Origin of the sequence: Flavobacterium flabelliforme, from assembly GCF_017948675.1 — a bacterium.
Classification (GTDB): Bacteria; Bacteroidota; Bacteroidia; order Flavobacteriales; family Flavobacteriaceae; genus Flavobacterium; species Flavobacterium pygoscelis.
On sequence record NZ_JAGFBU010000001.1, the window covers coordinates 461372 to 519042 of the forward strand.

The window sequence follows — 57671 nt, forward strand, 5'->3', positions numbered from 1 at the left end:
CCTATTTGCCTTTCTCACCATAATGAGAAAGGCTTTTTTTTTACCAAAAACTCAAACAGTAATACAATTAAAAAACCAATGAAACAAGAATACACCATTACTATACTTACTGAAAATCAAGTAAGTCTGATCAATAAAATAGATATAATCCTTGCCAGAAGAAAAATCAAAACAGAATCGGTTACAATCCATTTTGAACCGATAGAAAACCTCTATAAATTCTCCATTGTTTTAATAGACGCCGAAATTATAATTAAAAATTTGGTGCTTCAGATAAGAAAAACAATTGGAATAATTGACGTATTTGCTAGCATGAGAAATGAAGTAATAGAAAATGAAATTGCCTTATTTAAAATTGGTTTTAAAAAAAGAGAAATAGATTTTCAAATTGAAAAAATAGTAGAGAAATACAAAGCAAAAACCATATTAATAACTAAAGATTTTACTGTATTTGAAGTGAGTGGAAGATCTGAACAATTAAAACATTTAGTACAAGAATTGCGAAATTGTAACCTGATCGAATTTGTTAAAAGCGGTAGAATATCCATTACAAAATCAAACAGAGAAAACGTATTAATTTATTCAAACTAGATCAACAATTTTAATCCTTATTTAAAAAATCCTATGACAACATACGAACAAGTATTAGCAGCAAAAAATCAATTAAAAGAGGTTGTAACAGCGACACCTTTAAGTAAAAACTTAAATCTGTCAGAAGAATTTGATTGTACAGTTTTATTAAAAAGAGAGGATTTACAAGTGGTTCGTTCTTATAAAATTAGAGGAGCATATAACAAAATGAGCGCTTTAACATTGTCAGAAAAAAGTCAGGGTGTAATCTGTGCTAGCGCTGGAAATCACGCACAAGGAGTAGCTTACTCTTGTCATTTATTGAAAATAAAAGGCAAAATTTACATGCCTAAAACAACACCGAAACAAAAAATAAAACAAGTACAATTATTTGGAAAAACTTTTGTTGAAATTATTTTAATAGGTGACACATTTGACGATGCTTATGCAAAAGCCGCAGAAGAGGCTACTGCAAAAAACATTATTTTTGTACATCCTTTTGATGATTTTAAAGTCATTGCAGGACAAGGAACCGTTGGATTGGAAATTTTAGAAAACTGTAAAGAACCAATTGATTATGTATTTGTACCTATTGGCGGTGGCGGATTAGCAGCAGGACTTTCGGAAGTTTTTAAAAAATTGAGTCCTAACACAAAAATAATTGGCGTTGAACCCGAAGGTGCTCCCTCAATGAAAACTGCTATAGCTACTGGTAAAAACCTTCCTCTTGAAAAAATAGACAAATTTGTAGATGGCGCTGCGGTAAAACAAGTAGGAAACTTGACTTTTGAAATTTGCAAAAAAAATCTTGATTCTATCGTTTTAGTGCCAGAAGGAAAAGTATGCACTACTATTTTGCGTTTGTATAATGAAGAAGCAATGGTTGTAGAACCAGCTGGAGCATTAACTATCGCCGCTTTAGATTTCTATAAAGACCAGATAAAAGGAAAAAATGTGGTTTGCATTGTGAGCGGAAGTAATAATGATATTGAAAGAACTGCCGAAATAAAAGAAAGGTCTTTATTATATGAAGAACTCATGCATTATTTTATGATTCAGTTTCCACAACGTCCAGGATCTCTAAAGGAATTTGTAAATGATATTTTAGGACCAGATGATGATATTACCTATTTTCAGTTCACTAAAAAAAATAGCCGAGAAGTAGGTCCTGCGATTGTAGGTTTAGAATTAAAAAACAAGAATGACATTGTAAATATAAAAGAGAAAATGTCTGATAAAGGATTCGAATTTCAGTATCTCAACGACAGGCAGGATTTGTTCACACAATTAATTGGATAAAACAATTTACAGTTCCTTAAGAATGGCCTACCTTTGCGTAGGCTTTTTTTATATACAATTATGACAACTCTTACCGACATTAAAAATCTAGACGATATAAAATTACTAGTTGATACTTTTTATTCTAAAGTTCAAAATGATGAATTTATCGGACCAATATTTAATGAGAAAATAGGCAATCGCTGGCCAGAACATTTGGAGAAAATGTATCGTTTTTGGCAAACTATTTTACTTGATGTGCATTCGTATTCTGGTAGTCCATTTCCTCCGCACAAACAATTACCTGTTGAGAAAGAACATTTTGATCGTTGGATGGCAATTTTCTCAGCAACTACAGATGAATTATTTTTAGGTCCACTTGCTGAAGAAGCAAAATTACGTGGCCGAAACATGGCCGAAATGTTTCATTACAAGATCGATTATTTTCGTAATGCTGCAAAAAACAATTCACCTCATTAAGTATTTTTTTATTAATAGAAACAATATCATGCGTAAACTTCTTACTGGATTATTTGCACTATCTATTTTGGCTTCTTGTTCCAATTTAAAAAACACATCCTCAAGTGGCAGTTATCCTGAATTAAAATTCATTAATTCAATTGAAATTCCATTTAACCAAGAATTTAATAACACTAAAATTGGTGGGCTTTCCGGTATTGATTATGATAAAAAGAAGGATCTTTATTATATCATTTGCGATGAAAGAGCACAAGAAAACCTTTCCCGATTTTACACTGCAAAGATTAATATCGCTGACAATCAACTAAAAGCAATTAGTTTTCAAGAAACCAACACTTTAAAAAATGAGCAAGGTTCCACTTTTGGCAATTGGACAACTAGTCCAGAAACCTCTGCAGATCCAGAAGATATTAGATACAATCCGAAAAATAACTCTCTAGTTTGGACAAGTGAAGGTGCTCGAGTTGTAACCGCTGACAAAACTATTTTACAAAATCCTTCGATTACTTTTATGGATTTAAAAGGAAATTTTAAAGAGCAGTTAAAATTACCTTCTAATCTTGAAATGCAAAAAGAAAGCAAAGGACCTCGCAATAACGGAACACTTGAAAGCATCACTTTTGACCAAAATTATAAAACACTATATACTTGCGTAGAAGAACCGCTATTTGAAGACGGTAACCAAGCCAGCACAAGCAAAGGTGGCTTAATTCGTTTTTACGAATTTGATATAAAAACACAAAAAAACACAGCTCAATATGGGTATCAGCTTGAAGCCATTGCAAACGAACCTAATCCTAAAGGCGCTTTTGCTGTAAATGGTGTTGCTGCGATTCAGTTTTACAAAAAAAACCAATTCCTAGTACTAGAACGCTCCTACTCTACAGGAACGCAACCGTGTACTATAAAAGTTTTTTTATGTGATTTTAAAAAGGCAACAGATGTTAAAAATCATGAATCTTTACAGAATCAAAAAATTGAATTGATCTCTAAAAAACTAATTCTAAATATGGATGATTTAGGAATATATACAGACAATATTGAAGGATTGACTTTTGGTCCAAAATTAACTAATGGAAATCGTTCCTTGATTTTTATATCGGATAATAACTTTTCAGAAACTCAAAAAACACAGGTATTGCTTTTTGAAGTAAAAGAATAATGTTTTATACTGTTTTTTTCAAAACACTATTATTTACCTGTAAAACCTGAATTAAAATTCATCGAAAATAAAAACTAACTCTCCTAGCCCAGATAGCAGTGGAAAGCATTTGGCAAAAAAAGACAATTTTTGTTGTTCTAAGAAAGCGACTGTAAGAAGCTCTTATTAGGACTTACAAAAATGTATTTTTTTGCTAAATCTTGTAGCGAATAGCTGGAAATAGCTCCTTAAAGTTGTACTTTTGAAAAAAACTATAACGTTTTCGAGATGAGCACAACTATAGAAAGCAATCCGTTATTAGACCGGTTGCCAAAGCACTTAAGACAATTTATTAAACCTCAGGATTATAGCGACTATACACCAATAAACCAAGCAGTTTGGCGTTATGTAATGCGTAAAAACGTAAGTTACTTATCAAAAGTAGCACATAATTCCTATTTAGAAGGACTTAAAAAAACAGGAATTGAGGTTGATACTATTCCGAGTATGTACGGAATGAACCGAATTCTAACTGAAATTGGCTGGGCAGCTGTTGCTGTTGATGGATTTATTCCGCCTAATGCTTTCATGGAATTTCAAGCGTATAATGTACTCGTGATTGCTTCAGATATTCGTCAACTTGAACATATAGAATACACGCCTGCACCAGATATCATTCACGAAGGTGCTGGTCACGCACCTATTATTGCCAATCCAGAATATGCAGAATATTTACGTCGTTTTGGAGAAATAGGTTGCAAAGCCATTTCTTCGCACAAAGATTACGAAATGTATGAGGCCATCCGACTACTTTCTATTTTGAAAGAAGCAGAAGGAACTCCACAAGCCAATATTGACGCTGCTGAAAAAGCAGTAGAAGATTTGCAGAATAACATGGGTGAATTGTCAGAAATGGCACAAATTAGAAATCTGCATTGGTGGACTGTAGAATACGGTTTAATAGGCACGGTAGAAAATCCGAAAATATACGGCGCTGGTTTACTTTCTTCAATTGGTGAAAGTGCGCATTGTATGACTGAAAAAGTAAAGAAAATTCCTTACGACATATCGGCAGCAAATCAGAATTTTGATATTACACAACTGCAACCGCAATTGTATGTAACTCCTGATTTTGCTTATTTGAGCTTAATATTAGAAGAATTTGCTAATAAAATGGCGTTGCGTACAGGAGGTTTATCGGGTATAAATAAACTGATACAATCAAATGCTTTAGGAACTATTGAGTTGAACACTGGAATACAAGTTTCAGGAGTTTTTACGAATGTAATTGAAGCGAATGGAAAACCGGTTTACATTCAGACCACTGGAAAAACAGCTTTATCCTATAGAGAGAAAGAATTAGTAGGTCATGGAACGATTAATCATAAAGATGGTTTTGGTAGTCCCATTGGAAAACTAAAAGGCATCAATCTGGCTATCGAAGACATGAGTCCAAGAGATTTAAGTGCTTATTCTATTACTGAAAATGAAACGGTAACTTTAGATTTTGAAGGTGATATTACCGTAAAAGGAGAAATTATTACTGGTTCGAGAAACTTGCATGGCGAAATAATTTTAATCAGTTTTAAAAATTGTACTGTTACGCATGGAGAAACTATTTTGTTTCAACCAGAATGGGGTATTTATGATATGGCTGTTGGAAAAAAACTAGTTTCGGCTTTTTCAGGACCTGCAGATGCGACTAGTTTTGATTTGATTACTGCTGTTCCTAGTAGTACAACAATCAAAGCGCAGCAAAGTGCAGAACGTGATGATTTAGAAGTTTTGTATCAAACCGTACGATTGATAAGAGAATCAAAAGATACTACAACTTCTTTAGTTCCGATTTTTAAACAACTTAAAGAGAATCATCCAAATGATTGGTTGTTATCTGTTGAGATTGTTGAATTATTGAAAGATAGAAACGAACCAAATCTTTTGCAAGAGGTGAAAAATTATCTTGAAAATCTAAAACAAAGACGTTCAGAAATTTCACACTTGATAAATGGCGGACTGGATTTGATATAAAAAAGAACGCTCATTATCGCAGATTACTCTAGTGAAAATAGATTATTTAAAATTAAACCGCATATTCTCAGATTAATTAATACTCTGACAATCTGCGGTTTTCTTTTTTAACTACAATTTAATTTGTTGTCCAAATTCCTTTTCACTTTCGATCACTTTTCCTTCATATTTCAGTGTCCATCCTAATTGACTGGTAGTAATTAGCAATTTAGATAATTCGCTAATCAATCTGTTTTGAGCATTGGTTTTCAAAGTAGAACTTTCTATTTTTTTAGCTAAATTCGCTTTTACAGATTTGTTAATTTTGTTGTAATCTTCGCCAGTAAAAGGGTTCAGTTTACTTTGTTCTACATCATAAAACTTAATGTCTGGATTAATTTTTATTTCTTCTTTGGGAATATAAACAATCGTTATCGTTTTATTTTTCTCATCAATATCATATTTCATTTTATGTAAATCATAGGCAACTGTTACATCAGCATTTACGACAACGAGTGCTTTTTTCTCAAAAGAAAGCATGTTTAATAAATACTTTTCTTGATTTTTATAAGTAATCACTTCAGAGAAATGTCCCTCAGTAACAATTAGTTTTCCAACATTTAGAATTTGTTGCTGAATTAAGCCTGAGCCGTCTATAGTAGTTGTATTATCGTCTTTTTTAAATTCACAGTATTTGAATAATAGAAAAACAGTAATTATAATTCCGATGAAAATAAATAGTCTTTTTAGCATAATTAAAATTTCATGAATGGATTTTGAGTTTCTAATTTAGTGATTTTTTGGTTCAATTTAGACACAAATTTTAAGTGACTTTCAGATTGCGGATTAAATGGCCGGTGCATTAGTGATTTTTGAATATTCTCTACTTCCTCCATCGTGGTAAAAACTCCATCAGAAATAGTGGTTTCTTTAAAACGTTTCCAAATATAATCAATCGCTACTTGATTAGGGTGTAACATATCTTCGCTGTAAAAACGATAATCACGAAGTTCGTCCATCATAATTTCATAGGAAGGAAAGTATCCAGTATTTAATTTTAAATGTTCTGTTTGTATAACTTGATGAATTGAAGAAATTAAATTTGCTTTGCTCCATTGATTTTCAACAAAACCATCTTTGATGTGACGCACTGGAGAAACCGTAAAAATAACACAGCACTTTGAATTTACTTTTTGAATTAAATCTATTGTATTTCTAATAGATTTTTGAATAGTTTCTATTGACAAAATAGATTTCTCAAATTGTTTTTGAGGTACTTTATGACAATTGGCAACAACTTCATTGCTTTCTATATTTTTATAAACCCACGATGTACCATAAGTAATAATAACATGTGAAGCTTGTTCTATTGCTATTTTAGCAGATTGGACAACAGCATTTAATGAAACTAGCAATTCTTCTCTATCGGGATTACTTAAATCCGAATGCGCATCAAAACAATGCCACAATTCATTATGAAAGAAGATATCGTTTTCGGTAAATTGTTTTTTAGAAACAGCAAAATCAATAAATTTCTCAATAGCCAGAGGATGAAATAAAATCCCAAACGGATTGCAAGTATTTTGAAACTTGAAATAATCCAATTTTTCTGCCATATTCACTGCAAAACAAGATCCAAGAGATACAATCTTTGAATTGTAATCTATAAGCCGATTACTTTTGGAAATTGGGATTGGAGTTCTGAAATTCATTTCACTTACTTTCTTACAAAGTTGAATAATTTAAACCAATAAAAAAACTCAAACATTTCGATTTTTAAATCTACTTGTTTGAGTTTTCTTTATTTTAGCTCGAAGTGTGTGTTTTACTAATAGATGAATTTTTCATTACTACTTAGCTTTCCATTTCCAGATAATTTTACTTCTGTAGGATAATTAATGTTGTTATAAATATATTCATGAACAGTAGTATAAGAAATGCTGCTGTTTTTTTGAGAGTAGCTATACTTAACTACATTATTTAAAGTAGAGAAAGGATCTAGTAACTTATTAAGACCTAAGACGTTTTTAAGAGGATTATTTTTATTGTCGTATTCATATGTTGTTATACTACTTGTGTTTTCATCTTTAACAATATTACCATTAAAAATGGTCAATTTTCCAGAAGTTAAAGATGTTTGAGAACCCGTTAGGATATTTATTTCATAATTATTATAATCAACTGTACCATCAGAATTATGTTTATATTCACTCTTTTCTTTATCCGTAACAATGTTATTTAAAAAACTGGTAGTCATTAAACTACTCAATTTATTATTTAAATAGATAAATTCTTCTCTATCAGATAACAGTCCTTGTTCAAAAAAATCTTTTTTAGTTATTAAGTCTCCTGTATAATAATAAACAGTTTTTTCATCATCTTCAAGTATTTGTACTATTTTGTTACCATCGTAAGTAACAGCTATAGTACTATTTGATACAGGATCAATTCTTGAAATTTCTATCTTTTTTAGTAAAACAGTGTCTTCGGAGCTGTTTTTTACATCATCCTTAGAACAAGATGTTAACACTAATAAAACAGCACTGAATGAATAAATAAATTTTTTCATGGTTTTTTTTAATTATTTTCTTACAAAGAAAAGAAAATTTAATGATATATAAGATTTATATTATTTTTATTATTAAAATAAATTCACAATTAATAAAAAAAATATTTATTTGAATTGAAGAAAAAATAAGTGAAAGTATTTTAAAACTAAATTAAATGTACATTTTTTAACCTCACTTGAATTATAACTAGTTTGCATTACCTTACTAAAAAAACCAAACAACCCTTTTAAAAACGAGTTCTAAAAGGGTTGTTTGTATTTATACATTTTTACTATTTCACAAAATCAATTGCTTTTTCTAATACCTCCTTAATTCCAGATACATTTTTACCTTTTCCTGATGCAAAAAAGGGTTGTCCGCCACCGTTTCCGTCTATGAATTTGCCTAATTCTCTAATTACATTACCCGCATTAAGTCCTTTTTGGCTAACTAATTCTTTAGAAATGAAGCAATGAATATTGGGTAAATCGTCTTCAATAGAAGCCAAAAACACAAAAGAACTCGGTGTTGCGCTTCCAATTGCCATAGCCAAATCTTTTGTGGCGCTCATTGACAAATTAACTTGTTTAGATAAAAAGTTAACCCCATTGATTTCTTGAAATTCAGTTACCAAAATATTTTTTAGTCCCTCAATTTTTTCTTTTACTAAATTTTCAATTTCTTTTTTGAATTTAGAATTCTCTTCTTGCATAGAATGAACCGCTTTCAAAATATCTTGTGGGTTTTTCAAAGCAACTTTCACTTCATTTAATGTGTTTTCTTGCGTAGCATAAAATGCTTTTACCGCATCACTCGTAATCGCTTCAATACGACGAATTCCTGCTGCAACTGCTCCTTCTGAAACAATTTTGAAATGCCAAATTTCAGCTGTATTTTTCACGTGTATTCCACCACACAATTCCATGCTTTCGCCAAATTTAATCGCACGAACATGATCTCCATATTTCTCACCGAATAAAGCCATTGCTCCTTCTTCTACTGCTTGCGCAAAAGGAATATTTCTTCTTTCGATAAGTGGTAATTGCTCCTGTATTCTAGCATTAACAAAATCTTCCACTTGTTGCAATTCTGTTTCCGTCATTTTTGCAAAATGAGAAAAGTCAAAACGCAAATAGCTTGAATTTACCAAAGAACCTTTTTGCTCCACATGCGTTCCCAGAATACTTCTTAAAGCTTGATGCATTAAGTGTGTAGCCGAGTGATTTCTTGATGTTAAAGTTCTTAATTCTGTATTTACTTTGGCCACAAAACTTGCTTCAATGTTTTCAGGAAGTTGTTTTGTAAAATGTAGAATTAAATTATTTTCTTTCTTAGTGTCTATAATCTCAATAGTTTCATTAGCAGAAACCAATGTTCCTTTGTCACCAACTTGTCCTCCACCTTCTGGATAAAATGGTGTGTTATCTAAAACTATTTGGTATAAAACCCCATCTTTTTTGCTATCTACTTTACGAATTCTCGTAATTTTCGCTTCGTTTTCAGTTTGGTCATAACCCACAAATGTTTCTACATTTCCAGGAATTAAAACTGACCAATCTTCGGTTGAAACTTCAGATGCAGCACGAGAACGCGCTTTTTGAGCTTGCATCGAAGCGTCAAATTCAGCCTCGTTGAAAGACATTCCTTTTTCTTTCAAGATCAAAGCTGTTAAGTCTTTTGGAAAACCAAAAGTATCATACAGTTCAAATGCTTTAGCTCCAGAAATCCTCCCCAACCCCTCCGAAGGAAGGGCTTTTTTAGTATCGGCAATAACTTTGTCTAATAACTGTAAACCTTGGTCTAATGTTCTCAAGAATGAAGCTTCCTCCTCACGAATCACATTAGTCACAAACGTTTCTTGCAATTTGATTTCTGGGAAAAATTCACCCATTTGGTTTGCTAAAACAGCAACTAATTGATTGACAAAAGGCTCTTTGATGTCTAAAAATGTAAACCCGTAACGAATAGCACGACGTAAAATTCTACGGATTACATATCCAGCACCGGTATTAGAGGGCAATTGTCCGTCAGCAATTGCAAAAGCAACCGCACGAACGTGATCTACAATTACACGAATGGCAATATTTGTTTTGTTTTGTGATTCTTCGCTAGCGCTCAGAATGACATCATTGGTAGTATATTTAGCTCCAGTAATTTGTTCTACTTTTTTAATAAGTGGCGTAAAAACGTCCGTGTCATAATTAGAAGTCACTCCTTGTAATGCCATACACAAACGCTCAAATCCCATTCCGGTATCAACGTGTTTTGCAGGTAATTTTTCTAGTGAACCATCGGCTTTACGGTTGAATTCCATAAATACGTTGTTCCAAATTTCAACCACTTGTGGATGATCATTGTTGACTAAACTTTTTCCTGAAACTGCTGCTTTTTCTTCAGCGGTACGTAAATCAACGTGAATTTCTGAACAAGGTCCACAAGGTCCTTGATCGCCCATTTCCCAAAAATTATCTTTTTTGTTTCCTAGAATGATTCGGTCTTCATCGATCAACTCCTTCCAGATATCCCAAGCTTCTTGATCGAAAGGTACATTTTCCTCTGCATTACCTTCAAAAACTGAAACGTATAAATTTTCTTTAGGAATTTTATACACTTCCGTTAAAAGTTGCCAAGCCCAATTGATTGCTTCTTTTTTAAAATAATCACCAAAAGACCAATTTCCCAACATTTCGAACATCGTATGGTGATACGTATCAAAACCAACATCCTCCAAGTCATTGTGTTTTCCTGAAACACGAAGACATTTTTGAGTATCGGCAATTCTATTGCTTTTTGGCGTTGCGTTTCCCAAAAAATATTCTTTGAACTGCGCCATTCCTGAGTTGTTAAACATCAAGGTTGGATCATCTTTTAGAACGATAGGCGCTGAAGGAACAATAAGGTGTCCTTGTGATGCGAAAAAATCTAGAAATTGTTTACGTACGTCTTGTGATTTCATATTTTTATTTTGGGCCACTAAACAAAGTGGTTAATTTATGTGTGATTCAGAATATCCTCTGCCCCAGATAGAAGTGGAAAGCTTTGCTGTTTTAAAATTTATTTTTTCTTGAGTTGACAGAGCGACCGGAGGAAGCTCCTGACGGCGCATTAGAAAAAAATATTTTAAACAGCGAACTTGCAACGGTTAGCTGGATAAGGCACATTAATATATTTATTCTCTAAAAAAGGCTGTTGCAAATGAAACATTTCTTAAATTTGTTCGTCTAACCTTTTTACAGTGTGCAAAAATAGGGTATTTTAAAATATGTCGAAAGTAAAATATTATTACGATTCCGAAAATCTAGCCTACCGAAAAATAAAAACACGAAAAAGAAAAAAAATTGGTGTTATAATCTTATTTTTAGTGGCTTCGGCTCTGTTTGGTATATTGAGTTTTATAATTTTATTAAACACACCTTATTTTGAAACACCAAAAGATCGTTTGCAAGCGCGTGAAATTGAAAATTTGAAATTGAATTATGCCATTTTGAATAAAAAAATAGAGCAGGCGAATCTTGTTATTGATGCTATAGAGGAGCGAGATAATAATGTGTATCGTGCTTATTTTAACAAAACGATTATTCCAGATTCGATTCGTAAAGCTGGATTACCTGGAATAAATAGGTATAAAAAATTGGAAGGATACAATAACTCGCAGTTGGTGATGAACACCACAAAAAGAATTGATGTGCTTAACAAAGAATTAGTAATTCAATCGAAATCATTGGATGAAATACTAAAATTAGCTGAAGCTAAAAGTGTTTTTCTAGCTGCAATTCCAGCTATACAGCCCGTTAGAAATGAAAACTTGAAACATTTGGCTTCTGGTTTTGGATACAGAACAGATCCATTTACTAAAGTAAGAAAAATGCACGAAGGAATGGATTTTACCGCTAAAACGGGAACTCCAATTTATGCAACAGGAGACGGAATCGTTGCTAGAGCGGACAACAATGCGTCTGGATATGGTAATCATATCGTTATTCGGCACGGATTTGGCTACGAAACTTTGTATGCGCATTTAAGCAAATACAATATTCGGGCAGGGCAAAAAGTGAATCGTGGAGATATTATTGGATATGTGGGAAGCACGGGCAGATCTGAAGCGCCTCATTTGCACTACGAAGTTCATAAAGATCAAAAGGTAGTGAATCCTCTTAATTTTTATTACGGAAATATATCTGCAGTAGAATATGTAGCTATAGCAAAATTAGCGAATCAAGAAAATCAATCACTGGATTAACGATTACCGAGTTCAAGTCGATAGACCAGTAGAAATTATAAAGTAGAACAAACATGCACATTGAACTTTCAAAAGACAAAAGATATTATAGCATCGGAGAAGTAGCTAAAGCTTTTGATGTAAATGCCTCACTGATTCGTTTTTGGGACAATGAATTTGACATTTTAAAACCCAAAAAAAATGCTAAAGGAAATCGAATGTTCACTCCTGAGGATATTACTAATTTACAATTAATTTATCATTTGGTTAAAGAAAGAGGTTTTACCCTAGAAGGTGCTAAAACCCATCTAAAAGAGGGACAAAAGAAAACTTTAGATAAATTTGATATTATTAGAAAACTAGAAACCATACGAACACAATTAACCAATATTAAAAACGAAATTTAGATTTTAAAACAATAAATAAACACTAAACTTAAATTAAATAAACATGAAAAGATTTTTGCCTTGGATTATCGTAGCAGTTGTTGTCATAGTAATTTTTAGCTGGGTTAAAGGAATTAACAATACAGCAGTAACTTTAAATCAAACCGTAGAACAATCTTGGGGTGACGTTCAAACCGCTTACCAAAGAAGAAATGACTTAATCGGAAATTTAGTAAATACGGTAAAAGGTGCTGCCGAATTTGAAAAAGGAACCTTGACTGCTGTTATCGAAGCACGTGCTAAAGCTACTCAAGTAACAGTTGACCCTACGAATATCACACCAGAACAATTAGCCGAATTTAACAAAGCGCAAAGCGGAGTTAGCAGTTCATTATCAAGATTGTTAGTTACTGTTGAGCAATATCCTGATTTAAAAGCCAATGCTAATTTCTTGAAATTGCAAGATGAGTTAGCAAGTACAGAAAATCAAATTCTAACGGCTAGAACTCGTTTTAACGAAGCTGTTAAACCTTACAACACGCACATTAAAACTTTCCCAAATAGCATGTTTGCAGGAATGTTTGGATTTAAAGAAAAAGCTTATTTCAACGCTGTTGAAGGTGCTGATAAACCAGTAGAAGTAAAATTCTAAAAAATATTTTCAGTTTTTTGATTAACGATTTTGATTTTAGGATGCTATTTCTAACTTCAAAATCGTTAATCTTCATTCCTAAATTTTTCCCATGTCAAAAGTAGAAGATTTTTTAACCAAAGAAGAAGAACAAGAAATTGTTGCAGCTATTTGTACGGCTGAAAAAAATACTTCTGGCGAGATAAGAGTGCATTTAGAAAAAACCACTGCTCTTGATCCTTATGATCGTGCTCTAGAAGTTTTTAATCAACTTAAAATGGATCAAACCCAACTTCAAAACGGCGTTCTAATATATGTAGCAGTAAAAGACCGCAATTTTGTAATTTGCGGAGACAAAGGCATTAATGATGTCGTTAAAGAAGATTTTTGGAATTCTACTCGAGATGTAATTGTTGCTCATTTTAAAAATGGCAATTTCAAACAAGGGCTTATTGACGGAATCATTAAAGCGGGAGAACAATTACAACAGTATTTCCCTCATCTAGAAGGAGATAAAGATGAATTATCTAACGAAATATCAAAAGGATAATGATATTAAATAAAAAGATTACTTTAAATTCCTTAAAGTTAGTGATCTGTTTACTGCTTACACAGCTAAGCTTTGCACAGTTTACAATTCCAGAAAAACCTAGTTTTCAAACTTCAGTTTATGATTACGCCAATGTGTTGGGCGCAACGGATAAGGCGCAATTAGAACAAAAGCTAATTCAATATTCTGATTCTACTACAACTCAAATTGTAGTGATTACTATTGAAAGTTTAAAAGGGGAAGATGTAAGCCAACTAGCGACCAAATGGGGTCAAACTTGGGGAATTGGCGGAACAGAAAAAGATGATAATGGCGTAATTATTTTATTGGCTAAAGCCGAAAAAAAAATAGCCATCAATCCCGGATATGGATTAGAAGACAGATTGACAGCAGGTATTGGCGGAGAGATCATTAGGAATATTATTTTACCTGAATTTAGAGCGGGTAGTTTTTACAATGGTTTAGACAAAGGTACCGATGCGTTAATTGATGTTTTTAAAGGGAAATACAAAGGAGAACGTAAAAAATCACAACAAAAAAATGACTTCCCTTTACTGCCATTTATAATTATTGTTATTGTAATACTGGTTTTATTATCAAGAAATAAAGGTGGCGGTGGTGGCAACTCAGGAAATAGTGGTGGTGGGCCAAGTTTATTAGATGCTATCATTTTAAGTAGTCTCGGCAGAAGTGGCGGAGGTGGCTTTGGCGGTTCTTCGGGAGGTGGTTTCGGAGGCGGCGGAGGTGGCTTCGGTGGCGGATTTGGCGGCGGAGGTTTCTCTGGCGGTGGATCTAGCGGAGGATGGTAAATAAAATATTAAAAAAACGCTACAAAACTGTAGCGTTTTTTTTTACCTCATCATTAACTATAATCAAAAATACAAAGTCATTTATCTGTTAGCAGTCAGTTAAATAAAAATGCTAATTTTATGAACTATTCTTTTGAATTAGAACTAAACTATCCAACTACTTATTATATAAAATATGAAGAAAAATATCGTTACATTAATATTAATTATTTTTTGTAATTCATGTTTGTTTAGTCAAAATAATGCTATTGTTAAAGCAATAAATGAGAACGCATTTCAACTTAACAATTCAGATCCCAACATCGATATTGATAAAGACGCTAAATTAGATAGTATATTTAATAAAGTAAGGATTTTTGGATTTGGTGAAGCAACACACGGAACAAAAGAATTTTTCAATTTAAAATTTAAGTTTTTTAAATACTTAGTTAAAAATCAAGGAGTTCGTAATTTTGCAATTGAGGCAAGTTATGCAAATTGTATTGCAATTAATAATTACATAAAAGGACAAAAAAATGATCCAAAAGAATTGCTGAAAAATATTGGATTTTGGATTTGGAACACTCAAGAAGTTTTAGAACTAATTGAATGGATGAAAAAATTCAACGTTGATAAAATTCAATCTAATCAAATAAATTTTTACGGAATAGATATTATGGATTGTTCGAATTCAGCTAAAATAATTAGTGAACATCTAACAGAAAATTTATATGAGAACAAAACTCAATATTTAGATATATTAAGTTTTTACACTATAAAAAATAATACTAAGTATTTAAATAAGAATATATTAAAGAACCATTTAATCGTGATGAATGAATTAAAAGAAATTTTAAAAAGTTCAGAAGTTAAAAACAAAGAATTATACATTAGCTTACAAAATTCAATTATTCAATATATAAATTTTCGCATAGATTATAGACAAGAAATACGAGATAAAGAAATGTCAGAAAATATTAATCAAATATTACATTTTAATGGTAATGAGAGCAAAATATTTATTTGGGCACATAATTTTCATATTAAAAAAAACAATATCACCTATACAAATGACTTCGCAATGGGTCATTTTTTAAAAGAAAAATATGGAAATGAATATTATAGTTTAGGATTTGATTTTGCTACTGGAGCATTTAATGCTTATAGCATTAAGAATAAAAAAATTGAAATATTTTCAATTACCGAACCAATGACTAAAACGAGTAGCAAGTTGTTTAACGAAAGCTCTTTTGATAGCTTTTTTTTAGATTTTAATTCAATTAGTAAAATAGACATTTTGAATAATTATATAACTTCTAAAGTTAATTACCGAGGAATAGGCTCAACATTCAATCCAAAAATGGTTGAAAATGAAAAACTCAAAGATGCTTATGATGGAATTATCTTTGTAAAACAAACCCAAGCATCAACACTGTTACTCAGATAATAAATTATGTTAAAAAAAAGTGCCAAACATAATAAATAAACGACCGTACTGCTAACATACGTTTGAAGAGATTAGTGTTTTTATCATTTCTTGGTTCCGGCAGAAAATTCTCTTGCATAAAGCACCAAACATGATCAAGCGCCAAGACATAAAGAGATTAAATAATAAAATAGTATTTTTCTTAACATAAATGTTTTAAAAATTAATTTTATATTTGAAAAATTAATTTTAACTACTGATAATGAAAAATATACAGATAAAAAGCTGCTTTTTTTTACTACTCTTAATTTATAGCACAAATAGCTATTGTCAATTTAGTGGTTGGAAAGAAAAAGCTTTAGAATTAGGAACATCTATTGGTGCAAAAAAACTTGGTCTAGATGAAGTCTTAAAAAAACCTGCCGCAATTACCACTTCTTTTGAAGATGTAAATCAAAGCGGATCTAAATTTCCTGATTTAATAGTTGTGAAAAACGTACAACCTTTGTATTTACTCCCTAAAGCAACAAATGGTGGTTTTATACTTTGCGAAGGATTTTTTGAGATGACAAATAAAAGTTATTGTCTGCATGCTGGAACCTTTTTACCTTCAAAAGGAGATGGTTATATGTACGCTCCCATTTTAGGACCAAAAAAAGACATTATAACATCCATACTTAAAAATGCAGAAAAACATCCTGAGATTAATCAAAATGACATTCAGGTTCTTTTATGGACAATTATAGCTAGAACACGTTTTTCAGATTATAGTGGCCAGGTAAAACTAACTGCCGTTGCTTTGTTAAGTCCAATAGAACTTACTCATCTAGAAGGTGGAATGCTAGGGATTTTACCAGCAAGCTTGATGAACAAAGCAAAATCTAAAATTCCAGACGGTGTACAAAATATTTTTGAAGCAGAAAATAAAATTAGACAATTGGTAGCTTCTGGAAATTACACTTATGCTGACATGGAAAAATATGCAATTATTGCTGGAATGGCTCCAGTAAGAAGTGATATCCCTAGCGGAATATGGTCTTTGCATCCTGATGGCTATTACATTCGCTATTTTCCGTCGGGATATTCAAAAACGAAAGTGCAAATTTATGTTCCTAAGGAAATTATCGCCTCTGGAAAATCTGTAATATATGATGCTACAAATGACATTGCTTGTCCTGCCAATACGGGATCACAACGACTGGCTCAGACAAATGAACCTTTAGACCCAAACTATTCTATTAAAATAAAAGTTAATTGTAAATAATATAATACTAACTAATATTTATAAAAAAGTCCCGACACAATCGGGACTTTTTTTTGCTTTATGGTTGCAAAGAAAACTAAAACTGAAACTAATTTTTTTTGTTTTTTAGTGAAAAATCATTCTGTTTCCAGATGGTTTTTCCTTAGCACCAAATTTATTCAACTTATAAGTCAATGAAAACATCAAATATCTTTTTAAAACAGTGTTTTCTTCATCCCTTATATTTGTTGGAGAAATGGTTCTTGTCGCACTCTGGTTTTGATTTAAAACATCATACACTTTAACTTTAGCAGTCATTTTTTTATCAAAAAAACTATAAGACAAACTGGTATTCCATAAATAAAAATCTTTCTTGAAACCATCTGCAATATTCGAGTTGTAGGTATATCCAAAATCATTTCCAAAAACCCAGTTTTTAGGCCAATAATTAGTAGTTTGTATATTAAAACGATGAATTACACTTGACGCACTGCTAATTCTATAATTGGTATATTTAGAATCATTGTACGTAAAATTATAAGTTGGATTTATCGATAGTAATTCACCATATTCATAAGTAAAATTCACTTTAGGATTCAATCTCAATGTATTCGCTTCAAAAGATGCTCCGTTGACAAATCCTTTTGATAAACCATAATTGGAATTAAAACTAACACCATATTTAAAATTATGTGCTTCTTTTTTTATAGATTTATTCCAATTGGCTCCAAACCAAGAAGAATACGTTCCAGATACATTTTCAAAAGTGGTAATGTCCTTTATGTTAGAATCATAAAGTACCGAAGAAACTACTTGATCCTCATATAAGTTTCCTCCAAAATAAATAGAATAGCCCGATCTAGTTGCATAATCATAATTTCTAAAACTTAAATATCCCCATTGATTACGACTAGGTTTTAAATTTATATTTCCTATTGTTGTACTCAATGGATTAGATAAATCCTCAACGGGTAAAACTTCGCGTGCTTCAGGAAAATCAACATCATAACTGTAATTAAGATAAATAGATTTTGATTTACTCAATTTATAACTAAGTCGTCCGTTTAAATAAGGCAACACGTAATTTGAAGTTACATTAGAATTAGTACCTAAATAAAAGGAATTGGCATTATAAGTAACTATTGATGGACCAGAACTAAAGCTTAAATTAAATTTTTTCTTCTCTAATGAAAAACCTACTTCTGGACGAAAAGCTTTTTTATTTGAACTCAAATGATTTGTTTGCTCAGCATTTAAATCAGAATAACTTTGAGAATTCGCATCAAAATCAAATGTATTTCTTTGGTCTACTTTTGATTCAGTGCTATAAACAATTCCAAATTTTACATTTAAAGAATCTGTAATAGGCTCTGCATATTCAATTTCAGAAGTATAAACGTCTTTGGTGTTTCTATTAATTCTAATTTGATTTCTTACAATATCAGGATCTGAATTAAGAAAGAACATTGTATTGGTTTTATTTAAGGAACTTAAATCCTCTTTAGAATTTTCATTATCAAAAGAAAGACTTAAAAAGCGTCCTTTTTTCTTGAATTTCTTATTAAAATTAATAGCATTGCTAAATCCTAATCCATCACTTTCGTCAAAAATTTGAGCCACATTACTATTTACAAGTTCACCGGCTTCATTAAATGATTTTTCTGCAGAATTGTTGCTGTATTTGGTATTTGATTTGGTAAACTTAGGCGCTACAAAAATAGTGGCTGTTGAATCTATTTTATATTCGACTTGAAAATTTAAGTTGTGACCAAAGCTCTCCGAATTTGTTATCGCTTCTGATTCTCTATTTATATTTCCTGTGGGAAGAAATGTAATCATTTTGGTTCTATTGCGATTATCTGAATTAGAATTAGAAAAAAAGTAACTACCACTAGTTTCAAAATCCTTAATTAATTCATCCGAATAATTCAGACCTAACATACTAGACCGAGTTATTCCTTTGCCAGCGCCATAGCGATTTCCGTTTATTGTAAAACTGCCACCATCAGAGTTATAAGACATAGAACTGTTTCTTCCGCCTCCCATATTATCAAAAATTTCATCCATAGAAAAGCCTATAGAATTGATATTATTGGCCGAAGCTAACACGCTTATTTTTCTTTTGTTCTTAAAATAATTTATTAATGCGCTACTCTCATAACGATCTCCAGTACCGTAACCTCCCATAAATTTTCCGAAAAATCCTTTGTTTTTATCTTCATCGATAGTTAGGTTAATACTAGCATTATTAGAGGTAGAAGCTTCTTTGTTCAACTCTTCTTTCTTGGTTTTGGTATCGGTTATTTGAACTTTATTGATAATATCCGAGGGCAAACTTTGCAGGGCAATTTTACCATCTTTATCAAAAAAAGGTTTCCCATTTACTAAAATCTGGTTTACTTCTTTTCCATTAACGGTGATTTTACCATCAGTACCAATCTCTACGCCAGGTAACTGTTTTAGTAAAGTTTCTACATTAGCATCTGGACGAATTTTAAATGACGATGCATTAAATTCTAAAGTGTCTTTTTTTATTCGAATCGGTGGTGCATCATTTTTTATAATGACCTCATTCAAATTATTTTGGTTTTCAATCAAGTTTAAAATTCCAAAATCTCTATCTTCAGTCAGAGTTTGTATTTCCTTTTTTAGAGTTTCATAACCCATATAGGATATTTTCAAAAAAAATGGTTTGTTAATTTTTTTAATATCCATTTTAAAAAACCCATTTTTATCAGAAATAGTATAATCTATAACTGCGGAATCTTTTACTGAAGTCAAAAAAACTGTCGCAGCCTCAATGGGTACTTTAGTATTGTTATCTAGAATTTTTCCCTTTAGCGTTATAGTGCTGTTCTGGGCAAATGAAGAAATAGTTAATAAGAAAGATAAAATTAGAAAGTATTTTTTTTTCATAAATAAAAAAATTCGCTGTTAATGATTTTAAAATCAACAGCGAATTAAGTTATTTATTATTACACAATGTAATTTCTTACAACAAATTTAACATTTATTTCTCTCTAATGTAGATGTCAATTGGCACTCCTGAGAAATCCCAATTTTCTCTAATTTTATTTTCAAGGTAACGTTTGTATGGTTCTTTTACATATTGAGGCATATTGGCAAAAAACACGAACTGTGGCGTTTTAGTAGGCAATTGCATGCAATATTTAATTTTTACATATTTTCCTTTAGTAGCAGGTGGCGGATACGCTTCAATAACTTTTAACATAAATTCATTGAACTTTGAAGTAGCAATACGTTGTTGTCTACTTTCAAAAACTTTTACAGTCGCTTCTAATGCTTTCAATAAACGTTGTTTTGTTAAAGCAGAAACAAAAAGAATAGGCACATCCGTAAATGGCATTAATTCTTCTCTGATTTTCTCTTCGTAATCACGAGTTGACATCGTTTCTTTTTCGACTAAATCCCATTTGTTAACCAAAATCACTACTCCTTTTCTGTTTTTCTCAGCTAACCAAAAAATACTTTGATCTTGACCTTCAAAACCACGAGTGGCATCAATAATAAGGATACAAACATCTGCATGCTCAATGGCACGCACGGAACGCATCACCGAATAAAATTCTAAATCTTCCTTCACTTTAGCCTTACGACGGATTCCGGCCGTATCAACCAAGTTAAATTCGAAACCAAAACGGTCAAATTTTGTATCTATAGAATCACGAGTAGTACCCGCAATGTCAGTCACAATATACCTATCTTTTCCAATCAAAGCATTGATAAAGCTTGATTTACCAGCGTTAGGACGACCAACAACAGCAAAACGTGGCAATACAATTTCTTCTTGAGTTGGTTCTGGTTTTATAGGAAACGCATCAATAACAGCATCCAATAAATCTCCAGTTCCACTTCCTGAAATACTCGCAAAAGTATAATATTCCCCTAAACCAAGATTGTAAAACTCTATGGCATCTTTCTCACGCATGGCATTATCTACCTTATTTACAGCCAGTAAAACAGGTTTTGTCACCTTGCGAAGTAGTTTTGCAACCGCATCATCCATAGGAGTTATTCCCTCTTCTACATCCACCACAAATATAATTACATCGGCCTCATCAATCGCAAGTTCTACTTGCTTGCGGATTTCTCCTTCAAAAACGTCATCAGAACCGCGTACATAACCTCCGGTATCAATTACAGAAAACTCTTTTCCGTTCCACTCGCTTTTACCATAGTTTCTATCTCTGGTAACTCCAGAAACTGAATCTACAATAGCTTCTCTTCTTTGTATCAGCCTATTAAAAAGGGTCGATTTCCCTACATTAGGTCTTCCTACTATCGCAACAATGTTATTCATAAGTATTTATTCAAATATTTTGCAAAGGTAGTGTTAAATAGATTGACTATCAATTTTTTTATATATTAGCGCACCTTTACCTTTTAAACCAACCAATTATACCAACATGAACACCAATAATGAAATGAGACTTCGCTTGCGATTTTATAAAGATGTGCTGATAAACCCTACTGTTTTAATACAAAAATTTAATACTTTTAAAATTGTACCCTCAGAAGATTACACCATAAAAACAAGAGGAACACATGTTTGGATTTTTATACAGAGCAGTAAAAAAACTTATTATTCGCCCCATTTACATCTAGAATTTGAATCAAAAGGCGAAAACGAAACACATATTAGAGGTTTATTTGGTCCCGATCCTACTTTATGGACCTTCTTCATGTTTTTACACTTTATAATTGCAGGTGTTTTTTTAATTTTTAGTGGCATCGCCTACTCCAACTCTGTACTCAAAAAAAGTTACACCTTCGACTTAGTCGTACTGGCATTAATGGTTATATCGTGGTTTCTTCTTTATTTCATAGCGAAACAAATTCGAAGTAACGGAAACGATCAAACTCACGAATTAGAAAAAGTATTTTTAGAAATCCTAGAATCGTAATCTTCAGAAGCTAATCCAGCACGCCATTGCAACTCCTCGTTCACAAAGCAATTGTTGCAAAGTGCTTGCAGGAGCTTCCTTTGGTCGCTCTGCAACCACAGCAACAATATCCTTTATTCGCTGTGGGATTTTCATTTCGATCTGGGCTAAAAAAAAATCAGTAGCAGAGAAAAACTCCAATACTGATTTTATGTATATTTATATAAAAATCAAGCTTAAACCGCTACTAATTAATTTATTGGTTGTAACCAAAACGTTTTAACATATTTGCATTGCTTCTCCAATTTTTATTTACTTTCACGTACAATTCAATATGTATTTGTTTACCAAAGAATTTTTCTAAATCCGCACGAGCTTCCGTTCCTACTTTTTTCAAAGCCGCTCCTTTATGACCAATAATAATTCCTTTTTGGGTATCTCTTTCCACCATTATTAGAGAACGAATTCTGATAATGTTTTCATCCTCAAAAAATTCTTCCGTAACAATTTCTACTGCATAAGGAATCTCTTTACTGTAATTCAATAAGATTTTCTCACGAATCGTTTCATTCACAAAAAAACGTTCCGGCTTATCTGTCAATTGATCTTTAGGATAATAGGCTGGAGATTCTGGTAACAATTCGATAATCCTTCCAAAAACTTCCGGAACATTAAAGTTCTGCAAAGCAGATATTGGAAAAATCTCTGCATTAGGAACCTTAGCCGTCCAGAAAGCCACTTGTTCTTCCAATTGCTCTTGATTGGAATTATCAATTTTATTCAATAATAAAAGGACAGGAATTGTAGCATGAATAATTTTATTAAAGAAAGCTTCGTCTTTTAAATCTTGCTCTCCAATTTCAACCATATAAATTAAGATATCAGCATCTTCAAAGGCAGATTTAACGAAGTTCATCATCGAGGCTTGCATTTCGTAAGCCGGTTTGATGATTCCAGGAGTATCCGAAAGGATCAATTGAAAATCCTCCCCATTTACGATTCCAAGAATCCTATGACGAGTTGTTTGTGCTTTAGAAGTAATGATAGACAATCTTTCTCCTACGAAAGCATTCATTAAAGTGGACTTCCCAACATTTGGATTTCCTATGATATTTACAAAACCTGCTTTATGTGACATTTTAATATTATATTTATTGTGCAAAGGTAGTTATATCAAGTCAATAGATGAAAGAAAACATTTTTTAAAATTTTTTGTTGTTTTTACCTAAACTCGGCATATTTTGCATCCTACACATCGAGGTATAAAGCATTAGGCAGCTCATAGGGATCATATCCACCGCGGCGGACTAAATAAAGAGATCTACACGCGTTACTATTTTTTTATTTTATTCTCTTTTTATCAAGGAAGAATTTGTTGTTTATATCCTTTATTCTGAAAAATTCAATAAAAATTATACTGGTTTTACTTCTAATTTAATAGAGAGATTTAAATCTCATAATTTTCTTGGAATAAAAGATCATACTTTAAAATTCAGACCTTGGAAAGTTATTTATGTTGAATTTTTCCCTTCCAAAGCCGAAGCAATGAAAATAGAAAAGTATTTAAAAACTGGAATTGGAAGAGAATTTATTAAAAATTTATTCCACAACTTATAACCTAATTAACTCCCATTATTGAGATTGAGCAAAGATTTTAATAAACTTTATTCCTCAAAGCTAATTATATCAAGCTACTACAAGAAATAAAACATTTTTTAAAGTTTTCCTTGTTTTTACCTAAACTCGACGTATTTTGCATCCGACACATCGCGGGATAGAACATTAGGCAGCTCATCGGGATCATATCCGCCACAGCGGACACAGGTTCGAGTCCTGTTCCCGCTAATAAGTAGCCTTATTGAGATTACAAAACGCACATCGCGGGATAGAGCAGTAGGCAGCTCGTCGAGATCATATCCGCCGCCGCGGACTAAACAAAGAAATCCACACACGTTACTATTTTTTTATTTTATTCTCTTTTTATCAAGGAAGAATTTGTTGTTTATATCCTTTATTCTGAAAAATTCAATAAAAATTATACTGGCTTTACTTCCAATTTAATAGAAAGATTTAAATCTCATAATTTTCTTGGGACAAAAGGTCATACTTTAAAATTCAGACCTTGGAAAGTTATTTATGTTGAATTTTTCCCTTCCAAAGCCGAAGCAATGAAAAGAGAAAAGTATTTAAAAACTGGAATTGGAAGAGAATTTATTAAAAATTTAATCCACAACTAATAACCTAATTAACTCCCATTATTGAGATTGAGCAAAGATTCTAATAAACTTTATTCCTCAAAGCTAATTATATCAAGCTACTACAAGAAATAAAACATTTTTTAAAGTTTTTAGTTGCAATTCTCGAATTTAGATGTACCTTTGCACCCACATCGCGGGATAGAGCAGTAGGCAGCTCGTCGGGCTCATAACCCGAAGGTCACAGGTTCGAGTCCTGTTCCCGCTACTAAGTAGCCTTATTGAGATTACAAAACGCACATCGCGGGATAGAGCAGTAGGCAGCTCGTCGGGCTCATAACCCGAAGGTCACAGGTTCGAGTCCTGTTCCCGCTACTAAGAAAAAGCTTCAGAGAAATCTGAAGCTTTTTTGTTTATATTACTTTTAAAATTAAACTTCCTCCAAATTTAATTTGATTTAAATTACTTAATTTAGATTGTCAGTGCGAAGTCAGGAGACATTCGCAAAGCGTTTCATAATAACACGTGGGAGAGCTGGGGAAGATAGGTCCAAAATTCTAATTATTTTTTTACATACTAGTGGATACTGGATAATCTAGGTACATAACTTACCTTTTTGTTATACTTCCTCTTTCTTAATAAGCACTGTTTACTTTAAGAAGCTAAATAAACTTTCCTTATTTTTTAAATATTAGAAAATATATTATTAGAAAAATTAAAATGTAAAAAATGAAGGGTCATGGTTAACCTTCCAAGCATTAGATAGTTTAGGAAACAATTCCTTTTCACCAGATATAGTTTTCCAATTTATAATTTTTTCTCTAATTTCTAACTCTACTTTACCATAAACAAATTCTTTTTGTTGGCTAATATGTGTAATTTTAATTTTGGCTTTACCAGATTTTAGCTGACCATTTATAGAAAGGGCAACGGGGTAGGATTTATTATTTGGATAGTACGTTCCTGTAATTTTTCCATCATCTAAATTAGTTTCAATAACAAAAGATAAATATGGTAAAGGCTGTGGATTTATAATATCTCCTTCTGAACCCCATGCTCCATTGAAAAACTCCCTTTTCTTAACTTGCTTTTTCTTAAAAACACCGTAAATAAAATACAAACCAGTACAAATTGCCGAAATTAAAGCAATTAGCATTGCTACAAAACTTATATAATCGGACTTAGAAAATGAATCTTTACTCAATTCTAAACCATTTAATCGTCTTTCCGTTTCTTTTGCTGTGTATGTTGTATACTTTACAAATTCACTATCTGATTTTCTTGCTTTTTCTAAAACAATTATTCTATTTTGTAAATTTAAAACGAGACAATCTTTATTGTCCATTTTATTTATTATTTCTTGATATTCTTTCTAATTTTAAATGCTTATAATTTATCAACATAAGATGTTTTTTATAAAGATAATCGCAAACATAAACAATCTTATAAAAATCATTGATAAAAGCTTTAGATTTTTCAAGATTTCCTGCTGATAGAAAAGCCTCAGAGAAATCTAGAGCTTTGTTGATTTAAACTAAAACCTAAAAAGTTAGGATACTTTTATAAAATTTACAATTCCCAAGAAACCAAAAAAAATGCGCAAAGTCCAGAGAGACATTTGCGCATTTTTTTATAGAAACACTTTAAAGAAAGGATATCACCAAATTGTTATTCTGTCTTTCTTGGGCAAAAACATTTTATCACCAGTTTGTACATTAAATGCTTCATAAAAAGGTGTAGTATTCATTAGAGGACCATTCACACGCCAATTTGGTGGAGAATGAGGATTATTGTTAATCCACAAACGCAGGAACTCGTCTTTCATTTTTACTCTCCATATTTTGGCTATAGAAATAAAGAAACGTTGGTCTGGAGTAAAACCATCAATTTTTGTATTGCTTTTCCCTTCTTCGGTCATTTTAAAGGCATCATAAGCAACTGCTATTCCAGCAATATCTGCCGTATTTTCGCCAACTGTCATTGCACCATTAATATGTAAATCGCCTAAAACGGTATAAGTACTATACAAATTGATAACCTGTTGTATTCTTGCCTTAAACTGAGCATAATCCTCTTTTGTCCACCAGTTTTTTAAGTTCCCATTCTTATCATATTGAGCACCTTGGTCATCAAAAGTATGAGTAATTTCGTGACCTATAACCATTCCTATTCCTCCGTAGTTTAATGCATCATCTGCATTGTTATCAAAATATGGCGGTTGTAAAATACCTGCAGGAAAAACAATTTCATTTGCAGTAGGGTTATTATAGGCCGTAACTGTTGGAACTGTAGTAAACCATTCTGATTTATCGACTGCTTTGCCCAATTTTGCCAATTGAAATTGATTTGCAACTGAAGCCGCCGAAACCATATTCTCAAAATAAGTATTTCTAGCTATGTTTACTTTGCTATAGTCTTTCCATTTATCAGGATATCCTATTTTCTTAGTAATGGCAAACAATTTTTCTTTAGCTTTTTGTTTCGTACTTTGACTCATCCATTCTAATTTATCAATCCTTTTGGCATACGCTTTTTGCAGATTATTCACGAGGACTAACATCCGTTTTTTAGCATCTTCTGGAAAATATTTCTTTACATACAATTCACCCAACGCTTCGCCTAAGTAATTGTCAACGACATTAGCCATTTTTTCTCCACGTTTTTTTTGAACAGCTTGACCCGAAAGCACTTTAGTATATTCAAATGAAGCATCTACAAAAGGTTTACTTAAATCATCTGAATATCTTTCTATAGCATTTGCTTTTAAGTAAATTTTCCAATTAGTAATGGGTATGGTTTTTAATAACTTATTAAGGTTATCATAATAGGCAGGTTGACCTACATTAATAGAATCAGTTTTTGCACCTAAATTATTTAAAAAAGTAGTCCAGCCAATATTGGGCTGTCTTTTTACAAGATCTGTGACAGCCATTTTATTATAATTGGCTTGCACATCTCGAAGTTCAACTTTTGTTTTATGCGAAACGGCGAGTTGTTTATCAATATCATAAACCAAATTAGCATTCTTTTTAGCCTCTATAGCATTACTACCTGTTTGTTGAAATAATGTAGAAAGGTATTTTTTGTACGCTTCCTGTATGGCAACAGTTGATGAATCTGATTTAAAATAATAGTCCCTGTCAGGCAAACCGATACCCGTTTGATAGATTTGGGCTATGTTCATACTACTATTTTTTTCATCGGGTGACACACCAAAACCTATAATAGAAGAATTGTCTACTTTTACTTGATCAACTACAAAGTTCATTAAAGAAGGTAAATCACTAATTGCATCAATTTTGGCAAGTAAAGGTTTGATAGGTGTATAACCACGTTTGTCAATAGTTACCGTATCCATACCTGATGCATAAAAATCTCCAACCTTTTGTGCTATACTTCCTGCTGAATTCTTGCTTTGCGAAATACTATCCAATATTCCTTGCAGACGCATTCGTTGTGGGTAATTCATAAACATATAAGCACCAACTCCAGATTGAGATGCAGGTATCTTTACAGAATCATACCATTTTCCATTTACATATTTAAAGAAATCATCACCAGGTCGCAATGTGGAATCTATTCCAGTGATAGCAATATTTTTTTCCCCTTGATGTTTGGAGCAAGCTGTAAAAGCTATGAATGCAATGAAGAGTAGTAATGAATTTTTCATAATCTAAATTATTTCTATTAAAGTGTAGTAAAACGCTTGAAGTTTGATATTTTAAAATGTATATGCCTGGCATAGCTAATTTTAGCAGAACAATATACGAATTCAGTTTTTAATTATAAAGTTTTTTGTTAGAATGGTTCCCACTTACTTCAGAGAAATCTGAGGCTTTTTTTATGTTCATTTTGAAAATTGATTAAAAATTACCCATAAAGAAGTCACCAATTCGCACTTTCGTTCTAAAATTACTTTTTCATAAAAAATCTTATAACAATGACTGAAGTATTATATCAATATAAAATTTAAATGGTATTGTATAACAAAACAGCCTTTAAAAAGGGTAAATTTCGAATAATTTATTAATAATAAAATTATGAGAAATTTTTCAATACTTCTAATATCACTTTTCTTTTTATCCTGTCAGCAAAAAGAAAACAAGCAAACTGCTAATAAAAGTTTGGATGTTAATCACAAAGAGAAAAAAATAGAACAGCAAAAAGAACAAAATAAACAAATAGATGACACCATCGCTATGAATTTTAAAAATCAAGAAGGTTTTTATATCGCAGAGGGCTCAATAGACTCTATTGATTCAAGAGTTTATCTAAAATTTAACAATGAAATTTTCAAACAGCTAGACGCAAAGATTGTCCCTACTACAGGAAAGGGAAACATCCGTTTCAACCAAATTATTTTCCCTGATAAAACCTCAGATGGCCCATTTGGAATGGATTTAAAAATTGACCTTAAACAAAAAGGAAATTATATTATAGTAATTGGACATTCATTAATGGCAGATAATCCTTTTTATGGAAAATTTAAAGTTCAGCTTGACGCAAAAAAATAGCAGAATAAAAAGCACCTTTTGATGGAGCTAATATATGTTAGAAAACCAAAAAAGATCAAACATTATTAAATGTTTGATCTTTTTTTTTGCTACTTATATATAAGCAATTTAATCTTGTAAACTATAGGGATAATTAGTGACCGTCAAATTCTCTGCGGTTATAAAAAGCATCATTATCACTGTCAGAATCATCGCGAGACTTCTCATCAGGATAATAGGAATCAAATACTTTTTTTTCATAGTTCCTGTCAAAATTTTGCTCTCGATTATATCGTGTTGTTTTTCTAAAAGTATTATAATCTATACTATTAGCCATGACAATTTTTGTGTCTTTATTTATGGTTACAGATCCAATAGGTATAATAATATGGCTATCTCCATCCTTATACATAAATTCATTTACACTTTCGTTTGTTATAGCTTCATGAACTTCATTTTTACTGTCTTCTATTAATCCTTTATCGACATTGACATCTAAATAAACTACGCGTTGCATATCTTTATTTACCCATAGATTGTCGACTTTACCAATAGTGCGGTTATCTGCATCTACAATTTTCCAACCTCTTACGTCCGAATAGTCTGAAGACACTTTATAATCAGAAAGCTCATCTAGTCGGTATAAATTTTTAACTTTATTTTCCATATCTCTTTATTTTTAATAGTATCAATTTATTTATTCTCTAAATCTTTTTACAGAAATTAATATGCTATCATTACTCTGTTGATAATTTCAGAGAATCTTTTCTGCCTATTTTCTTTAGCATGATACAAGCAAAGCAGCTATTAATTAACTATAAAATTTCACACTATATAGAGTGATTTATTTCTACAACTTTCCTAATTAATTTGCTGTAGTATCTACACTTGTAGTGTTTTCGATCACTGTTGTGTTTTGAACCTGCGTTCCATTATCTTTCAAAAAGATGAAATATACAAGCGCTGCTATTAACACTATTGCTATAACCCACGGCCATATCGGCTTCTTTTTCTCAATTTTAATTTCTGCCATAACTAATTTTTTATAATTATTAATATTCAACTTTTATTTAAACTAAAGGTACAAATGAGTATGTATTACTAAGTATTTAATTTCAACTATAAATTACATAATTCCCAGCAACCTAAAAATTAACTATTTAATATATTTTTGGAAAATTAAAGTTGAGAATCAAAAATTAAGATCAATGCTATTCTAATCTTAAACAAAGATTGAAATTAAAAACCCATATAAAATAACATACCAACTATGAGTTCCCAAGGTTGAATTACAAAAAAATAGCCACAGATTAAATCTTTTGAATCATATTAAGCTGTGGCTAAAAATTTTAAACCCAAAGAAAGATGCACTTAAAGCACATCGTTTTAAACTCAATTTATTGCCTATAAACACTCTTAAATCAATCAATTTTTATTCACCAAATAAAATTATCCGCACAAAATCAAAAGATTCTCGTAAAGCAATTCATAGGAACTTTTTTAAAACAACAGAAATAAACAAGTCGTAAAAGTTATTTAAATCGAAATCTCTTTTACTTTTACCAAATGTTAGAAATTCTTTACCAAGACGAATATATTATAGCCATTAATAAACCCAGTGGATTGCTGGTTCACAAATCATTTTATGCACGCGATGCTAAAGTGTACGCCATTCAAGAATTGAGAAATCAAATTGGAGGGCAACACGTATATCCTATTCATCGGTTAGATCGTAAAACATCTGGTGTCTTGTTATTTGCTTTAGATAAAGCCGTTTTAAAAATTATGAATGATAGTTTTGCCACGCGTGAAGTCGAAAAAAAATATTTAGCCATTTTACGCGGTTGGTCACCTGAAGAACTAACAATTGATTATGACTTAACCAACGACGATGACATTACACAAAATGCAGTAACCTACTTTCATCGTTTACAAAATACTGAAATTGCTTTAGAATTTAATAACAAACCAACTTCACGCTATTGTTTGGTAGAAGCGATTCCAGAAACGGGACGCATGCATCAATTGCGAAAACATTTCAAGCATATTTTTCATCCCATTTTAGGAAGTCGTCCTCATGGTTGTAACAAACAGAATAAATTATGGTTGGAGAATTATGAACTAAAAGGAATGATGCTTCATGCACACCAGTTAATTTTTAATCATCCCATAAAAAACGAACAAATTATCTTGAATGCCAAGATTAATGAAGAGTTTATTAGAGTAGGAAACATTTTAAATCTAGATTTAAGTCAGTATCAATAGAATCATAATTTTTAAATGTTTTTCATATTGTATTATTTAAAACTCACGCCAAAATACTATTATTACTGAAAACTGATTCAATATCTATTCCCCAAAAATTAAAAAAAGCAAATTATAAATAGCGTCTTTTTTATTCCATGCAATTCCTCAAAATAATCTGCAGTTTTACATTTTTCTAAAAAATATACAGAAGAGATCAACAATCATTATTTAATTTAAAACGAAACAGGCTGATAAGTAAGAAAAGTTTATCTACTTTTGCCTTCGCAATGGTTTACCTATACTTTTCGGTATAGTTAACTAAGAGGGAATCAGGTGTAAATCCTGAACAAGCCCGTTACTGTAAGTTCCATGCAACATTTTGACAGATTTCTTTTAATAGTAAATCTTAACTTTTGCCACTGTTTTATCTGCATGATATAATGGGAAGGCGGTTCAAAATGGGAACAAGTCAGGAGACCTACCACTGCAAATACATTGAAGCTTTCGCGGACCAGAGCTTTCAAACACAAAAATTCAGAATCATATTTGATTTTAATGAATTCAATTACATCTATTTTTTTTAAATAGCCACATTGTTATGCACTTATGTAAATTAAGATTGTATCGTCTGTTACATGGTGGATTATTGTTGTTCGTATGGATTATATTTTCAAATCCAGTCGTTGCACAAAATAATCTTCCTGTACCTAAAAAAGAATCTGATTCTTTAAAACCACATCCTTTGAGTGAGGTGATACTGTATTTAAATAAGCGAGAATTTAAAATCGAATCGCCTATGCCAGTTCAAATTTTATCTGGCAAGCAATTAGAAAAACTAAATAGCCTTTCTGTTGCTGATGCTATTCGATATTTTTCCGGTGTTCAACTTAAAGATTACGGCGGTATTGGCGGATTAAAAACAATCAATGTTCGCAGTTTAGGGAGTGCACATACAGCGGTTTTTTATGATGGAATGACAGTAGGTAATGCGCAAAACGGACAAATAGATTTGGGAAAATATTCCCTTGATAATATAGAAGCCATAGAGTTATATAACGGCCAAAAATCCTCTATTTTTCAACCAGCGAGAGGTTTTTTTGCCTCTAACACACTCTTTCTTAGATCGAAAACACCAGAATTTAAAAAGGATAAAAATACAAATGTGCGTACTGCATTAAAAACAGGCTCGTTTGGACTTTTTAACCCTTCCCTACTACTAGAACAAAAGCTTTCTCAAAAAACCTCTTTTACTACGAGCGTAGAATGGACAAAAGCAGACGGACATTATAAATACCGTTATCAAAAAAAAGCCGGTTATGACACAACAGCTGTAAGACAAAATGGCGACGTTGCAGCCTTTAGAGGAGAAATTTCATTCAACTCAAAGATTAGCGAAACAGCAAAAGCAAGCTTGAAATCCTACTTTTATAATTCAGAACGAGGATTACCTGGGGCGATTGTAGCTAATAACTACGACCATATTCAGAGACAATGGGATAGTAATTTTTTTATTCACGGCTCTTATCAAAACTCATTTTCGGATGCATATGATTTACTAGCCAATGTGAAATTTAGCAAAGACTTTAGTCGTTATCTGGATCCAGATTACAAAACGCTAGAAGGTGCTCTAGACAACAAATACTATCAAAATGAATTTTATGCCTCAATTGTAAATCTTTACAAGATTAATAAATGGTGGAAAATAGCGCTAGCAACTGATTTTTCAATCAACACTTTAGAGGCTAATTTATATCGTTTCCCCTATCCTACCCGATATTCCTATCTCGGTGCTTTATCCAGTGAGATGCATTGGAATCGTCTAGATATTCAAGCCAATCTTTTAGATGCTTATGTAGATGAGCAAGTCAAATATTATCAGCAAGGAAAAAATCAGAATGTATTTTGTCCAGTACTCTCCGCTTCCTATCAACCCTTAGAAAATAAGAATTTCAGAGTGCGTGCTTTTTATAAGGAATCTTTTAGAATGCCAACTTTCAATGACTTGTATTATACTTTTATTGGCAACAGTTCCTTGAAACCAGAATTCACAACACAGTATAATTTTGGAACCACTTATTTGCTTGAACCTAGAAAATTTTTACAAACTGCCTCTTTTCAAGCTGATGTTTATTACAATCTTGTAAAGGATAAAATAATTGCCATGCCATCTTCTAATTTATTTCGATGGACAATGATGAATTTAGGAGAAGTTGAAATCAAGGGATTAGACATCAATTTTAATATGATTTTCAAACTACCCGCAGAAATAGCACTAGATCTAGGCCTCTCTTACACTTATCAAATCGCAAGAGACATTACTCCAAAAGGCAGCACCTACGGAGACCAAATTCCTTATATACCAAAAAATAGTGGAACACTAACCTCCAGCATTAACTGGAAAAAATGGCAACTAAATTATAGTTTTATTTATACTGGTGAACGTTACAGTCAGAAAGCAAATATACCAGTAAACTATGTGCAACCATGGTACACCAGTGATATGGCTGTAATTTGGGACGCTACAATTTTAAAAAAACGTATAAAAATTGGTGCTGAAGTAAACAATTTAATGAATCAATATTATGATGTAGTCTTAAATTTTCCGATGCCTGGAAGAAATTATCGATTAAACCTCGCTATTAATTTTTAAAAAAATAACCTAAAAAGTCAAATTATGAAAACAACAAAAAAAATTTTAATTCTTCTGATAGTCGTAATAATCAGTTTTACTTCTTGTCAAGGTGATGATCCTATAATTAAAGAAGAAATAGTAGAACTTCCATCACAAACACCAACAGCGGTTGAGGGTTTCTATCTTTTGAACGAAGGAAACATGAGTTCTAATAAAGCTTCATTAGATTATTATGATTACAAAACAGGAGTTTATAAACGAAACATTTACAGTCAAGCCAATCCAGAAGCTACGTTAGGGTTAGGAGATGTAGGAAATGACATTGCTGTTTATGGTAGTAAAATTTATGCCGTTATAAACAACTCAAATAAGGTTGAAGTGATGGACGCGAAAACTACAAAACGCCTAAAGGTTATTGATATAAAGAACGGACGTTACGTGACTTTTGGTAACGGGAAAGTATATGTGAGCTCTTATGATGGCGAAATAGGTTTAGATAACAACACTCCAAATGGTTTTGTTGCCGAGATTGACACGACCTCGCTAAACATAGGCAGAACAGTAAAAGTAGGCCGACAACCTGAAGGATTAGCCGTAGTGGGACAGAAACTATATGTTGCTAATTCTGGAGGATACAATCCTACTAATTATGAGAGAACCGTATCTGTAATTGATTTAAAAACATTTACAAAGACAAAAGATATTGATGTGGCTATTAACTTAAATCGTCTAAAAGTAGATAGTGAAGGCGATCTTTATGTAAGTTCTCGTGGAGATTATTATTCTATTGCCTCCAAATTATTTGTGATAGATTCAAAAACTGATTTAGTAAAAAAAACATTTGACATTGCCTGCGCAAATTTATGGATTGCCGGAGATCAAGCCTATGTAATTGGTTCAGAATTTAACTACACTACTTTCGAGAATGTAATTACTTACTCGCTCATAAACACAAAAACAGAAACCCTTTTACCGCAATCCTTTTTACCAAAATCTGTTAGCGATTTAATAACAACTCCCTACGGAATTGCGGTAGATCCAATATCATTTAACATTTATATCACCGATGCAGGAGATTATGTGTCTCCAGGAAAATTATACTGTCTTGATAAAGATGGAAACACAAAGTTTACAGTTACTACCGGTGATATTCCAGCTCATATTGCTTTCAAACAAAAATTCAAATAACAATTAATAACCCTTTAAGTAATTCTAAAAATGAAAAAAATTCTATTTGCTTTGTCCCTAATCTTTACGTTGGCTGCTTGCTCTGATGACGAAATAGTCTCACCAGAAATTGAAATCACAACACCTAGTGGTGGTTTTGCCGTTGATAAAATGCAATGGCTAAGAATCGCACCGGAATTAAAAAACGCCGACAACGCAACATATACTTGGTCTCTAGATGGTAAAGAAATTGCAAACACAGTTAATTTACTTTATACTTTTTCAGAAGCTGGATCTCATAACCTAGTTTTTAAAGTAAAAAATGAAGGCGGAGAAAACTCAAAAACTTTTACAATAACGGTAAACGAAAAAAGCTACTTTAATAAAATAACTCGTGTATTTGATTATTTACCTGCACCTGGACAATCCATTAACAAACTTCCTACTGCAACTGCTAACGACACTGATGAAACCATGCGTCTTGCAGCGGAAACAAAATTATCAGCCAATAATATGATTAGTCTTGGTGGTTTTGGTGGTTATGTAACTTTTGGTTTTGACCATACCATAATCAATAAAGAAGGAAATGATTTTATTGTTCTAGGAAATGCTTTTGAAAATAATGCAGAACCAGGCATTATTATGGTTTCTTACGATGCAAACGGAAACGGTAAAGCTGATGATGAATGGTATGAAATTGCCGGTTCAGAATACAACAAACCGACCACGATAAAAAACTATGAAATTACCTATTACAAACCAGAAAGTGAGCCAGTAAGCCCAATTGAAATGAATTACATCAAATGGACAGATAATCAAAACCAAACTGGATACATTTCTAAAAACCAATACAACAAGCAAAGTTATTATCCTTTATGGAAAGGTGCGACAGTGACATTCAAAGGAACTTTTTTAAAATCTAATTTAGAGAAAAAGTCATTTTGGGTTACTCCTGCTTACGAATGGGGATATGCTGATAACTGGTCAAATATGGATGAGAAAGCTCAAATTGATATTAGTTGGGCTGTTGATAAAAATGGAAAATCTGTAAAATTAGCTGCAATTGACTTTATCAAAGTATACAGTTCTAATCGTGCGGAAAACAGTTCAACTGGTGAAGTTTCAACAGAAGTTTCTGGATTTACTGATTTAAATTTAAAATAAATTTTACTCTATATCAAATAAAAAAAGCTTCAGAAAAACTGAAGCTTTTTTTATTTATTAAAACTTTTAAAGGTTTTAAATTAAAGAGGATTTATTAAATATAAAAAAACCTGTAGCAAATGAGCCAACAGGTTTTAACTAAGTTCACTAAAAACGATACTAAACCAACAAACAATTATTAAATTATAATGTAATTCTTAATCTTCTGATACAATTGCAGTATTTCTATCGGCTTTAACATTTAATAATACAGCAAGTCCCTGATCATTAAGCATAGTCATATTTAGAGTGTCTAAAAGAGCTAAATCTTTAGAAACAAAACCTTTAAACCTATTGTAAGAAATATTCATTTCTTTTAATTTATTTAATTTTTCTAATTCTAGTGGTACGCCACCATTCATTTTATTATCAAACAAGCTAAAATTTTCAAGTGCAACTAAATTTTTAACATCTTTGCTTAATTCACCTACGAAGTTATTACTATTTAGAAGCAAGGTTTTAATGCTTGTAATCGCATAAAGTGAATTGGGAATGTATCCTTCAATTTGATTGTTAAATAATGAAAGTGTTTCTAAATTTCTTAGGTTACCAATATTTTCAGGAAGTTGACCTGAAAGTCCATTCATATATAATTGCAAATCCTTTAAATTAGATAATTCGCATATTGAAGTAGGAATTTCACCTAAAAACTTATTAAAAGACAAATCTAAAACTCTCAATTCTTTTAATTTTCCAATAAAAGTAGGTATGGTTCCTGAAATTTGATTTTTGTGTAAATCTAAAACCTCAAGGTTAACCAAATTTACAATCTCAACTGGAAGTGCACCAACTAAGTTATTGTTTTCTAAATGAATCGCAACCACTTTATCATTTTGTACTGTAACACCATTCCAACTAGAAACTGGTGATGACAAATCCCACGTTGTCTTCCATTGTTTTCCATTTGTAGATTCATACAATTTTATCAATGCATTTTGCTCTGCAGGAGACACCTTAGCAAACATTGAAAAGGAAAATAATGCGATTAATAATAAGCTGTATAGTTTTTTCATGATCTTGATGTTTTCTTTAACACATTTAAAAATAACATCATTATCGCTAATCAACAAATAAAATCGATGAAATACACAATTAAATAATTAACAAAAATAAAAATCTTACATTTATATATGCTTTATTTTATTTTAATTGAACTAATACATGTAAACTCTGCGTTACTAGCATTTTATTAAAACTATTTTTTGTCATAATTTCATTCAAAAAAAATTAAAAAACTCCTTAGTTTGAAATGCCGCTTGTATATAAAAGGAAAAAGATTTGTCATGAAATAATATTAATTTACACTAATAAATAAGAAATTCAACTTTTATAAAATGCTTTCAATATTTTTGGCAAGATCAATATCTTTATCGGTAACACCATCTTCATCATGTGTAGTTAGACGAATAGTTACTTTATTGTAGACGTTGAATAGTTCAGGATGGTGATTGGCTTTCTCTGCAAAAAGTCCAACTTGAACTATAAAACCTAAAGCTTTTGAAAAATCTAAAAATTTAAAATTTTTCTCTATACCATTATTAATAAATTTCCAGTCTTTAAGTTCTGATAACTCTTTTTGTATTGATTTTTCTGTATACGTTTTCATAATGCATTTTTTTATTTTTATAAAGTTAGTTAAATTTTAAAGAATCAGAAATATATTAACTTTATTGATTATTTTTGAAAAATATCTTTTTACAACTTGAATACAGAGTACTCTTTTACAATTTATAATTCTACTGAACAACTTCCTTCAAACTGGGACAGCATAGCAGTCTCAAGTGTTTTTTTATCTAAAAACTATTTAAAAGTACTAGAACAATCATCTCCTGAAAATATGATTTGTCATTATATTGGTATTTTTAAAAAAGAAAAATTAGTTAGTATTGCCCTTTGTCAATTTCTTGATTTAAACAAATTAGAATCTTTTGGAGAGCGAGATAAATGCATTAAAACTACCGTTAGAAATCTAGTTTTCAAAAACTTTGCCTCACAAGTATTAGTAGTTGGAAATAACATGTTGACTGGCCAAAACGCATATGCTTTACTAAACGAAATAGAGGAGAAAACCGTAATTGCATTATTACACGAAGCTACTAAAGAATTAAAAAAACGCTACAAATCAAAAGGGATCACGATCCACATTACTACTTATAAGGATTTTAGTAAAACGCAAATTGAAAACTTTGAAACTTGCGAATTTAAGAATGATTATCAATTTTCGACACAACCTAATATGATTTTTTATATTAACGAAAATTGGAAAATAGAACAAGATTACATAGATTCTCTTTCAAAAAAATACAGAGATCAATATAAAAGAGCTCGCAAAAAAGCAGTAGGTATTGAAAAAAGAAAATTACATCTAGAAGAAATAATTTTGCTAGAAGATGCTATTTATGACTTGTATTTTCATGTGGCAAAAAATGCTCCTTTTAATACTTTTTTCTTACCAAAAAATCATTTCAGAGTTTTTAAAGAAATTTTTAAGGACCAATTTCTTTTCTACGGTTATTTTTTAAATGAAGAATTAATTGGATTTAATACTTTAATAAAGAACGGAAAAACGATGGACACTTATTTTCTTGGATATAACGATACCATTCAAAGGGAAAAGATGTTGTATTTAAATATGCTCTACGACATGATTGCCTATTCTATCAAAAAAGATTTTGATGAAATTGTTTTTGCAAGAACAGCTTTAGAAATTAAAAGTTCTGTAGGTGCTAAACCCGTAAAAATGTACGGAATTATATCGCATAATAATTCGATAGTAAATTCATATATGTCAAAAATATTCAAGTATTTAGAACCTGAAACCATTTGGCAAGAGCGAAATCCTTTTAAATAATAGTATTTATACAACGGGAATTGCGACTTTCATTTGTTTTGGTAAAATTTCGATATTGAGTTTAGTTTCAGCTCCACAATATTCACCATCAATTTGAAAACTTACAGGAACATTAGTAGCAATTACTGCTTTAGCAGTAGAAATAATTTCGACATCATTATTATCCAAAGGCATATTTCCAGTAATAATTTTGCCCAAAACAACTAAATCCATATTCTTTAAAATTACCAATTCAAACTTTCCATCGTCCATTATTCCGTTTGGATTTATAGAAACGCCTGTGCCGTATTTTTGTGAATTGGCAATAACAATCATTCTTGCTTCACATTCTACCGTTGGAAAATCACCGGTGATAGTAGCGGTAAATGGATCGTCTAAATCAATTAAGGTATTTACTGTTTGCAAAGCATAACCCAATTTTCCTCGAATACTGCTATTTTCATAGTTCTTTATCATTTCAGCATTGAGACCAAGATCACTCAAATGAATGCTTTTTTTTCCATTGATGGAAATCATATCCATTTCCATATAGTGATTATAAAATGCAATTGGCAAATTCTCTTCAATTGTAGTCGGCAAATTTAAGTCTACTGCTAGACCATTTGCAGAACCTGCAGGCAAAATACCAATAATAATATCTTCATCTTCTAGAGCTTCAGCAACCATTTTTATAGTTCCATCACCTCCAGCCACTATTACTCGCTCTGTTTTATGTGTCTTATAAAATTCTTTTAAGCGATCGCTATCTGATACTCCAGAAGTTTTGAAAATGTGGATATTAAAATTTTCCTTTTCTGCAAAAGCAGTTATGGTATTAATTAATTCAGTCTTATCAATACCTCCTGAAATAGGATTTACAACTAGGATACAATTATTTTTCAAAATTTATTCTGCTTTATTGATTAAAAATCTTTAAATTCATCTACTTTCAAAAGTACTACAATATATGAAACCAATTTTAAAATTATATCGAGGTTACGCAAATGAACAAGAATTAATTGTTATGGGTCATGTTTTTAAACCTACAACTACTGAAGAATATAATTTTCAAAAAAAAAAATTCAAAAATGCGAGATCTATTATACGATTATTTAGAATTAAAACACAAAGCAATGCAGATGTTTATTTGAATCACTGTAATACTAAAATTCACACTAAAACGCTAAAAGATGGCTACTTTAAGTTTTGCGTTCCATTAGATCAAAATAATGCGTATGGCTGGATTGATTATGAAGTAAGCATCATTTATAATAACGAGGTCATTAGCACAACTGAAAGCTATATTAGACCACACAAAGGGAATTTAGGCATTATTTCGGACATTGATGATACCTTTTTGATTTCTCACACCAAAAGCCCTTTAAAAAAATTATACATCTTATTATTTAAAAATATAGATAAAAGGAAAGTTTATACCGATGTTGTAACTCATTATCAAGCTTTAAGTACAGCCAAAAGAGACAACAAAGATGAATTTAATGTTTTTTTCTATGTATCTAGTAGTGAATGGAACTTATATTATTTTATTAAAAAATTCACTCAAATTCATAATTTACCTAAAGCAGTTTTACTTCTAAAAGACATTAAAACAAGTTTAAAAGATTTTTTATGGACTGGTAGAGGAGATCACAACCACAAATTTGAAAAGGTAAAACACTTATTAGAATTTTACCCCAATTTACAATATATACTTCTAGGTGATGATTCCCAGCAAGATGCTTTTTTATATGAAGCAATATGCAAAATATTTCCCGTTACTGTAAAAGCAGTTTACATTAGACAAACCGGAAGCGTTAAAAAAGAAAAAGTAATCACTGTTTTAAAAAATTTAGAAACTTTAGATGTTTCTGTATGCTATTTCAAAGACAGTAGCGAAGCTATTGCACATTCAAAAGCTATTGGAATAATAGAATAAAAAAAAGAGTCCCGTTTTAGGACTCTTTTTTTATTAGGCATTATCTATCTCTTCTTGAACTAATTCCCAATCGAGAAGTAGTTTGTCTAATTCTGCTTTTTTCTTATTGTATGCAGTAAAAAACTTAGCATCTTCTATGTGTTTGTCATAATTAGAAGCAAGCATTTTATCATCTTGCTGAATATCTCTTTCTAATTGTTTGATTTGACTTTCAACTTTACTTAATTTATTTTGCAAAGCCTTCCCTTTTTTCTGATCTTCATAAGAGGCTTTATTACTTTCTTTTGGCGAAGTCGCTTTTTGAGCATCTTTTTTCTCCACTTCACGCATATTTTCCATATTGCGCTGTTCCAAAAAGTAATTGATATCTCCTAAATATTCTTTTATTTTTTGGTCTTTAAACTCGTACACTAAGTTTGACATTCCTTGCAAAAAATCCCTATCGTGAGAAACTAACAATAAAGTTCCACCAAATTTTTGCAATGCTGCTTTCAATACGTTTTTAGATTTTATATCCAAGTGATTCGTAGGCTCATCCATCAACAATACATTGATAGGTTGCAAAAGTAATTTACAAAGCGCTAAACGGTTTCTTTCTCCTCCAGAAAGCACTTTTACCTTCTTTTCTACATCATCACCTCTAAACAAGAAAGAACCCAGCATATCACGTACTTTCATACGATTTGTATCTGCTGCTGCATCTTCCATCGTTTGAAGTAAGGTAATTTCGCCATCCAAATATTCTGCTTGGTTTTGTGCAAAATAACCCAATTGTACATTATGCCCTAGTTTAATATTTCCTTGGTATTCAAACTCATCTACAATAGCTTTGATAAAAGTAGATTTACCTTGACCATTTTGTCCCACAAAAGCAATTTTACTTCCGCGCTCTACTAAAAGATTAATATCTTTTAAAATGGTTTTACCACCATAACTTTTAGTAACATTTTCTGCTTCTATCACTACTCTTCCTGGCTCTTTTGAAACTGGGAATGTAATATTCATCACAGAATTATCATCTTCATCAACTTCTATGCGCTCTACTTTGTCTAATTTCTTTATTAAAGACTGTGCCATAGAAGCTTTAGAAGCTTTCGCACGGAACTTTTCGATTAACTTCTCCGTTTCTTCAATTTTTTTGGCTTGATTCTTTTGTGTAGCCAATTGCTTTTCACGAATTTCATGACGCAATTCTAAATATTCTGAGTAAGGCTTATTGAAATCGTATGCTTTTCCTAATGAAATCTCGATAGTTCTATTAGTTACATTGTCCAAGAACATTTTATCGTGAGATACAATCACTACAACTCCCGCATAATTACGCAAAAAACTTTCTAACCAAATAATACTCTCAATATCCAAGTGATTGGTTGGCTCATCCAGCAATAAGATATCATTAGATTGCAACAACAACTTAGCTAATTCAATACGCATTCTCCATCCACCAGAAAAAGTCTCGGTTTGATTGTCAAAAACTTCACGTTTAAATCCTAAACCCAGTAAGATTTTCTCTGTATCACCTACATAATTATAACCACCAAGCAATTCAAATCGATGGGTGTAATCAGATAAATCTTCTATAATTTGACTGTACTCTTCACTTTCATAGTCTGTACGAGTAACCAATAAATGATTAATTTGTTCAAGCTTTTTTTCTACAATTTTAATTTCTGTAAATGCTTCATAGGCTTCTTCCAAGACAGTTCTTCCTTCTTCAAAATCGATATCTTGACGTAAGAATCCCATTTGAACTTCTTTCTCTGTTGCAATCTGACCAGAATCGGGTTTGAAATCTCCAGCTAGAATTTTAAGCATTGTTGATTTTCCAGCACCGTTTTTTCCAACAAGACCAACTCTGTCTCCAGCACCCAATCGAAAGGTAACTTCTTCAAATAAATAAGAACCGCCAAAGGAAACAGATAAATTGTGTATATTAAGCATGTATTATGGTTTTATTCCTTTTTGAATATGTAAATTTGTAACTCCAAAAAAGGAAAAATTAAATTTTTTGCAAATGTTAAAAAAAGGATCCAAATTATATAGCATTTTAACAGGAACTTGTCCTAAATGTCAGAATGAGAGTATGTATTTCGACAAAAACATACTTCATTTGGATAAAATTTTAAAAATGAACGATACTTGCAGTCATTGTGGATTAAAATATCAAATCGAACCCTCTTTTTTTTATGGCGCAATGTATGTTAGTTATGGTCTAAATGTCGCCATCGGAATCGCTGCTTTTATCATTTCATTTTTGTTTTTTAGCTCCAGTCTAAAAGTAGCTTTTATAGTAATTATTGCAGCTATTGTTTTATCATTTCCATTTGTTTTGCGTTGGTCTAGGAACATTTACATTAACATGTTTGTTTCCTATGATCCAAAAACAAATTTAAAATAATATTATTTTTTAATCTTCTTGTAAAACCTTTTTATATCGACTTCGGTATCTAAAGGTTTTTTTAATTCTATAAACTCAAAAAGAGCTTTCGCCATCGCTGGACCTAGCATTACTCCTCTAGTTCCTAATCCATTCAGAATATGAATTGAATTATATTCAGCATGCGTTCCTAAAAGTGGTCTTCTGTCTTTTACAGTAGGACGAACACCTGCAAAATGAGATATAATTTCAAAATCACAGGTAATAATTTCCTTAATTCGCTCTATTAACTCTAACTTTCCTTCTTCTGTTGGCAAATCAGTTTTATCTTTCCAATTGTAAGTAGCACCAATTTTAAATAAATCGTTCCCTAAAGGCAAAATAAAAACGCTAGTGTTAACAATTACATCTAAAGATAGCTCTGGTGCTTTTATAATAAAAAGCTCCCCTTTGGTACCGTCTAAGGGCAAATCATTAAAATACGGATTGGAATGTAAACCGAAACCTTCAGCAAAAATAATATGCTTTGATTGAATATCTTTATAACTAATGTAACTTGATTCAACCTGCAAAGCTTTGTAATCAAATTTATCTTTAAGAAACAAATTATTTGATTTTAAATATTCTCTGTATTTATTTAAAAGCAATGAAGTATCAACGTAACCCGTCTCTAAAACTTCACCATATCCATATGGCGAATCTATACTCTCATATTTTTTTGAAATTAATTGAGTAGATAAAAAAGGAGTCAAAGCAATTTTATCTGAAGCTGAAAACCAATTATTTTGTTCTTCTATTGAAAAAAACTTCCTTAATATGGGAGTTTTAAAATCGACTTTACAGGCTATTTTTTTTTCAATAGTATCATAAAAATCAACCATCAATTCCAACTGTTCCTTTGCTTTCCATACTTCACTAAAACGTTTTAATATAACTGGATTATAAAGTCCACCAGCAATTTTAGAAGAATTTTGAGAGTCATCATCCAAAACAAATATAGTTTTTCCATTTTTCAATGCTATTTCTGCGAATGAAATTCCTGCTAATCCACAACCTACAATTAAGTAATCAACCATTTGAGATACGTTCTATTAAAAAAGCAAATATAAGTCTATTAAAACAAAAAAACTCTTACTACAAGAGTAAGAGTTTTTTTTTGTTTTGATATATATCAGAATTAATAATTCCACATATCCGATTCGAAATTTCGTATTTTATCTTTTACTCTTTCTGATTCAAGCAACTGATTTTGAGCATTATCTTTCATGTATTCGTCAATATTTCTATCACCGTACACATTTTCTTCTTTATAGATAACACTATTAAAACGCCTTGAATTTAAAATTTGATCAAATGAAATTGGCAATGCAGAATTTTTATCATTAAAAGCTTTAGCATCATGCAAAACTTCTCTTGCTGCTGGGAAAAATATCCAAAAAAGTTCGATATAATCTTTCTCATCACTATTCATAGAATAGACATCAGGAGTTACAGGACAAATTCCTAATAATCGATACTTTAATTCACTTTGACGTTTATCAAAATACCAATATCCTTTAATCTTATATTCAGTAACATCAGCTGCAGAAAGATCTTGTCTTAAAATATATTCTTCTGAAATTTTATTTCCAGCATTAATTTGCTCTCTACCTGCATCAGTAGTATCGATACGAGTTAGAGAAGCTTGAATATCTCCTAAAGATTTTTTGGTGTTAAAATAACTATCAGTATAAACTTCAGTAATTGCACCATTTTTCATTGCTTTTGTTAGAACATCATACAAAGATCTTCTATCTGATCCTACATTAGCAGTATCAATTGGAAAATACAAAGCAAAATTTATCTTTTCGCTTAAGTCAATAATTTCCCAAGTTGTTTTTCCCATCAAAACATCTCTATCATGCACATAACCGTAAGCTAATGGCTTATCATTATCTGAAATAAGTTGTGCAGCAGTTTTAAGTCCTATTTGGTCCGGAGTTTTAGCATTAAGCAAATTAGATTGCCCAAAAGTTGAAAAACTTCCCGTAATAGAGATAATAGCGATTAAAAAATTTCTTACATTCATCATTGTATCTTTATAAGATAATTAAGTAGATTAAAAAAACTACTAGTTATTGTATTTCAAAAATTACTGGTGCAGTTCTTGGCAATAAATAACTACCAGCTCCAATAAGTTTAGTTTTAATTTCAGAAATAGTAACTTGGTCACCTCTTCCTGCTTTTGCAAGCACTGCTTTACACTGTGCATTCATTTTATCTCCTTGAACAACTACTGTAGGTTGTCCTGTAACTTTAAGATTAAATCCAACAACATCTAAGCCAACTTCAAAATCAAAATCAACTAACTTAGCACCGATTGTTGCAATTTCAAGATTTGATTTAGGTCCTTTTACAACACCCATTTCACCTCTAATTGTACCAGCTGGACCAGGAATACCTTTAATTCTAAAAGCTTTTTTATCAGAAACTTTAGAACCATCGTTAAGAGTAGCACTAACATTAATGACAACTTCATTTCCTGCACCTGGACTCATACTGTATTTTCCTCCACCTGTAGAATTTAATCCTGGAGCAGAAGCAGTAACTTTATCACTAGATACACCTGCAAAAGATATAGTCATAGGATTAACAACACCTCTGTATACAACATTCATCTTATCAGCAGAAATTGTAGCAGAATTTGGTCTAGGAACAACAACATAATTTCCTTTAAATTTTAATGGAATAGATTTCCCATCTTCCATAAAAGTAAATTGACCATTAATAGCTTGCTCTCCAACACTTCCAGCTGTCATAGCAATAACCGCTTGACCGTTTACAATTTTACCTGGACCCGAAAAAGAAGTAGGCGTTGTGTTTTTGTCATAACGACCTAAAACCACTTTACCTGTAACTTGTTCTCCTTGAAAATAAGCGCTTTTATCTAATACTACTATCGCTTCATAATTGCTGTAAGAGGCAGCAGCAACAGCAGCCTTACCTAATAAAGTATTATAAACGTCAGTTTCAGATTTTTTAACATCATTCTGCCAAGCAGATAATTTTGCTAAAGATGCAACAGCTGGGAAACCTTTAAAATGATAATCTAAATAATCAATCCCTACTCCATCTTTATTTTTAACTTTAGATAAATCAAATTTACTATTCACTTCAGCTAAAATTGAAGCTAATTTTTGATTATCACCTAAAGCAGATTTCATGTCTGCTTTGTATTTTTCTACAGTTGCAATAACTTCTTTACCTTTTGCAGAATACCCAGCTGGACTAAACCACAATTGGTCTAAGTTGTCGCCTTTATCCATTTCTTCATAAGGTAATTTACCAGTCTCAGGTTTAACTTGAGTACCCTTTAAAACATCTGTTTTAATTTTACCAATATAATCATAAAAAGTCTTAGTAATACCTTCTACTTTATGTGCAGTAGCTGAAGCTGTAGTAAATTCTCCACCTGCTTCTGAAGCTTTTGCATCTAAACCAGCCAACATTTGAGTGTTAGACAATTCAGCCGAAGCATTAGAACTTTCAAATTTTTCATTCATTAATCCAAATGCAGACAACACTTCTTTGGACATATTTAATGCTAACATTGCGATAAAAACCAAGTACATTAGGTTAATCATCTTCTGTCTAGGGGTTAGTTTTCCTCCTGCCATATTTTCTAAATAATTAGTTTATTATTTTTTTATAGTTTGAAACTAATTATCCTTTATTATTCATTGCAGAAAGCATACCTCCATAAACGTTGTTCAAAGAAGACAAATTAGAAGTCAATGATAACATTTGATCTTTTAATTTTAAGTTGTTTTCAGCAACTTCTTCATTTATTTGAGCATTTCTAGATGCGCTTTGTAATTGTACTTTGTACAAACTGTTCAATGATTCCATTTGAGCAGCTGCCAATGTCAACTCTTCACTATATTTTTTAGTAGAAGCAATTGAATCTACAGTAGGAGAAATACTCTTAGCTGCTGATTCAAAGTTTTTAATACTATTTCCTAAACTAGCCATTAACTCACCGTCAATTTTCGCATCTTTTAACATTGCGTCTAATTTTTGAGATAATAAACCTTGTGCTTCTGTAGTATTTTCTACTTTTTTAACCGCTGTTTTAGCTTGTCCGTTCCCTAATTCTGGATAAACCAAAGTCCAATCCAAATCATCATCAACTGGTTCGAATGCAGAAAGTGCAAAAATAAGTGCCTCCACTACAAGACCAATTGTAAGCATCAAGTTCCCTGTTATAACTCCAAATTCAATATGGGTAATTTTAAATAATGCCCCAATAATTACAACTGCCGCTCCCATACCATATGAGAAATTCATCACTTTTTTGCTTAATAATGCCATAATAATTTTTTTTTAATATTTAGTAGATTTGGTTTATTTTTATTTCTTTTTTCCGTTACCAGTAGCTTTAGTTCCCATATAATCTTGAACCGTTCTAAAACCGATATAACTTCTTGCGGAGTCAGCATATTCATAATCTCTTGTACTTACCTGTAGGAAGTAAGCAACGTCCTTCCAAGAACCTCCACGCAAAACCTTACGTTTATTTGAACCGTCTTGAACATTTGGATTCATAGAAGATACATATTCGTAAGCATTTGAATCATAAGATGAATCAGTCCACTCAGAAACATTTCCTGCCATGTTATATAAGTTATAACCATTTGGATCATAAGACTTAGCTTCTACAGTATATAAAGCTTCATCTGCAGCATAATCACCTCTATTAGGCTTAAAGTTTGCTAAGAAACAACCTCTATCGCTTTTTGTATAAGGACCACCCCAAGGATAAGTAGCAGATTCTAAACCACCTCTAGCAGCATATTCCCATTCTGCCTCAGTTGGCAATCTGAAACTATTTACTAAATCATGACCTTTTTTCTTTGCTTTCACATAAGTATTCTTATTTAAAGTTCTCCAAGCACAAAATGCTTTAGCTTGAGTCCATTTAACACCAACAACAGGATAATCACCATAGGCTTTATGCCAGAAATAGTCATTATGCATTGGTTCATTATAAGAATAAGCAAAATCTTTAATCCAAACTGTAGTATCTGGATAAACTTTTACTTCTTCAGTTTTGATAAAATCTTTTCTGTTACCCACTTTTGCTTTAGCAGCAGCCTGAATATCCATCCAAGAATACCTGAATTTTAATTTATTAACATCCATAGTACGCAAACCATTATATGATTCCGCTATTGGAATATACATAGAATCCATAACTTCAGTGTAATATTCATCTGGATACAATTTTGTATCTTTAATCAATTTTACTTTTCTGTTTAATTTTCTACCAGCATACTGATCATCAGAAGTACCTACACTGTAATAGTTATCATACATGTATTTATCGTAAGGCGACATCTTAGCAGGATCTGAGTCGTTAAAAGCAAAATCACCAATACTAGTGGCATTTTTACCTTTACCCGCTCCAGGAGTTTGCCCATTTAAATCTGCAAAAATAGCTAAACGAACTCTAACAGTAGAGTCTTTTACCCATTCTACAAACTGTCGGTACTCACTATTAGTAATTTCCGTTTCATCCATGTAAAAAGCACGAACAGTAACTGTTTTTGTAGGAGCATCTTCTACATTGGCTAAATCAGCATCTGATTTACCCATAATAAAAGCACCCCCGGGTATTAATGCCATTCCATATGGCTTCTCAGGATGCCATTTTCCTCCATTAATACCAACTAATTCTCCTTTATCGCTTGATTTACCACAGCTAACTAGAAGGGTTAAAATTGTTGCAAAAGCTATGAACTTCTTCATGTAAATTTGGTTATCTATTCATTATTTTTAAGGCTGTAAACCTATTTATTTTTTTTAACAAAAACAATTTTTTTAGCACTAAACAATTTTTTTTTTTTTAAAGCTAAATATCCAGTAAAAAAGGGGGTTACAGTATGTTTTTACGTTGTGCTTTCCACCATCTTTCGGGTAGCTCTTGGTTGCAAGCCAGTAAATATTCGTCAAAAGAGCAGGGTAACAACGTATTTCTTTTTAATTTATTATTAACATTTGATACAAATGGAATTTCTATCCACCATCGATCTGTTTTGTCACTTTTGTAAAAAATCAACTCTTCTTCTTCTAAAGGAACAATATATTTTAAGTAATTATTTTTACTTCCAAAAGGATATTCATTTGAACGATAGTGAAATCCTTCTATAAAATACCAAACTATTTGAGCAATAATTACAGCTTCTTGTGCTGAATTATTATGATTGAATATCCCAAAAGAAGATACTTTATCACTTATCCCTGCATACCTAGAAAGCGAACAAATTTCTTTACCATTAAATCCGTTTGGCTGAAATGAAGCAAAATTACCTGAATCTGAAGACTTAATTGAATTTAAATCAATACTCACCAAATCCGCATCTCTAAAAACAGGCTCCGAAATCACAATGTTATTACAAACCTCTCCTAATCTATAGGCATCAAAATATAATTTCTCTATTAAATCTATTTCTTCTTGTGAATTAAAATAAGTTTGAAATCCTAAATTACAATAATTAAATAAATTATTAGGTTCATCAATAATTATTTTTGTTAGATAAGAAGATGCAGACATGTCTTCCTCTTCTTTTCCAAAATCAAACTTACTATCAATAGCAACTAAGTTAACCATTTGCTCTAAATCATCATAAGCCCTATAAAGAGCATATGTTAAATCTTGAGAGCCCCCAATTACAATTGGAATTATTTTTTTCTTGATTAAACTTGCTACTACTTTTTTTACCGCAAAGTAGGTATCGTCAATAGAATTTCCAGGCAGAATATCTCCTAAATCAGCAATTGAAGTATTCCAATTCCCAGGAAACAGACTATACAATTCCATTCTCACTGGAATTAAATCAATATCAGAAATTGCCTTTGCATCACCTCTATTGTCAAAAACGCCAATTATAGCAATTTTAATTTGATCCAGATCAGGGAATTGTTCCTCCGTATGAAGTACAATTTTACTCCCTAATTGCTGCGAAGTTAATGTACCAATATGATCTAAAACTTCACTGTCTATAGGTTTTAAAAAATCAAATTCCATTCTATTCTTTTTTTATCCTCTAACCAGCCTCTCTAAAGGAGAGGGAGAAGAGATATTATGTTGTTTGATTTTACTATTTCTTTTTTGCAACTGCCTTTTTTACTGCTGGTTTTTTAGCAACGGCTTTCTTTACTGGAGCTTTTTTTGCAGCTACTTTCTTAGCGGGAGTTTTCTTGGCAATCATTTCTTGAACTTCCTCAAGTGTCAATTTTGTAGCATCAACATCCTTACTCAATTCAATTTTGATTTTGCCTTTAGTAATAACCGAACGACCCCAACGCGCTTTTTCTACTAAAATACCTTCGTCTTCCCAATTGTGCAAAACCTTGTCAATATTTTTTTGTAACTTATCTTCAATTAAGGCTTCGATATCAGATTGTGATAAATTATCAAAGTCGTATTTTTTACTTACATTAATAAATAAACCGTCCCACTTAATAAAAGCTCCAAAACGCCCCACTCCTTTTTGAACACCCAGCCCTTTATAAACAGCTATTGGCGCATCTGCAAGTGCTTTTTCGTCAATTAATTCTTTAGCTCTTTCAAAATCTACATCTAAAGGATTTTCACCTTTCGGCAAAGAAACGAAAGCGGCTCCGTGACGAATATAAGGTCCAAAACGACCATTACTCACCTCAACTTCTTCGTCTTTATAATTCCCTAGATTTTTAGGCAGCAAAAATAAATTTAAGGTTTCTTCTAAAGTTATATTACCAATGTTTTGATCATTCATCAAACTAGCAAACTTTTTCTCTTCATCATCCGCAGCTCCAATTTGAGCCATTGGACCAAATTTACCTAAACGTACCGAAACTGGTTTTCCTGTTTTTGGATCTGTTCCCAGAATTCTCTCACCACTTTCTCTTTCAGCATTAGCCTCAACATCTTTTACATTAGGGTGAAATTGATCGTAGAATTCCTGCATCATTTTTGCCCATTCAATATTTCCTTCGGCAATTTCATCAAAATCTTGTTCCACTTTAGCAGTGAAATTATAATCTAATATATTTCCAAAATTCTTTACTAAGAAATCAGTAACAATTGTTCCAATATCTGTAGGAACTAATTTTCCTTTATCCGAACCTGTATTCTCTTTCAGCAACTTCTCTCCTACTTTTCCAGATTGTAGAGTCAATTGGGTATAATTACGTTCTTGACCATCAAGATTTCCTTTCTCTACATAATTTCTGTTGATAATGGTAGAAATTGTTGGTGCATAAGTAGAAGGACGACCTATCCCTAATTCCTCTAACTTTTTAACCAAAGAAGCCTCAGTATATCTTGCAGCAGCACGAGAATAACGTTCCGTCGCTGTAATGTAGTTATTTTGTAATTTTTCGTTGACTTTCATTGCAGGCAACATACCTTCTTGCTCTTCATCATCATCGTCATTTCCTTCTAAGTAAACTTTTAAGAAACCTTCAAAAAGTAATACTTCACCAGAAGCTGTAAAAACTTCACCGTGATTATTAGCTTCAATTTTTACATTGGTGCGTTCTAGTTGCGCATCACTCATTTGCGAAGCTAAAGTTCTTTTCCAAATCAAATCGTATAAACGGGCTTGATCGCGATCGATGTTTACCGTATGACGCGACATATCAGTAGGACGAATCGCCTCGTGCGCTTCCTGAGCTCCTTTACTTTTATTAACAAAAGTTCTTGGCTTAGAGAATTCCTTACCATACGATTTAATAATCTCAGCTTGAGCCGCCTCCATGGCATCTTTAGAAAGGTTTACACTGTCCGTTCTCATATAAGTAATAAGTCCCGCTTCGTATAAACGTTGTGCCAACTGCATGGTGATTCCAACTGGAAGATACAATTTACGCGCTGCTTCTTGTTGTAAAGTAGAAGTGGTAAAAGGTCCTGTTGGAGATTTTTTGGTTGGTTTTGTTTCTAAATCCGATACCTTATATGTAGAGCCAATATTTTTACTTAAAAAATCTTCCGCTTCTTTTTTAGTATTAAAATTTTTAGGCAGTTTTGCTTTAAATGATTTACCACTTTCATTAGTAAATTCAGCTACAACAGAATAAGTTGCTACGGCATTAAAATTCTGAATTTCTCTTTCGCGTTCCACAATCAAGCGAACAGAAACAGATTGTACACGTCCGGCAGAAAGTCCGCCTTTAATTTTTCTCCATAAAACTGGAGACAATTCGTAACCAACCAATCGGTCAAGTACACGTCTTGCTTGTTGTGCGTTTACTAAATTATAATCTATTTCACGTGGATTATCAATTGCTTTTAAAATAGCATTTTTTGTAATTTCGTGAAATACAATTCGTTTTGTTTTTGATTTATCTAATTTTAATTCTTCGGCTAAATGCCAAGAAATAGCCTCACCCTCGCGATCCTCATCACTTGCTAACCAAACCATATCGGCTTTTTTAGCTAATCCTTTCAATTTAGTAACCAAAGCCTTTTTATCAGCAGAAACTTCATATTTAGGTTTAAAACCATTTTCTACATCTACCCCAATTTCCTTAGAAGGTAAGTCTGCTATATGTCCATAACTAGACTCTACTTGAAAATCACTTCCTAAAAATTTCTCGATTGTTTTTGCCTTTGCTGGTGACTCTACTATTACTAAATTCTTTGCCATATCCCGATTGTTTGTGTCGGCAAAAGTAGAAGTTTTTTTTAAATTTAAAGTTTTTTAAAATTTAAAAGTCAAAATTCCCTTTGTAAGACACTACAAAGAACAAAGTTCAATAATACTATTTAAAAAAATAAAGCAAGTTATTATTTACAAAATAGGATTTAGAAAAAAGATTGCATCTTTTGCACTCTTTTTAAAATTCAAAAAAATAATAGTGAATGACTTAAAAATCATAACTTATTATTACAGTTAAAAATTATTATTCATTCTGAACAAAAACCTTATACAAAACATAAAAAACTAAAACATTGTTAATTCTTAGTCTGACATCTTGTCATATTTATTTGAATTCACTTATCTTTGCACTTTAAATTAGCTGATGGAAAAGATTATTGAAGAAAGCAAACAAGGCGAAAGTCTTGTTCTAGAACATAAACCCGAGAATACAAAGAAACTTTTTATAGAAAGTTACGGATGCGCAATGAATTTTTCGGATAGTGAAATTGTAGCATCTATATTATCTAGCAATGGATATAACACTACTCAAACTCTGGAAGAGGCCGATTTAGTATTAGTAAATACTTGTTCTATTCGGGATAAAGCTGAGCAAACAATTAGAAAACGTCTGGAGAAATACAATGCGGTAAAACGCATCAATCCAAAAATGAAGGTTGGAGTTTTGGGCTGTATGGCGGAGCGTTTGAAAAGTAAGTTCCTGGAGGAGGAAAAAATCGTTGATCTTGTTGTAGGGCCAGACGCTTACAAGGATTTACCCAATTTACTTAATGAGGTTGAAAACGGAAGAGATGCTATTAATGTAATTCTTTCAAAGGACGAAACCTACGGTGATATTTCACCTGTTCGATTGATGAGCAACGGAATTACTGCTTTAGTTTCGATAACCAGAGGTTGTGACAATATGTGTACTTTTTGTGTAGTACCGTTTACTCGTGGAAGAGAACGCAGCCGAGAGCCACAAAGTATTATGAATGAAATTCAGGACTTGTGGAATAAAGGTTTTAAGGAAATAACGCTTTTAGGTCAAAACGTAGATAGTTATTTATGGTATGGCGGTGGACTGAAAAAAGATTTTTCTAATGCTTCCGAAATGCAAAAAGCAACTGCGGTAGATTTTGATCAATTATTAGAAATGGTAGCGGTTGGTTTTCCAAAAATGCGCATTCGTTTTTCGACTTCAAATCCACAGGATATGCATGAAAGCATTTTGCATGTTATTGCTAAACATTCAAATATTTGTAAACACATTCATTTACCAGTACAATCAGGCAGCAATCGAATATTAAAGGAAATGAATCGTTTGCACAGCAGAGAAGAATACATGAATTTAATTGACAAAATCCGTTCTATTATTCCGGATTGTGCCATTTCGCAAGATATGATTTCAGGATTTCCAACGGAGACAGAGGAAGACCATCAAGACACATTAAGTTTAATGGAATATGTAAAGTATAACTTTGGCTATATGTACAGCTATTCGGAACGTCCTGGAACCTTGGCAGAAAGAAAACTAGAAGATGATGTACCCGAACTAACAAAAGCAAGAAGATTACAAGAAATTGTTGACATGCAACAAAAACATGCTTGGTTTCGTTCTGAAGAATTTATTGGAAATACGGTGGAAGTTTTGGTAGAGAAAGTTTCAAAAAAATCTACTGAGGAGTTTTCTGGAAGAAATTCACAAAGTATTACCGTGGTTTTCCCAAAAGAGAATTATAAAATAGGAGATTTTGTACATGTAAAAATTACAAGTTGCACAAGTGGCACTTTAAAAGGTGAAGCGATTGGATATTCTGAGATGAATTAGATTTTTTGCCGCAAATTTAATTTAAAAAAAGTCGCCACGAATTCCACGAATTCTCACGAATTAATTTTTTAATAAAAAATGATGTAAATAAAACATTTCATGATTACATTTTTTTCTGGGCATTAGTGTAAATCTTTAATAAATAATCTAATATGCAGTTGTACAAACAAGAAGAGTATTATAAAATTATAGGACTTTGCATGGAAGTACATCGTGTTTTAGGTGGCGGCCTTTTAGAAGCTGTTTATAAAGAAGCTTTAGAAATAGAATTTAAAAGCCATGACATCCCGTACGAAAGAGAGAAAGAATTTATTATAGACTACAAAGAACATCAACTATCAAAAAGGTTTTATGCAGACTTTGTAGTTTACGATACTATAATACTAGAAGTAAAAGCAATAAAAATAATAGTTGATGATAACATTGCGCAAACTCTAAACTATATGTCAATAACTAAAAGTGGACTTGGTATTATTGCTAATTTCAGTTTAAAATCATTACAACAAAAAAGATTAGTACTATAATTTAAAATTTGTGAAAATAATTTAAGTTTTAATAATTAGTGCTAATTAGTGAAATTCGTGGCTAAAATTTATGGAAACAGTTCAAAACATAAAACAAAGATTTGAGATTATTGGGAATGACCCAAAGCTTAATCGTGCGATAGAAAAAGCCATTCAGGTTGCTCCAACAGATATTACGGTATTAGTTGCAGGAGAAAGTGGTGTAGGTAAAGAAAACATTCCAAGAATCATACATTCTCTTTCACACAGAAAGCACGGAAAATATATCGCTGTAAACTGTGGTGCGATTCCGGAAGGAACTATTGACAGTGAACTTTTTGGACATGAAAAAGGTGCTTTTACTGGCGCTACAAATACCCGTGAAGGTTATTTTGAAGTAGCTGATGGAGGAACTATTTTCTTAGATGAAGTAGGTGAATTACCACTTACTACTCAAGTAAGACTATTACGTGTTCTAGAAAACGGAGAATTCATCAAAGTAGGATCTTCTCAAGTTCAAAAAACAAATGTCCGTATTGTAGCAGCTACGAATGTCAACTTATTCGACGCTATAGAAAAAGGGAAGTTTCGTGAGGATTTATATTATCGATTAAGTACCGTAGATATTGTTTTACCACCATTAAGGGAGCGAAAAGACGACATTCATCTATTGTTTAGAAAATTTGTTGCCGATTTTGCACATAAATATAAAATGCCTCCTTTAAAATTGGATGAAAACGCAATACCAGTATTACAAAAATTCCGCTGGAGTGGTAATATTAGACAATTGCGAAATGTTGCGGAACAAATCTCCGTTTTAGAAACCAACAGAGATATATCTGTAACTACATTGCAATCTTATTTACCAGAACAAGGAAGCAATTTGCCGTCTGTAATTAAGGACAAAAAGAGCGAAAACGATTTTAGTACAGAAAGAGAGATTTTATATAAAGTCCTTTTTGACATGAAAAGTGATTTGAATGATTTGAAAAAATTAACATTGGAACTCATTCAAAACGGAAGTTCTAAAGTGCAAGAAACCAATCAACATTTGATTAAAAAAATATACGGCTCAAAAGATAATGATAGTGAGATTGATTTTGAAGAAGAACCAAGATCTGCATTAATCACATCGCAAAACAATGATGATTTGTATCAAGAAAACGATGACAATTATCTTTTTGCTGAAACCATAGAGGAAGAAGAAACGTTACGATTGGAGCAAAAGGAAATTGAAATGATTAAAAAATCCCTTGAAAAAAACAAAGGAAAGAGAAAAGCGGCAGCAGATGAATTGGGGATTTCCGAAAGAACTTTATATCGAAAAATAAAGCAATTCGACTTGTAGTTAAAACTAAAAAAAATACTATTAAGAAGTAAATTAAATCACTTACTTTTATTAAACTAATATGAAAAAAATATATTTATTAGCGGCACTAATTATTCTTTTCGCTACCAACAGTTGTTCAGTATATAACTTTACAGGAACAGGGAAAATTGATGCAAAAACATTTCAAGTAGGCTTTTTTCAAAACAATGCGGAACTTATAGAACCTGGAATTGACAGAAGATTTACATTAGAACTTCAAGATTTAATCCAGAACCAGACTAATCTAAACTTAGTTAAAAACGGCGCTGATTTATCCTATGAAGGAGAAATAACGGATTATAGAATTAGTCCAATGACCGCAACAGCTGATCAAAGAGCAGCGCAAAACCGTTTGACTATTAGAGTAAATGTTCGTTTTACTAACAAGAAGAAAGAAACTGATGATTTTGAAAAACAGTTTACTTTTTTCTATGATTATCCTGCAGAACAACAATTAGCAGGATCAACATTAAACTCCGCTTTAAAAGATATTTTTGAAAGAATTACACAGGATATTTTTAATGAATCCTTAGCCAAATGGTAGTAAATCATTGGTTTTAGATTTCAATTAAACAAAAAAACAACACTCAAATTATTATCTTGCATGAATGTAACTGAATTTATTTATTTGATCAACAAACCTGATGCAATCAATGAAAAGCAAACAGAGGCTTTGGAAAAGGTAATAGATGAGTTTCCTTATTTCCAAAGTGCTAGAGCGGTTTATCTGAAAGGTTTATACAGTCAAAATAGTTTTAAATATAATGCTGCTTTAAAAAGAACAGCGTCACATTCAACAGACAGAGCTGTCTTATTTGATTTTATCACATCCGATACTTTTAGTTCGATTGATAAAACATCAAATGTGATAAAAGTAATTGAAACCTTTGATGTTCCGAATCAAGATATAAAATTTTTAAAAGTAGAACAAAAACAAGAAGAAGTCGATTTAAAATCTAATACAATAGAAGAATCGATTTTAACTACTACACAAGATGTCCTATCTGTTGCTACTATTGAACCTACAGAAACAATTGAAGAAAAATTAGCTATT

The 57671-nt window shown here is 31.7% G+C and carries 51 protein-coding genes, 3 tRNA genes and 1 riboswitch (1 of these 55 cut by a window edge); of the genes, 31 read left to right on the forward strand and 23 right to left on the reverse strand.

Features of this window, described 5'->3' with window-relative positions; genetic code table 11:
* Positions 1-78 precede the first annotated feature (78 nt).
* From J3S90_RS01960 to J3S90_RS01980, 5 genes are all read left to right on the forward strand, one after another.
* Complete coding sequence (locus J3S90_RS01960) at positions 79-591, forward strand: acetolactate synthase small subunit (protein ID WP_210644380.1); 513 nt, start codon at positions 79-81, stop codon at positions 589-591.
* 33 nt (positions 592-624) lie between these two features.
* Positions 625-1869 (forward strand): threonine ammonia-lyase IlvA, encoded by a 1245-nt coding sequence (gene ilvA, locus J3S90_RS01965; protein ID WP_210644382.1) that lies wholly within the window; start codon positions 625-627, stop codon positions 1867-1869.
* Between the two features lie 60 nt (positions 1870-1929).
* Positions 1930-2328: a group III truncated hemoglobin gene (locus tag J3S90_RS01970; RefSeq protein WP_210644384.1), complete on the forward strand. Its 399-nt coding sequence runs from the start codon at positions 1930-1932 to the stop codon at positions 2326-2328.
* 28 nt (positions 2329-2356) lie between these two features.
* Positions 2357-3490, forward strand: a complete 1134-nt coding sequence (locus tag J3S90_RS01975; RefSeq protein WP_210644385.1) for an esterase-like activity of phytase family protein — start codon at positions 2357-2359, stop codon at positions 3488-3490.
* A gap of 267 nt (positions 3491-3757) precedes the next feature.
* Entirely contained in the window at positions 3758-5497 is a 1740-nt protein-coding gene (locus tag J3S90_RS01980) for an aromatic amino acid hydroxylase (protein WP_210644388.1), read from the forward strand.
* Positions 5498-5608: 111 nt separating this feature from the next.
* Here the strand turns inward: J3S90_RS01980 and J3S90_RS01985 are convergent, their stop codons facing one another.
* From J3S90_RS01985 to alaS, 4 genes are all read right to left on the reverse strand, one after another.
* A complete protein-coding gene (locus J3S90_RS01985; protein WP_188049532.1) occupies positions 5609-6229 on the reverse strand; it encodes a DUF4230 domain-containing protein in 621 nt (206 codons plus the stop codon).
* A 2-nt stretch (positions 6230-6231) separates the two neighbouring features.
* Entirely contained in the window at positions 6232-7188 is a 957-nt protein-coding gene (locus tag J3S90_RS01990; RefSeq protein ID WP_210644390.1) for a GSCFA domain-containing protein, read from the reverse strand.
* Positions 7189-7304: 116 nt separating this feature from the next.
* On the reverse strand, positions 7305-8006 hold the full coding sequence (locus J3S90_RS01995) for a hypothetical protein (protein ID WP_210644393.1): 702 nt from the start codon (positions 8004-8006) through the stop codon (positions 7305-7307).
* Positions 8007-8317: 311 nt separating this feature from the next.
* Positions 8318-10981 (reverse strand): alanine--tRNA ligase, encoded by a 2664-nt coding sequence (gene alaS / locus J3S90_RS02000; RefSeq protein WP_210644395.1) that lies wholly within the window; start codon positions 10979-10981, stop codon positions 8318-8320.
* Between the two features lie 306 nt (positions 10982-11287).
* On the opposite strand from alaS, the gene J3S90_RS02005 reads away from it, so the two are divergent.
* From J3S90_RS02005 to J3S90_RS02035, 7 genes are all read left to right on the forward strand, one after another.
* Positions 11288-12265, forward strand: coding sequence for a M23 family metallopeptidase (locus J3S90_RS02005; RefSeq protein ID WP_188049529.1), 978 nt, complete (start codon positions 11288-11290; stop codon positions 12263-12265).
* 53 nt (positions 12266-12318) lie between these two features.
* Complete coding sequence (locus J3S90_RS02010; RefSeq protein WP_188049528.1) at positions 12319-12651, forward strand: MerR family transcriptional regulator; 333 nt, start codon at positions 12319-12321, stop codon at positions 12649-12651.
* Positions 12652-12694: 43 nt separating this feature from the next.
* Entirely contained in the window at positions 12695-13282 is a 588-nt protein-coding gene (locus J3S90_RS02015; protein ID WP_188049527.1) for a LemA family protein, read from the forward strand.
* A 91-nt stretch (positions 13283-13373) separates the two neighbouring features.
* The gene (locus J3S90_RS02020) at positions 13374-13811 is read left to right on the forward strand and encodes a TPM domain-containing protein (RefSeq protein WP_188049526.1); all 438 of its coding nucleotides are present in this window, start codon (positions 13374-13376) and stop codon (positions 13809-13811) included.
* Complete coding sequence (locus J3S90_RS02025; RefSeq protein ID WP_210644397.1) at positions 13811-14620, forward strand: TPM domain-containing protein; 810 nt, start codon at positions 13811-13813, stop codon at positions 14618-14620. Before J3S90_RS02020 ends, J3S90_RS02025 begins: the two co-directional genes overlap by 1 nt.
* 175 nt (positions 14621-14795) lie before the next feature.
* Positions 14796-16046 (forward strand): erythromycin esterase family protein, encoded by a 1251-nt coding sequence (locus J3S90_RS02030; RefSeq protein ID WP_210644399.1) that lies wholly within the window; start codon positions 14796-14798, stop codon positions 16044-16046.
* Positions 16047-16287: 241 nt separating this feature from the next.
* Positions 16288-17289 carry a hypothetical protein gene (locus J3S90_RS02035; protein ID WP_210644401.1) on the forward strand — a complete coding sequence of 334 codons (1002 nt, stop codon included), beginning with the start codon at positions 16288-16290 and terminating at the stop codon, positions 17287-17289.
* A 105-nt stretch (positions 17290-17394) separates the two neighbouring features.
* Here the strand turns inward: J3S90_RS02035 and J3S90_RS02040 are convergent, their stop codons facing one another.
* Together J3S90_RS02040 and der are read right to left on the reverse strand one after the other, a co-directional pair.
* Positions 17395-20184 carry an outer membrane beta-barrel protein gene (locus J3S90_RS02040; protein ID WP_210644403.1) on the reverse strand — a complete coding sequence of 930 codons (2790 nt, stop codon included), beginning with the start codon at positions 20182-20184 and terminating at the stop codon, positions 17395-17397.
* Positions 20185-20278: 94 nt separating this feature from the next.
* Complete coding sequence (gene der, locus J3S90_RS02045) at positions 20279-21589, reverse strand: ribosome biogenesis GTPase Der (protein ID WP_188049521.1); 1311 nt, start codon at positions 21587-21589, stop codon at positions 20279-20281.
* A 106-nt stretch (positions 21590-21695) separates the two neighbouring features.
* On the opposite strand from der, the gene J3S90_RS02050 reads away from it, so the two are divergent.
* The gene (locus J3S90_RS02050) at positions 21696-22193 is read left to right on the forward strand and encodes a hypothetical protein (protein ID WP_210644405.1); all 498 of its coding nucleotides are present in this window, start codon (positions 21696-21698) and stop codon (positions 22191-22193) included.
* Positions 22194-22196: 3 nt separating this feature from the next.
* Here J3S90_RS02050 and J3S90_RS16015 read toward each other — a convergent pair whose 3' ends face one another.
* Together J3S90_RS16015 and era are read right to left on the reverse strand one after the other, a co-directional pair.
* Positions 22197-22328, reverse strand: a complete 132-nt coding sequence (locus tag J3S90_RS16015) for a hypothetical protein (RefSeq protein WP_262897584.1) — start codon at positions 22326-22328, stop codon at positions 22197-22199.
* Between the two features lie 100 nt (positions 22329-22428).
* The gene (gene era / locus J3S90_RS02055; RefSeq protein ID WP_210644407.1) at positions 22429-23310 is read right to left on the reverse strand and encodes a GTPase Era; all 882 of its coding nucleotides are present in this window, start codon (positions 23308-23310) and stop codon (positions 22429-22431) included.
* Between the two features lie 245 nt (positions 23311-23555).
* On the opposite strand from era, the gene J3S90_RS02060 reads away from it, so the two are divergent.
* The 5 genes from J3S90_RS02060 (at position 23556) to J3S90_RS02080 (ending at position 24742) form a co-directional block, all read left to right on the forward strand.
* On the forward strand, positions 23556-23789 hold the full coding sequence (locus J3S90_RS02060) for a GIY-YIG nuclease family protein (protein ID WP_317192525.1): 234 nt from the start codon (positions 23556-23558) through the stop codon (positions 23787-23789).
* A gap of 151 nt (positions 23790-23940) precedes the next feature.
* A tRNA-OTHER gene (locus tag J3S90_RS02065) sits at positions 23941-24017 on the forward strand.
* A 161-nt stretch (positions 24018-24178) separates the two neighbouring features.
* Entirely contained in the window at positions 24179-24409 is a 231-nt protein-coding gene (locus J3S90_RS02070; RefSeq protein ID WP_317192526.1) for a GIY-YIG nuclease family protein, read from the forward strand.
* 153 nt (positions 24410-24562) lie between these two features.
* Positions 24563-24635, forward strand: a tRNA-Met gene (locus J3S90_RS02075).
* 34 nt (positions 24636-24669) lie between these two features.
* Positions 24670-24742 (forward strand) — tRNA-Met (locus tag J3S90_RS02080).
* Between the two features lie 340 nt (positions 24743-25082).
* Here the strand turns inward: J3S90_RS02080 and J3S90_RS02085 are convergent.
* Both J3S90_RS02085 and J3S90_RS02090 read right to left on the reverse strand, forming a co-directional pair.
* Positions 25083-25712 carry a hypothetical protein gene (locus J3S90_RS02085; RefSeq protein WP_210644409.1) on the reverse strand — a complete coding sequence of 210 codons (630 nt, stop codon included), beginning with the start codon at positions 25710-25712 and terminating at the stop codon, positions 25083-25085.
* Positions 25713-26024: 312 nt separating this feature from the next.
* Positions 26025-28037, reverse strand: a complete 2013-nt coding sequence (locus tag J3S90_RS02090) for a M13 family metallopeptidase (protein ID WP_210644411.1) — start codon at positions 28035-28037, stop codon at positions 26025-26027.
* Positions 28038-28407: 370 nt separating this feature from the next.
* On the opposite strand from J3S90_RS02090, the gene J3S90_RS02095 reads away from it, so the two are divergent.
* Positions 28408-28881 (forward strand): hypothetical protein, encoded by a 474-nt coding sequence (locus J3S90_RS02095; RefSeq protein ID WP_210644414.1) that lies wholly within the window; start codon positions 28408-28410, stop codon positions 28879-28881.
* A 133-nt stretch (positions 28882-29014) separates the two neighbouring features.
* Here J3S90_RS02095 and J3S90_RS02100 read toward each other — a convergent pair whose 3' ends face one another.
* Both J3S90_RS02100 and J3S90_RS02105 read right to left on the reverse strand, forming a co-directional pair.
* A complete protein-coding gene (locus J3S90_RS02100; protein ID WP_188048717.1) occupies positions 29015-29527 on the reverse strand; it encodes a PRC-barrel domain-containing protein in 513 nt (170 codons plus the stop codon).
* 198 nt (positions 29528-29725) lie between these two features.
* Complete coding sequence (locus tag J3S90_RS02105) at positions 29726-29893, reverse strand: hypothetical protein (RefSeq protein ID WP_188048718.1); 168 nt, start codon at positions 29891-29893, stop codon at positions 29726-29728.
* 533 nt (positions 29894-30426) lie between these two features.
* Between J3S90_RS02105 and J3S90_RS02110 the strand changes: the two genes are divergently transcribed.
* The 4 genes from J3S90_RS02110 (at position 30427) to J3S90_RS02125 (ending at position 36070) form a co-directional block, all read left to right on the forward strand.
* Complete coding sequence (locus tag J3S90_RS02110) at positions 30427-31125, forward strand: pseudouridine synthase (RefSeq protein WP_210644416.1); 699 nt, start codon at positions 30427-30429, stop codon at positions 31123-31125.
* Positions 31126-31378: 253 nt separating this feature from the next.
* A riboswitch (cobalamin riboswitch) is annotated at positions 31379-31607 on the forward strand.
* Between the two features lie 98 nt (positions 31608-31705).
* Positions 31706-33757 carry a TonB-dependent receptor plug domain-containing protein gene (locus J3S90_RS02115; RefSeq protein ID WP_210644418.1) on the forward strand — a complete coding sequence of 684 codons (2052 nt, stop codon included), beginning with the start codon at positions 31706-31708 and terminating at the stop codon, positions 33755-33757.
* Between the two features lie 24 nt (positions 33758-33781).
* Positions 33782-34927: a YncE family protein gene (locus J3S90_RS02120; RefSeq protein WP_210644419.1), complete on the forward strand. Its 1146-nt coding sequence runs from the start codon at positions 33782-33784 to the stop codon at positions 34925-34927.
* A 30-nt stretch (positions 34928-34957) separates the two neighbouring features.
* Positions 34958-36070, forward strand: a complete 1113-nt coding sequence (locus J3S90_RS02125; RefSeq protein WP_210644421.1) for a PKD-like domain-containing protein — start codon at positions 34958-34960, stop codon at positions 36068-36070.
* Positions 36071-36267: 197 nt separating this feature from the next.
* On the opposite strand, the gene J3S90_RS02130 is transcribed toward J3S90_RS02125, so the two are convergent.
* Both J3S90_RS02130 and J3S90_RS02135 read right to left on the reverse strand, forming a co-directional pair.
* The gene (locus tag J3S90_RS02130) at positions 36268-37122 is read right to left on the reverse strand and encodes a leucine-rich repeat domain-containing protein (protein WP_188048723.1); all 855 of its coding nucleotides are present in this window, start codon (positions 37120-37122) and stop codon (positions 36268-36270) included.
* 314 nt (positions 37123-37436) lie between these two features.
* Entirely contained in the window at positions 37437-37715 is a 279-nt protein-coding gene (locus J3S90_RS02135) for a 4a-hydroxytetrahydrobiopterin dehydratase (protein ID WP_210644424.1), read from the reverse strand.
* A gap of 96 nt (positions 37716-37811) precedes the next feature.
* Here J3S90_RS02135 and J3S90_RS02140 point away from each other — a divergent pair, with 96 nt between their 5' ends.
* Complete coding sequence (locus J3S90_RS02140; protein ID WP_188048725.1) at positions 37812-38960, forward strand: peptidogalycan biosysnthesis protein; 1149 nt, start codon at positions 37812-37814, stop codon at positions 38958-38960.
* Between the two features lie 6 nt (positions 38961-38966).
* On the opposite strand, the gene J3S90_RS02145 is transcribed toward J3S90_RS02140, so the two are convergent.
* Positions 38967-39842: a diacylglycerol/lipid kinase family protein gene (locus J3S90_RS02145; protein WP_210644427.1), complete on the reverse strand. Its 876-nt coding sequence runs from the start codon at positions 39840-39842 to the stop codon at positions 38967-38969.
* A 64-nt stretch (positions 39843-39906) separates the two neighbouring features.
* Between J3S90_RS02145 and J3S90_RS02150 the strand changes: the two genes are divergently transcribed.
* Positions 39907-40875: an App1 family protein gene (locus J3S90_RS02150; protein ID WP_210644429.1), complete on the forward strand. Its 969-nt coding sequence runs from the start codon at positions 39907-39909 to the stop codon at positions 40873-40875.
* Between the two features lie 33 nt (positions 40876-40908).
* On the opposite strand, the gene J3S90_RS02155 is transcribed toward J3S90_RS02150, so the two are convergent.
* Positions 40909-42816 (reverse strand): ABC-F family ATP-binding cassette domain-containing protein, encoded by a 1908-nt coding sequence (locus tag J3S90_RS02155; protein ID WP_210644431.1) that lies wholly within the window; start codon positions 42814-42816, stop codon positions 40909-40911.
* A 73-nt stretch (positions 42817-42889) separates the two neighbouring features.
* On the opposite strand from J3S90_RS02155, the gene J3S90_RS02160 reads away from it, so the two are divergent.
* On the forward strand, positions 42890-43273 hold the full coding sequence (locus tag J3S90_RS02160; protein ID WP_188048729.1) for a DUF983 domain-containing protein: 384 nt from the start codon (positions 42890-42892) through the stop codon (positions 43271-43273).
* Between the two features lie 2 nt (positions 43274-43275).
* On the opposite strand, the gene J3S90_RS02165 is transcribed toward J3S90_RS02160, so the two are convergent.
* The 7 genes from J3S90_RS02165 to topA form a co-directional block, all read right to left on the reverse strand.
* A complete protein-coding gene (locus J3S90_RS02165) occupies positions 43276-44328 on the reverse strand; it encodes an NAD(P)/FAD-dependent oxidoreductase (protein ID WP_210644433.1) in 1053 nt (350 codons plus the stop codon).
* A 101-nt stretch (positions 44329-44429) separates the two neighbouring features.
* Entirely contained in the window at positions 44430-45320 is an 891-nt protein-coding gene (gene porN / locus J3S90_RS02170) for a type IX secretion system ring subunit PorN/GldN (protein WP_188048731.1), read from the reverse strand.
* 46 nt (positions 45321-45366) lie between these two features.
* Positions 45367-46908 (reverse strand): type IX secretion system motor protein PorM/GldM, encoded by a 1542-nt coding sequence (gene porM / locus J3S90_RS02175; protein WP_210644435.1) that lies wholly within the window; start codon positions 46906-46908, stop codon positions 45367-45369.
* 46 nt (positions 46909-46954) lie between these two features.
* Positions 46955-47602 carry a type IX secretion system motor protein PorL/GldL gene (gene porL, locus J3S90_RS02180; RefSeq protein ID WP_188048733.1) on the reverse strand — a complete coding sequence of 216 codons (648 nt, stop codon included), beginning with the start codon at positions 47600-47602 and terminating at the stop codon, positions 46955-46957.
* Positions 47603-47641: 39 nt separating this feature from the next.
* Positions 47642-49039: a T9SS ring complex lipoprotein PorK/GldK gene (gene porK, locus J3S90_RS02185; protein ID WP_210644438.1), complete on the reverse strand. Its 1398-nt coding sequence runs from the start codon at positions 49037-49039 to the stop codon at positions 47642-47644.
* Between the two features lie 127 nt (positions 49040-49166).
* Positions 49167-50318 (reverse strand): formimidoylglutamase, encoded by a 1152-nt coding sequence (locus J3S90_RS02190; RefSeq protein ID WP_210644440.1) that lies wholly within the window; start codon positions 50316-50318, stop codon positions 49167-49169.
* Positions 50319-50391: 73 nt separating this feature from the next.
* Complete coding sequence (topA, locus tag J3S90_RS02195) at positions 50392-52923, reverse strand: type I DNA topoisomerase (protein WP_210644442.1); 2532 nt, start codon at positions 52921-52923, stop codon at positions 50392-50394.
* Positions 52924-53299: 376 nt separating this feature from the next.
* On the opposite strand from topA, the gene miaB reads away from it, so the two are divergent.
* The 5 genes from miaB to J3S90_RS02220 form a co-directional block, all read left to right on the forward strand.
* A complete protein-coding gene (miaB, locus tag J3S90_RS02200) occupies positions 53300-54745 on the forward strand; it encodes a tRNA (N6-isopentenyl adenosine(37)-C2)-methylthiotransferase MiaB (protein ID WP_210644444.1) in 1446 nt (481 codons plus the stop codon).
* Between the two features lie 152 nt (positions 54746-54897).
* Positions 54898-55269 carry a GxxExxY protein gene (locus J3S90_RS02205; protein ID WP_210644447.1) on the forward strand — a complete coding sequence of 124 codons (372 nt, stop codon included), beginning with the start codon at positions 54898-54900 and terminating at the stop codon, positions 55267-55269.
* Positions 55270-55339: 70 nt separating this feature from the next.
* The gene (locus tag J3S90_RS02210; RefSeq protein ID WP_188048738.1) at positions 55340-56596 is read left to right on the forward strand and encodes a sigma-54 interaction domain-containing protein; all 1257 of its coding nucleotides are present in this window, start codon (positions 55340-55342) and stop codon (positions 56594-56596) included.
* Positions 56597-56657: 61 nt separating this feature from the next.
* Positions 56658-57161 carry an LptE family protein gene (locus tag J3S90_RS02215; RefSeq protein WP_188048739.1) on the forward strand — a complete coding sequence of 168 codons (504 nt, stop codon included), beginning with the start codon at positions 56658-56660 and terminating at the stop codon, positions 57159-57161.
* 60 nt (positions 57162-57221) lie between these two features.
* Positions 57222-57671 carry the 5' portion of a tetratricopeptide repeat protein gene (locus J3S90_RS02220; protein WP_210644449.1) on the forward strand. 411 nt of this gene lie beyond the right edge of the window, so the window shows 450 of its 861 coding nt (coding positions 1-450); the start codon lies at positions 57222-57224; its stop codon lies off the right edge, out of view.

Excerpts from the sequence above, each read along its gene's own strand:
- J3S90_RS02050 (WP_210644405.1), top strand. The coding sequence starts at position 21,696 with ATGAACACCAATAATGAAATGAGACTTCGCTTGCGATTTTATAAAGAT.
- J3S90_RS02130 (WP_188048723.1), bottom strand. The coding sequence starts at position 37,122 with ATGAAAAAACTATACAGCTTATTATTAATCGCATTATTTTCCTTTTCA.
- J3S90_RS02085 (WP_210644409.1), bottom strand. The coding sequence starts at position 25,712 with ATGGACAATAAAGATTGTCTCGTTTTAAATTTACAAAATAGAATAATT.
- J3S90_RS01975 (WP_210644385.1), top strand. The coding sequence starts at position 2,357 with ATGCGTAAACTTCTTACTGGATTATTTGCACTATCTATTTTGGCTTCT.
- J3S90_RS02015 (WP_188049527.1), top strand. The coding sequence starts at position 12,695 with ATGAAAAGATTTTTGCCTTGGATTATCGTAGCAGTTGTTGTCATAGTA.
- topA (WP_210644442.1), bottom strand. The coding sequence starts at position 52,923 with ATGGCAAAGAATTTAGTAATAGTAGAGTCACCAGCAAAGGCAAAAACA.
- porK (WP_210644438.1), bottom strand. The coding sequence starts at position 49,039 with ATGAAGAAGTTCATAGCTTTTGCAACAATTTTAACCCTTCTAGTTAGC.
- J3S90_RS02005 (WP_188049529.1), top strand. The coding sequence starts at position 11,288 with ATGTCGAAAGTAAAATATTATTACGATTCCGAAAATCTAGCCTACCGA.
- J3S90_RS02105 (WP_188048718.1), bottom strand. The coding sequence starts at position 29,893 with ATGGCAGAAATTAAAATTGAGAAAAAGAAGCCGATATGGCCGTGGGTT.
- J3S90_RS16015 (WP_262897584.1), bottom strand. The coding sequence starts at position 22,328 with ATGAAAATCCCACAGCGAATAAAGGATATTGTTGCTGTGGTTGCAGAG.
- J3S90_RS02155 (WP_210644431.1), bottom strand. The coding sequence starts at position 42,816 with ATGCTTAATATACACAATTTATCTGTTTCCTTTGGCGGTTCTTATTTA.
- J3S90_RS01985 (WP_188049532.1), bottom strand. The coding sequence starts at position 6,229 with ATGCTAAAAAGACTATTTATTTTCATCGGAATTATAATTACTGTTTTT.
- J3S90_RS01980 (WP_210644388.1), top strand. The coding sequence starts at position 3,758 with ATGAGCACAACTATAGAAAGCAATCCGTTATTAGACCGGTTGCCAAAG.
- alaS (WP_210644395.1), bottom strand. The coding sequence starts at position 10,981 with ATGAAATCACAAGACGTACGTAAACAATTTCTAGATTTTTTCGCATCA.
- der (WP_188049521.1), bottom strand. The coding sequence starts at position 21,589 with ATGAATAACATTGTTGCGATAGTAGGAAGACCTAATGTAGGGAAATCG.
- J3S90_RS02120 (WP_210644419.1), top strand. The coding sequence starts at position 33,782 with ATGAAAACAACAAAAAAAATTTTAATTCTTCTGATAGTCGTAATAATC.
- J3S90_RS02010 (WP_188049528.1), top strand. The coding sequence starts at position 12,319 with ATGCACATTGAACTTTCAAAAGACAAAAGATATTATAGCATCGGAGAA.
- J3S90_RS02035 (WP_210644401.1), top strand. The coding sequence starts at position 16,288 with ATGAAAAATATACAGATAAAAAGCTGCTTTTTTTTACTACTCTTAATT.
- J3S90_RS02160 (WP_188048729.1), top strand. The coding sequence starts at position 42,890 with ATGTTAAAAAAAGGATCCAAATTATATAGCATTTTAACAGGAACTTGT.
- J3S90_RS02090 (WP_210644411.1), bottom strand. The coding sequence starts at position 28,037 with ATGAAAAATTCATTACTACTCTTCATTGCATTCATAGCTTTTACAGCT.
- J3S90_RS02040 (WP_210644403.1), bottom strand. The coding sequence starts at position 20,184 with ATGAAAAAAAAATACTTTCTAATTTTATCTTTCTTATTAACTATTTCT.
- porN (WP_188048731.1), bottom strand. The coding sequence starts at position 45,320 with ATGAATGTAAGAAATTTTTTAATCGCTATTATCTCTATTACGGGAAGT.
- J3S90_RS02095 (WP_210644414.1), top strand. The coding sequence starts at position 28,408 with ATGAGAAATTTTTCAATACTTCTAATATCACTTTTCTTTTTATCCTGT.
- J3S90_RS02110 (WP_210644416.1), top strand. The coding sequence starts at position 30,427 with ATGTTAGAAATTCTTTACCAAGACGAATATATTATAGCCATTAATAAA.
- J3S90_RS01970 (WP_210644384.1), top strand. The coding sequence starts at position 1,930 with ATGACAACTCTTACCGACATTAAAAATCTAGACGATATAAAATTACTA.
- J3S90_RS02115 (WP_210644418.1), top strand. The coding sequence starts at position 31,706 with ATGCACTTATGTAAATTAAGATTGTATCGTCTGTTACATGGTGGATTA.
- J3S90_RS02125 (WP_210644421.1), top strand. The coding sequence starts at position 34,958 with ATGAAAAAAATTCTATTTGCTTTGTCCCTAATCTTTACGTTGGCTGCT.
- J3S90_RS02215 (WP_188048739.1), top strand. The coding sequence starts at position 56,658 with ATGAAAAAAATATATTTATTAGCGGCACTAATTATTCTTTTCGCTACC.
- porL (WP_188048733.1), bottom strand. The coding sequence starts at position 47,602 with ATGGCATTATTAAGCAAAAAAGTGATGAATTTCTCATATGGTATGGGA.
- J3S90_RS01990 (WP_210644390.1), bottom strand. The coding sequence starts at position 7,188 with ATGAATTTCAGAACTCCAATCCCAATTTCCAAAAGTAATCGGCTTATA.
- ilvA (WP_210644382.1), top strand. The coding sequence starts at position 625 with ATGACAACATACGAACAAGTATTAGCAGCAAAAAATCAATTAAAAGAG.
- J3S90_RS02030 (WP_210644399.1), top strand. The coding sequence starts at position 14,796 with ATGAAGAAAAATATCGTTACATTAATATTAATTATTTTTTGTAATTCA.
- J3S90_RS02165 (WP_210644433.1), bottom strand. The coding sequence starts at position 44,328 with ATGGTTGATTACTTAATTGTAGGTTGTGGATTAGCAGGAATTTCATTC.
- J3S90_RS02190 (WP_210644440.1), bottom strand. The coding sequence starts at position 50,318 with ATGGAATTTGATTTTTTAAAACCTATAGACAGTGAAGTTTTAGATCAT.
- porM (WP_210644435.1), bottom strand. The coding sequence starts at position 46,908 with ATGGCAGGAGGAAAACTAACCCCTAGACAGAAGATGATTAACCTAATG.
- miaB (WP_210644444.1), top strand. The coding sequence starts at position 53,300 with ATGGAAAAGATTATTGAAGAAAGCAAACAAGGCGAAAGTCTTGTTCTA.
- era (WP_210644407.1), bottom strand. The coding sequence starts at position 23,310 with ATGTCACATAAAGCAGGTTTTGTAAATATCATAGGAAATCCAAATGTT.
- J3S90_RS02205 (WP_210644447.1), top strand. The coding sequence starts at position 54,898 with ATGCAGTTGTACAAACAAGAAGAGTATTATAAAATTATAGGACTTTGC.
- J3S90_RS02100 (WP_188048717.1), bottom strand. The coding sequence starts at position 29,527 with ATGGAAAATAAAGTTAAAAATTTATACCGACTAGATGAGCTTTCTGAT.
- J3S90_RS01960 (WP_210644380.1), top strand. The coding sequence starts at position 79 with ATGAAACAAGAATACACCATTACTATACTTACTGAAAATCAAGTAAGT.
- J3S90_RS02020 (WP_188049526.1), top strand. The coding sequence starts at position 13,374 with ATGTCAAAAGTAGAAGATTTTTTAACCAAAGAAGAAGAACAAGAAATT.
- J3S90_RS02135 (WP_210644424.1), bottom strand. The coding sequence starts at position 37,715 with ATGAAAACGTATACAGAAAAATCAATACAAAAAGAGTTATCAGAACTT.
- J3S90_RS02150 (WP_210644429.1), top strand. The coding sequence starts at position 39,907 with ATGAAACCAATTTTAAAATTATATCGAGGTTACGCAAATGAACAAGAA.
- J3S90_RS02025 (WP_210644397.1), top strand. The coding sequence starts at position 13,811 with ATGATATTAAATAAAAAGATTACTTTAAATTCCTTAAAGTTAGTGATC.
- J3S90_RS02210 (WP_188048738.1), top strand. The coding sequence starts at position 55,340 with ATGGAAACAGTTCAAAACATAAAACAAAGATTTGAGATTATTGGGAAT.